The organism is Pseudomonas sp. PSE14 (assembly GCF_029203285.1).
Lineage (GTDB): Bacteria > Pseudomonadota > Gammaproteobacteria > Pseudomonadales > Pseudomonadaceae > Pseudomonas.
The window spans coordinates 1,973,389-2,028,724 of the sequence record NZ_CP115669.1 but is presented as its reverse complement, the minus strand read 5'-3'; the positions used below and the strand labels follow the sequence as shown (position 1 = coordinate 2,028,724).

General features: G+C 66.4%; 55 protein-coding genes and 1 tRNA gene (2 of these 56 running past the window's edge). 32 read left to right on the top strand and 24 right to left on the bottom strand.

Annotation, left to right across the window (positions count from 1 at the left end):
• Positions 1–741, top strand: partial view of a collagen-like triple helix repeat-containing protein gene (locus O6P39_RS09555; RefSeq protein ID WP_275611927.1) — the 3' portion only. 297 nt of this gene lie to the left of the window's left edge; the window shows 741 of its 1,038 coding nt (coding positions 298–1,038); its start codon lies off the left edge, out of view; the stop codon is at positions 739–741.
• An 84-nt stretch (positions 742–825) separates the two neighbouring features.
• Positions 826–2,493, top strand: a complete 1,668-nt coding sequence (locus O6P39_RS09550) for a POTRA domain-containing protein (RefSeq protein WP_275611103.1) — start codon at positions 826–828, stop codon at positions 2,491–2,493.
• A 15-nt stretch (positions 2,494–2,508) separates the two neighbouring features.
• Here O6P39_RS09550 and O6P39_RS09545 read toward each other — a convergent pair whose 3' ends face one another.
• On the bottom strand, positions 2,509–3,270 hold the full coding sequence (locus tag O6P39_RS09545) for a spermidine synthase (RefSeq protein WP_275611102.1): 762 nt from the start codon (positions 3,268–3,270) through the stop codon (positions 2,509–2,511).
• Positions 3,271–3,463: 193 nt separating this feature from the next.
• Here O6P39_RS09545 and O6P39_RS09540 point away from each other — a divergent pair, with 193 nt between their 5' ends.
• The 3 genes from O6P39_RS09540 (at position 3,464) to O6P39_RS09530 (ending at position 7,113) form a co-directional block, all read left to right on the top strand.
• A complete protein-coding gene (locus O6P39_RS09540; RefSeq protein ID WP_275611101.1) occupies positions 3,464–4,795 on the top strand; it encodes an NAD(P)-binding domain-containing protein in 1,332 nt (443 codons plus the stop codon).
• Positions 4,796–4,875: 80 nt separating this feature from the next.
• A complete protein-coding gene (locus O6P39_RS09535) occupies positions 4,876–6,222 on the top strand; it encodes a 3-deoxy-7-phosphoheptulonate synthase class II (protein WP_275611100.1) in 1,347 nt (448 codons plus the stop codon).
• Positions 6,223–6,354: 132 nt separating this feature from the next.
• Positions 6,355–7,113, top strand: coding sequence for a M48 family metalloprotease (locus tag O6P39_RS09530; protein WP_275611099.1), 759 nt, complete (start codon positions 6,355–6,357; stop codon positions 7,111–7,113).
• Between the two features lie 37 nt (positions 7,114–7,150).
• Here the strand turns inward: O6P39_RS09530 and O6P39_RS09525 are convergent, their stop codons facing one another.
• The 3 genes from O6P39_RS09525 to O6P39_RS09515 form a co-directional block, all read right to left on the bottom strand.
• The gene (locus O6P39_RS09525) at positions 7,151–8,371 is read right to left on the bottom strand and encodes a winged helix-turn-helix domain-containing protein (RefSeq protein ID WP_275611098.1); all 1,221 of its coding nucleotides are present in this window, start codon (positions 8,369–8,371) and stop codon (positions 7,151–7,153) included.
• 61 nt (positions 8,372–8,432) lie between these two features.
• Positions 8,433–8,903, bottom strand: a complete 471-nt coding sequence (locus O6P39_RS09520) for a DUF3291 domain-containing protein (RefSeq protein ID WP_275611097.1) — start codon at positions 8,901–8,903, stop codon at positions 8,433–8,435.
• Between the two features lie 73 nt (positions 8,904–8,976).
• A complete protein-coding gene (locus tag O6P39_RS09515) occupies positions 8,977–9,207 on the bottom strand; it encodes a DUF1127 domain-containing protein (RefSeq protein ID WP_275611096.1) in 231 nt (76 codons plus the stop codon).
• A 97-nt stretch (positions 9,208–9,304) separates the two neighbouring features.
• On the opposite strand from O6P39_RS09515, the gene O6P39_RS09510 reads away from it, so the two are divergent.
• From O6P39_RS09510 to O6P39_RS09500, 3 genes are all read left to right on the top strand, one after another.
• Positions 9,305–10,156, top strand: coding sequence for a LysR family transcriptional regulator (locus O6P39_RS09510; RefSeq protein ID WP_275611095.1), 852 nt, complete (start codon positions 9,305–9,307; stop codon positions 10,154–10,156).
• 144 nt (positions 10,157–10,300) lie between these two features.
• Positions 10,301–10,750, top strand: coding sequence for a MarR family transcriptional regulator (locus O6P39_RS09505; protein WP_275611094.1), 450 nt, complete (start codon positions 10,301–10,303; stop codon positions 10,748–10,750).
• Positions 10,751–10,896: 146 nt separating this feature from the next.
• Positions 10,897–11,325, top strand: a complete 429-nt coding sequence (locus O6P39_RS09500) for an organic hydroperoxide resistance protein (RefSeq protein ID WP_275611093.1) — start codon at positions 10,897–10,899, stop codon at positions 11,323–11,325.
• Between the two features lie 66 nt (positions 11,326–11,391).
• Here the strand turns inward: O6P39_RS09500 and efp are convergent, their stop codons facing one another.
• Positions 11,392–11,958 carry an elongation factor P gene (efp, locus tag O6P39_RS09495; RefSeq protein ID WP_254475989.1) on the bottom strand — a complete coding sequence of 189 codons (567 nt, stop codon included), beginning with the start codon at positions 11,956–11,958 and terminating at the stop codon, positions 11,392–11,394.
• A 42-nt stretch (positions 11,959–12,000) separates the two neighbouring features.
• A complete protein-coding gene (earP, locus tag O6P39_RS09490) occupies positions 12,001–13,128 on the bottom strand; it encodes an elongation factor P maturation arginine rhamnosyltransferase EarP (protein WP_275611092.1) in 1,128 nt (375 codons plus the stop codon).
• 153 nt (positions 13,129–13,281) lie between these two features.
• Between earP and O6P39_RS09485 the strand changes: the two genes are divergently transcribed.
• Together O6P39_RS09485 and oprI are read left to right on the top strand one after the other, a co-directional pair.
• A tRNA-Ser gene (locus O6P39_RS09485) sits at positions 13,282–13,371 on the top strand.
• Positions 13,372–13,772: 401 nt separating this feature from the next.
• The gene (gene oprI / locus O6P39_RS09480) at positions 13,773–14,024 is read left to right on the top strand and encodes an outer membrane lipoprotei OprI (RefSeq protein WP_017517003.1); all 252 of its coding nucleotides are present in this window, start codon (positions 13,773–13,775) and stop codon (positions 14,022–14,024) included.
• A gap of 114 nt (positions 14,025–14,138) precedes the next feature.
• Here the strand turns inward: oprI and O6P39_RS09475 are convergent, their stop codons facing one another.
• From O6P39_RS09475 to O6P39_RS09465, 3 genes are all read right to left on the bottom strand, one after another.
• On the bottom strand, positions 14,139–15,116 hold the full coding sequence (locus O6P39_RS09475) for a L,D-transpeptidase family protein (protein WP_275611091.1): 978 nt from the start codon (positions 15,114–15,116) through the stop codon (positions 14,139–14,141).
• Between the two features lie 73 nt (positions 15,117–15,189).
• Entirely contained in the window at positions 15,190–15,468 is a 279-nt protein-coding gene (locus O6P39_RS09470) for a hypothetical protein (protein ID WP_207886418.1), read from the bottom strand.
• Between the two features lie 69 nt (positions 15,469–15,537).
• Positions 15,538–16,143, bottom strand: coding sequence for an arylesterase (locus O6P39_RS09465; RefSeq protein WP_275611090.1), 606 nt, complete (start codon positions 16,141–16,143; stop codon positions 15,538–15,540).
• A 10-nt stretch (positions 16,144–16,153) separates the two neighbouring features.
• Between O6P39_RS09465 and O6P39_RS09460 the strand changes: the two genes are divergently transcribed.
• Genes O6P39_RS09460 through greB form a run of 3 tightly spaced genes read left to right on the top strand, consistent with a single transcriptional unit; the run spans position 16,154 to position 19,891 of the window.
• Positions 16,154–16,837: an ABC transporter ATP-binding protein gene (locus O6P39_RS09460; RefSeq protein WP_275611089.1), complete on the top strand. Its 684-nt coding sequence runs from the start codon at positions 16,154–16,156 to the stop codon at positions 16,835–16,837.
• 13 nt (positions 16,838–16,850) lie between these two features.
• Positions 16,851–19,352 (top strand): ABC transporter permease, encoded by a 2,502-nt coding sequence (locus O6P39_RS09455; protein WP_275611088.1) that lies wholly within the window; start codon positions 16,851–16,853, stop codon positions 19,350–19,352.
• Between the two features lie 41 nt (positions 19,353–19,393).
• Positions 19,394–19,891 (top strand): transcription elongation factor GreB, encoded by a 498-nt coding sequence (greB, locus tag O6P39_RS09450; RefSeq protein ID WP_275611087.1) that lies wholly within the window; start codon positions 19,394–19,396, stop codon positions 19,889–19,891.
• A gap of 138 nt (positions 19,892–20,029) precedes the next feature.
• Here the strand turns inward: greB and O6P39_RS09445 are convergent, their stop codons facing one another.
• The gene (locus O6P39_RS09445) at positions 20,030–20,350 is read right to left on the bottom strand and encodes a hypothetical protein (RefSeq protein WP_275611086.1); all 321 of its coding nucleotides are present in this window, start codon (positions 20,348–20,350) and stop codon (positions 20,030–20,032) included.
• A gap of 193 nt (positions 20,351–20,543) precedes the next feature.
• Between O6P39_RS09445 and thpR the strand changes: the two genes are divergently transcribed.
• The gene (gene thpR, locus O6P39_RS09440; RefSeq protein ID WP_275611085.1) at positions 20,544–21,062 is read left to right on the top strand and encodes an RNA 2',3'-cyclic phosphodiesterase; all 519 of its coding nucleotides are present in this window, start codon (positions 20,544–20,546) and stop codon (positions 21,060–21,062) included.
• On the opposite strand, the gene O6P39_RS09435 is transcribed toward thpR, so the two are convergent.
• Positions 21,048–21,932, bottom strand: coding sequence for a LysR family transcriptional regulator (locus tag O6P39_RS09435; RefSeq protein ID WP_275611084.1), 885 nt, complete (start codon positions 21,930–21,932; stop codon positions 21,048–21,050). The genes thpR and O6P39_RS09435 overlap by 15 nt on opposite strands.
• Positions 21,933–22,025: 93 nt before the next feature.
• Between O6P39_RS09435 and O6P39_RS09430 the strand changes: the two genes are divergently transcribed.
• Positions 22,026–23,054 (top strand): YeiH family protein, encoded by a 1,029-nt coding sequence (locus O6P39_RS09430; RefSeq protein ID WP_275611083.1) that lies wholly within the window; start codon positions 22,026–22,028, stop codon positions 23,052–23,054.
• A gap of 66 nt (positions 23,055–23,120) precedes the next feature.
• Here the strand turns inward: O6P39_RS09430 and O6P39_RS09425 are convergent, their stop codons facing one another.
• Both O6P39_RS09425 and O6P39_RS09420 read right to left on the bottom strand, forming a co-directional pair.
• A complete protein-coding gene (locus O6P39_RS09425) occupies positions 23,121–23,555 on the bottom strand; it encodes a DoxX family protein (protein ID WP_275611082.1) in 435 nt (144 codons plus the stop codon).
• Positions 23,556–23,672: 117 nt separating this feature from the next.
• Complete coding sequence (locus tag O6P39_RS09420) at positions 23,673–25,097, bottom strand: transglycosylase SLT domain-containing protein (RefSeq protein ID WP_275611081.1); 1,425 nt, start codon at positions 25,095–25,097, stop codon at positions 23,673–23,675.
• Positions 25,098–25,323: 226 nt separating this feature from the next.
• Here O6P39_RS09420 and O6P39_RS09415 point away from each other — a divergent pair, with 226 nt between their 5' ends.
• The 5 genes from O6P39_RS09415 to O6P39_RS09395 all read left to right on the top strand — a co-directional run bounded on the left by O6P39_RS09415 (position 25,324) and on the right by O6P39_RS09395 (position 30,369).
• Positions 25,324–26,124, top strand: coding sequence for a TatD family hydrolase (locus O6P39_RS09415; protein WP_275611080.1), 801 nt, complete (start codon positions 25,324–25,326; stop codon positions 26,122–26,124).
• Positions 26,125–26,261: 137 nt separating this feature from the next.
• On the top strand, positions 26,262–27,740 hold the full coding sequence (locus O6P39_RS09410; RefSeq protein WP_275611079.1) for a methyl-accepting chemotaxis protein: 1,479 nt from the start codon (positions 26,262–26,264) through the stop codon (positions 27,738–27,740).
• 113 nt (positions 27,741–27,853) lie between these two features.
• Positions 27,854–28,213 (top strand): Mpo1-like protein, encoded by a 360-nt coding sequence (locus tag O6P39_RS09405; protein WP_275611078.1) that lies wholly within the window; start codon positions 27,854–27,856, stop codon positions 28,211–28,213.
• An 81-nt stretch (positions 28,214–28,294) separates the two neighbouring features.
• Complete coding sequence (locus O6P39_RS09400) at positions 28,295–28,798, top strand: molybdopterin-dependent oxidoreductase (RefSeq protein WP_275611077.1); 504 nt, start codon at positions 28,295–28,297, stop codon at positions 28,796–28,798.
• A 5-nt stretch (positions 28,799–28,803) separates the two neighbouring features.
• Positions 28,804–30,369: a sensor domain-containing diguanylate cyclase gene (locus O6P39_RS09395; RefSeq protein ID WP_275611076.1), complete on the top strand. Its 1,566-nt coding sequence runs from the start codon at positions 28,804–28,806 to the stop codon at positions 30,367–30,369.
• Here the strand turns inward: O6P39_RS09395 and O6P39_RS09390 are convergent.
• The 6 genes from O6P39_RS09390 to O6P39_RS09365 form a co-directional block, all read right to left on the bottom strand.
• Positions 30,366–31,166: an acyl-CoA thioesterase domain-containing protein gene (locus O6P39_RS09390; protein ID WP_275611075.1), complete on the bottom strand. Its 801-nt coding sequence runs from the start codon at positions 31,164–31,166 to the stop codon at positions 30,366–30,368. The genes O6P39_RS09395 and O6P39_RS09390 overlap by 4 nt on opposite strands.
• Before the next feature lie 118 nt (positions 31,167–31,284).
• The gene (locus tag O6P39_RS09385) at positions 31,285–32,046 is read right to left on the bottom strand and encodes a CHAD domain-containing protein (protein WP_275611074.1); all 762 of its coding nucleotides are present in this window, start codon (positions 32,044–32,046) and stop codon (positions 31,285–31,287) included.
• Between the two features lie 75 nt (positions 32,047–32,121).
• Positions 32,122–34,113, bottom strand: coding sequence for a DUF3488 and transglutaminase-like domain-containing protein (locus O6P39_RS09380; protein ID WP_275611073.1), 1,992 nt, complete (start codon positions 34,111–34,113; stop codon positions 32,122–32,124).
• Complete coding sequence (locus O6P39_RS09375; protein WP_275611072.1) at positions 34,110–35,063, bottom strand: DUF58 domain-containing protein; 954 nt, start codon at positions 35,061–35,063, stop codon at positions 34,110–34,112. The genes O6P39_RS09380 and O6P39_RS09375 overlap by 4 nt, the downstream gene beginning before the upstream one ends.
• Before the next feature lie 9 nt (positions 35,064–35,072).
• Positions 35,073–35,990, bottom strand: coding sequence for an AAA family ATPase (locus O6P39_RS09370; protein WP_275611071.1), 918 nt, complete (start codon positions 35,988–35,990; stop codon positions 35,073–35,075).
• Between the two features lie 144 nt (positions 35,991–36,134).
• Complete coding sequence (locus O6P39_RS09365) at positions 36,135–36,995, bottom strand: LysR family transcriptional regulator (protein ID WP_275611070.1); 861 nt, start codon at positions 36,993–36,995, stop codon at positions 36,135–36,137.
• Positions 36,996–37,143: 148 nt separating this feature from the next.
• Between O6P39_RS09365 and O6P39_RS09360 the strand changes: the two genes are divergently transcribed.
• Positions 37,144–37,590 (top strand): multidrug/biocide efflux PACE transporter, encoded by a 447-nt coding sequence (locus O6P39_RS09360; protein WP_275611069.1) that lies wholly within the window; start codon positions 37,144–37,146, stop codon positions 37,588–37,590.
• A gap of 152 nt (positions 37,591–37,742) precedes the next feature.
• Here O6P39_RS09360 and pyrF read toward each other — a convergent pair whose 3' ends face one another.
• Both pyrF and O6P39_RS09350 read right to left on the bottom strand, forming a co-directional pair.
• Complete coding sequence (pyrF, locus tag O6P39_RS09355) at positions 37,743–38,441, bottom strand: orotidine-5'-phosphate decarboxylase (protein WP_275611068.1); 699 nt, start codon at positions 38,439–38,441, stop codon at positions 37,743–37,745.
• Between the two features lie 91 nt (positions 38,442–38,532).
• The gene (locus tag O6P39_RS09350; protein WP_275611067.1) at positions 38,533–38,703 is read right to left on the bottom strand and encodes a hypothetical protein; all 171 of its coding nucleotides are present in this window, start codon (positions 38,701–38,703) and stop codon (positions 38,533–38,535) included.
• A 72-nt stretch (positions 38,704–38,775) separates the two neighbouring features.
• Here O6P39_RS09350 and O6P39_RS09345 point away from each other — a divergent pair, with 72 nt between their 5' ends.
• The 3 genes from O6P39_RS09345 (at position 38,776) to O6P39_RS09335 (ending at position 40,828) form a co-directional block, all read left to right on the top strand.
• Positions 38,776–39,714: a YeeE/YedE thiosulfate transporter family protein gene (locus tag O6P39_RS09345; RefSeq protein ID WP_275611066.1), complete on the top strand. Its 939-nt coding sequence runs from the start codon at positions 38,776–38,778 to the stop codon at positions 39,712–39,714.
• Positions 39,715–39,792: 78 nt separating this feature from the next.
• On the top strand, positions 39,793–39,963 hold the full coding sequence (locus tag O6P39_RS09340; protein ID WP_275611065.1) for a DUF2897 family protein: 171 nt from the start codon (positions 39,793–39,795) through the stop codon (positions 39,961–39,963).
• 100 nt (positions 39,964–40,063) lie between these two features.
• The gene (locus O6P39_RS09335; protein ID WP_275611064.1) at positions 40,064–40,828 is read left to right on the top strand and encodes a CPBP family intramembrane glutamic endopeptidase; all 765 of its coding nucleotides are present in this window, start codon (positions 40,064–40,066) and stop codon (positions 40,826–40,828) included.
• A gap of 97 nt (positions 40,829–40,925) precedes the next feature.
• Here O6P39_RS09335 and O6P39_RS09330 read toward each other — a convergent pair whose 3' ends face one another.
• A complete protein-coding gene (locus tag O6P39_RS09330) occupies positions 40,926–41,546 on the bottom strand; it encodes a TetR/AcrR family transcriptional regulator (RefSeq protein WP_275611063.1) in 621 nt (206 codons plus the stop codon).
• Positions 41,547–41,770: 224 nt separating this feature from the next.
• On the opposite strand from O6P39_RS09330, the gene O6P39_RS09325 reads away from it, so the two are divergent.
• The 8 genes from O6P39_RS09325 to O6P39_RS09290 all read left to right on the top strand — a co-directional run bounded on the left by O6P39_RS09325 (position 41,771) and on the right by O6P39_RS09290 (position 53,592).
• Positions 41,771–43,576: an acyclic terpene utilization AtuA family protein gene (locus tag O6P39_RS09325; protein WP_275611062.1), complete on the top strand. Its 1,806-nt coding sequence runs from the start codon at positions 41,771–41,773 to the stop codon at positions 43,574–43,576.
• A 166-nt stretch (positions 43,577–43,742) separates the two neighbouring features.
• Positions 43,743–44,618: an SDR family oxidoreductase gene (locus O6P39_RS09320; RefSeq protein WP_275611061.1), complete on the top strand. Its 876-nt coding sequence runs from the start codon at positions 43,743–43,745 to the stop codon at positions 44,616–44,618.
• Between the two features lie 3 nt (positions 44,619–44,621).
• Positions 44,622–46,238, top strand: coding sequence for a geranyl-CoA carboxylase subunit beta (gene atuC / locus O6P39_RS09315; RefSeq protein ID WP_275611060.1), 1,617 nt, complete (start codon positions 44,622–44,624; stop codon positions 46,236–46,238).
• 189 nt (positions 46,239–46,427) lie between these two features.
• Positions 46,428–47,588 carry a citronellyl-CoA dehydrogenase gene (gene atuD, locus O6P39_RS09310; protein ID WP_275611059.1) on the top strand — a complete coding sequence of 387 codons (1,161 nt, stop codon included), beginning with the start codon at positions 46,428–46,430 and terminating at the stop codon, positions 47,586–47,588.
• Positions 47,589–47,699: 111 nt separating this feature from the next.
• Positions 47,700–48,497, top strand: a complete 798-nt coding sequence (gene atuE, locus O6P39_RS09305) for an isohexenylglutaconyl-CoA hydratase (protein ID WP_275611058.1) — start codon at positions 47,700–47,702, stop codon at positions 48,495–48,497.
• Positions 48,498–48,513: 16 nt separating this feature from the next.
• Positions 48,514–50,505: a geranyl-CoA carboxylase subunit apha gene (gene atuF / locus O6P39_RS09300; protein WP_275611057.1), complete on the top strand. Its 1,992-nt coding sequence runs from the start codon at positions 48,514–48,516 to the stop codon at positions 50,503–50,505.
• 225 nt (positions 50,506–50,730) lie between these two features.
• Positions 50,731–51,552 (top strand): NAD(P)-dependent oxidoreductase, encoded by an 822-nt coding sequence (locus O6P39_RS09295; protein ID WP_275611056.1) that lies wholly within the window; start codon positions 50,731–50,733, stop codon positions 51,550–51,552.
• 213 nt (positions 51,553–51,765) lie between these two features.
• Positions 51,766–53,592, top strand: a complete 1,827-nt coding sequence (locus O6P39_RS09290; protein ID WP_275611055.1) for a long-chain-acyl-CoA synthetase — start codon at positions 51,766–51,768, stop codon at positions 53,590–53,592.
• A gap of 431 nt (positions 53,593–54,023) precedes the next feature.
• Here the strand turns inward: O6P39_RS09290 and O6P39_RS09285 are convergent, their stop codons facing one another.
• Together O6P39_RS09285 and O6P39_RS09280 are read right to left on the bottom strand one after the other, a co-directional pair.
• The gene (locus tag O6P39_RS09285; protein ID WP_275611054.1) at positions 54,024–54,662 is read right to left on the bottom strand and encodes a hypothetical protein; all 639 of its coding nucleotides are present in this window, start codon (positions 54,660–54,662) and stop codon (positions 54,024–54,026) included.
• Positions 54,663–54,742: 80 nt separating this feature from the next.
• Positions 54,743–55,336 carry the 3' portion of a hypothetical protein gene (locus O6P39_RS09280; RefSeq protein WP_275611053.1) on the bottom strand. It continues 57 nt past the right edge of the window, so the window shows 594 of its 651 coding nt (coding positions 58–651); the start codon falls outside the window, past its right edge — the gene reads right to left on this strand; its stop codon occupies positions 54,743–54,745.

The window sequence follows — 55,336 nt, the reverse complement described above, 5'->3', positions numbered from 1 at the left end:
GTGGACGGCGTTGGCGGCCAGATCACCATGCTCGGCGACTCCCTCACCGGAGCGGTCACCACCGGCCCGTTGAGTCAGTTGACCACCCAACTCAGCGGCACCACCGCGAACGTGGTGGGCACGGTGGAGAACACCACCAGGACCATCGGAACAACCACCGGCCTGGCGGCACCTGTGAACAACCTGCTGACCACCGTCGGCACGGCTGTGACCCAGACCGGCGATCAGCTCAGCACCCAAAGCCCGGCACTGGCCCCGGTCGGCGGAATCGTCAGCAATACGGGGCAGGTGGTCACCGACGCAGGCGGCCTGGTCAGTGGCAGCACGACGGGCAGCAACCCGGTTGGCGGACTTATCGGCGGCGTCACCAGTACCGTGGGCACTGTCACCGGCTCCCTGGGCGGCACGACTGGCAGCACCAGCCCCGTTGGCGGACTGGTCACCGGCGTCACCAACACCGTGGGCACTGTCACCGGCTCCCTGGGCGGTACGACAGGCACCGGCGGCCTGCTCAGCGGCGTCACCAACACGGTCAGCGGCGTGACGGGTACCGGCGGACTGGTAGCGGGCGCCGGGGTCGTATCGGGCAGCACCACCGATGGCACCGGGGTCGCCGTGGGTGCAGGTGTCGGCACCACCAGCGGCAGCACGACTCAGGGCGGCCTTCTGAATACGGTCGGCAGCACCCTCGGCGGCCTGGGCGCTGGGCTGGGAGTTGGCGTCACGACTCCCCAGCAATAAATCAGTTCTCGCCCATACTGTGGTAGCCAGGAGCCATTCACGGCTCCTGGCCTTTCGCTGAAGTCGGACTCATGGAGGAGCCAGATGCGCAAACTCGCCACCTTGACCCTGCTGTTGGCAACACCCCTCGCCTGGGCCGAGCGCCCGATCCAGCTCCCCGGCTCCGATATCGAACAGACCCTGCCCCGCCCCAACCTCCCCGGCGGCGAACTGCGCCCGACGGCACCCAAGGTCACCGCTCCTGCGCCCGAGGCCGAACAGCCCGGCCAGATCCTGCAGAAACGTATCCAGCTCAAGCGCATCGAGATCGCCGGCGGTGGTCATTACCCACTGAGCACCTGGCGTCCGTTGCTGGAGCCGCTGACCCGGCGGCCGGTCCAGGTCAGCGAACTGGTGGCGGCGGCCAAGGCCATCACCCAGCGTTACCAGAACGACGGTTTCTTCATCTCCTTCGCCTATGTGCCGAACCAGGACTTCCGGGGAGGCGTCGCGCGCATCGTATTGGTCGAAGGCCATATCAGGGATGTACGCAGCAGTGGTGACCTGGGCGCTCACCAGGCCCGCGTGGACCGCTGGATCGCACGCCTGAAGGCCGAGCGGCCGCTGACCCGCGAAAGCTTCGAGCGCTTCAGCGTGCTGATGAGCCGCGTACCGGGCCTGCAACTAACGATGGCGCTCAAACCGCCCACCACCAATGACGGCGGCGCAGTGCTGGAACTGGCTGGCCAGAGCAAACGCTTCAATACCGGCGCCAACCTGGACTCGCGCCACGGCGAGCAGCGCGGCCTGCTCTCCGCCGAGGTGAAGTCGCTGCTCGGCTGGGGCGAACAACTGCAGTTCAACTACCTCTACCCGCCCGGCGAAGATCACGAGTACTACCGCGCCTGGAACTACAGCCAGTTGCTGGGCGACAACGGCCTGCAACTGACGGCCGGCTACAGCCATTACAACTCCACACCGGACGACCAGCTGCGCCTGGCCAACGGCCTGGTGTTCGCCCGCAAGCGGGAGAACGAACGGGTCAATGCGGGCCTCGGCATTCCACTGGTGCTGCGCCGCGACTTGACCTGGGATGTGAACCTGCGCGGCTACACGGTGAACGACACCAGCCGCTACGACCTGGTGGTGCCGAACATCCCCTACCGCGTCGAGCAGAAGAGCAAGCTGCGCGTCGTCGGCGTGGACACCGTGGTCCAGCAGTTCGCCACCAAGCGCGTGCGCGCCGGGAGCCTGGCGGTCTACCAGGGCCTGAATGGCATGGGCGCGGAGACCGAGAAACCGATCCGCAAGGACTTCACCCGCGTGCTGGGCTATGGCGCCCAGCAGGATCAGTTCACCGACCGCTGGCAAGGCGTGGCCACGGCCGGCTTCCAGTGGACCGATGACGTGCTGCCCGACTCGGAGCAGGTCACCTACGGCGGCGCGAACTTCGGCCGTGGCTATCCGGACGACCAGGCCACCGGCGACAAGGGCTGGGGCGCGGCCTACGAGGTGAACTACTCCTTCCTGCGCCAGAGCGTGGTGCTCAACCAGATCCAGCCCTACGCGGTAGTGGACACCGCCCGCACCCACTACACCCAGGACGGCCTCCCCGACGCCAAGCTTGGCTCGGCCGCGATCGGCGTGCGCCTGACCAACCGCAAGCACTACCTGGTATCGCTGGAAGTGGCCAAGCCCATCGGTGACCGCGCGCTGGACAACAATGAGCGCAGCCCGCGCCTGAACTTCGCGTTCAGCTACCAGATTCCCTGAGGACGCTTGCCCGGCTCACTGCGCCGGGCACAGCGAGTCGATGTAGCCGCGCAGCGGGTAGCCCAGCTTCGGTTCGAGGCTCGCCACGCGCTTCTTCAAGGCCCGCAGGTTGAGTTCCTGATCCAGCTCGGCGGGCACGAAGACGATCACATTGCCCTCCGGTACCGAACATTCCCAGTAGTGACGATGGAAGCGCCCGCGCAGCAGCGCGGCCCCCAGCGGGCGACCATCGTCGGTGCTCCACTGGTTGATCACCAGCCAGCCGCCAGGACGCAGGCGCTCGCGGCAGGCGCCGAGGAAATCCCAGGCGATATGCGCAGGCGCGGGGCCGGTATCGGTGTAGAGATCGAGGAAGATCAGGTCCGCCGGCTCGCAGCGCTCCAGTTCCTCGACAGCATCGCCGATGCGCAGGTTCAGGCGCGGATCATCGCCCAGCCCCAGGTGCTCGCGAGCCAGCCGGGGAATCGACGGGCGCAGCTCGATGGCCTCCACCTCTTCCAGCGGCAGGTACTTCAGGCAGGCCTGGGTCAGGCTGCCGGCGCCGAAGCCCAGGAACAGCGCGCGGCGCGGACGCGCGTGGCACAGCGCGCCGAGCAGCATGGCCCGCGAATAGTCGTACTCCAGCCAGCTGGGGTCCTGCATCAGCACGCAGCTCTGCTCGACCTCGTCGCCGAATTCCAGGTAACGGAAGTCACCGTTCTCCACCACCCGGATCACGCCGAACGCATCGCGCTCCTCGACGATCAGGCGCTCTTCGACCCGATGCTCCTCGCTCATGCCCACGCCCCCCGGAAGGCGACTGTGACATTGCGATCCGCCAGGATGCACAGACGGCGCGGATTGCCATTGAACTGCGAGGGCTGAAGCACGTGATAATCCTTCAAAAGCAGGCGTGGATCGCCTGAGCAGCAGGAACCGGCTGCCAGGCCCGAAAGCCGCAAGAATAACAGCCCAAGAGGCACAACCGAGCATGTATGCCATTATCGGCGCGGGTCCGGCCGGCCTTGCCGCCGCCCGCCAACTGCAGAAGTACGGCATCCCCTTCACCGGTTTCGAACTCCACGGCGACGTCGGCGGCCTGTGGGACATCGACAATCCCCACAGCACCCTGTACCACTCCGCCCACCTGATTTCCTCCAAGGGCACGACCCAGTTCGACGAATTCCCCATGGACATGGACGTCCCCCCTTATCCGCACCACACCCAGGTGCTGCGCTACTTTCACGCGTACGCACGGCACTACGGCCTGCACGCCCACTACCGTTTCAACACCCGGGTCACCGCCCTGCTCCGCCAGGAGCGCGGCTGGCGGCTGCGATGCGAACGCAACGGCGAAGTGCACGAAGGGCTGTTCGATGGCGTGCTGATCGCCAACGGCACCCTGCACACACCCAACCAGCCGGAGCTGCCCGGCGAATTCACCGGGGAAATCCTCCACGCCAGCCAGTACCGCAGCGCCGACTGCTTCGAAGGCAAGCGCGTGCTGATCGTCGGCTGCGGCAACTCCGCCTGCGACATCGCGGTGGACGCCGTGCACCGCGCGCGCTCCGTGGACCTCTCGGTGCGCCGCGGTTATCACTTCCTGCCCAAGTTCTGCCTGGGCCGGCCGATCGACACCTTCGGCAACCTGGTCCGCCTGCCGCGGCCACTCAAGCAACGGCTGGATGCGGCGCTGCTGCGCCTGCTGATCGGTCGCCCGTCGGACTATGGCCTGCCCAATCCCGACCACCGCCTGTACGAATCGCACCCAGTGGTGAATTCGCTGGTGCTGCACCACCTCGCCCACGGCGACATCCGCGCCCGTCGCGACGTGCGCAGCCTGGAGGGACAGCGCGTGGTATTCAGCGATGGCGAGCGCCAGGAGTACGACCTGATCCTGTTCGCCACCGGCTACCATCTGGATTACGCCTTCATCGACCGCGCGCTGCTCAACTGGCCCCGGGACTGCGCCGCGCCGCAGCTGTACCTCAATGCCTTCCATCCGCAGTACGACGACCTGTTCATGCTCGGCATGCTCGAAGCCTCCGGCCTCGGTTGGCAGGGGCGCGCCGAACAGGCCGAACTGGTCGCCCTGTACATCCGCCAGCTGGCGGCCGGCAACCCGGCGGCCGAGCGCTTCCGCCACTTGAAACGGATGCTCGCCGGGCAGCGCATCGACGGTGGTTACCAGTACCTGCCGCTGGAACGCATGGCCCACTACGTGGACAAGGACAGCTATCGCCGCAGCGTGCGCGAACATATCGCCGAGCTGCGCCGCGACCTGCCGCATACCGCGCCACTGCAACCGCTGCCCGCGCATTGAGGGCGCACCAGGGACGCGCCGCGCGCGGGGCGAGCTGATACCATGGGGCTTCACCGCCCACAGCCGCGAACGAGCCACCGATGAGCCTGCCCTGGAGTCCCGAGAGCTGGAGAAGCAAGCCGATCCAGCAACAACCCGCCTATCCCGACGCCACGCACCTGGGTGACGTCGAGCGCACCCTGGCCGGCTTCCCGCCGCTGGTGTTCGCCGGTGAAGCCCGCGAGTTGCGCCGGCAGTTCGCCGAAGTCACCGCCGGGCGCGCCTTCCTGCTGCAGGGCGGCGACTGCGCCGAGAGCTTCGCCGAGTTCTCCGCGGCGAAGATCCGCGACACCTTCAAGGTGCTGCTGCAGATGGCCGTGGTGATGACCTTCGCCGCCGGCTGCCCGGTGGTGAAGGTCGGGCGCATGGCCGGGCAGTTCGCCAAACCGCGCTCCTCCGGCGAGGAAACCGTCGACGGCGTGACCCTGCCCGCCTATCGCGGTGACATCGTCAACGGCATTGGCTTCGATGAGAAGAGCCGCGTGCCGGACCCGGAGCGCCTGCTGCAGGCCTATCACCAGTCCACCGCCTCGCTGAACCTGCTGCGCGCCTTCGCCGGCGGCGGCTTCGCCGACCTGCACCAGGTACACCAGTGGAACCTGGACTTCATCGCCAACTCGGCGCTGTCCGAGCGCTACCAGCAGTTGGCCGACCGCATCGACGAAACCCTCGCCTTCATGCGTGCCTGCGGCCTGGACACCGCGCCACAGCTGCGCGAGACCAGCTTCTTCACCGCCCACGAAGCGCTGCTGCTGAACTACGAGGAAGCCTTCATCCGCCGCGACAGCCTGACCGGCGACTGGTACGACTGCTCGGCGCACATGCTGTGGATCGGCGACCGCACCCGCCAGCTCGATGGCGCCCACGTGGAAATGCTGCGCGGCGTGGGCAACCCGATCGGCGTGAAGGTCGGCCCGAGCATGGACAGCGAGGAGCTGATCCGCCTGATCGACATCCTCAACCCGGACAACGACCCCGGCCGCCTCAACCTCATCGTGCGCATGGGCGCCGACAAGGTCGGCGACGGCCTGCCGCGCCTGATCCAGACCGTACAGCGCGAAGGCAAGCAGGTGCTATGGAGTTCCGACCCCATGCACGGCAACACCATCAAAGCCTCCAGCGGCTACAAGACCCGCGACTTCGCACGCGTGCTCACCGAGGTTCGGCAGTTCTTCGAGGTGCACCAGGCCGAGGGCAGCTATGCCGGCGGCATCCACATCGAAATGACCGGACAGAACGTCACCGAGTGCATCGGCGGCGCCCGTCCGATCACCGAGGCCGGGCTGAGCGATCGCTACCACACCCACTGCGACCCGCGCCTGAACGCCGACCAGTCCCTGGAGCTGGCCTTCCTGATTGCGGAAACCCTGAAGCAAGTGCGTCGCTGAAGCCGACGCAGGCCGGGGAAAAATCCTAAACGCCCTTCCTTGAATTGATCCGCCAGAGGGCGCCTACCTAGAGTGGGCGCCCATTGCGCGCACTGCGCCCCGGATCATCCGTCAATCCAAGGAAGAACCCCCATGTACCTGCACCGCTCCCTCCTCGCCCTGCTCATCGGCGCCAGCGCCGCGCTCTCCGGCTGCCAGAACATGTCCCCCGACGGCCTCGTGCAGTCGGGCATGATGGCCATGAAGGCCGCCACCCTGAGCGACGCCGAAGTCAAGCAGATCGCCGACGAGTCCTGCGCCCAACTGGACTCCCAGGCACAGATCGCCCCGTCATCCAGCGCCTATGCCAAACGCCTGAACGCCATTGCCAGCGCCCTGGGCAACCAGATCGACGGAACTCCGGTGAACTACAAGGTGTACATGACCAGGGACATCAATGCCTTCGCCATGGCCAACGGTTGCGTGCGCGTCTACAGCGGCCTGATGGACATGATGAACGACAACGAGGTCGAAGGCGTGCTGGGCCACGAACTGGGCCATGTTTCCCTCGGCCACATCAAGAAGGCCACCCAGGCGGCCTACGCCACCGCTGCGGCTCGTACGGCCGCCGCTGCCTCCACCAACAGCACGGTCGCCGCCCTGTCGCAGTCGCAACTCGGCGATATTGGCCAGGCCCTGGTCAAGGCGCAGTTCTCCCAGACCCAGGAGTCCGCCGCCGACGACTTCTCCTACGACCTGCTGAAGCAGCGCGGCATCAAGCTCGATGGCCTGGCCAGCGCCTTCGACAAGCTGGCGAAAATGGACGGCGGCGCAAGCAGCATGTTCAGCGACCACCCAGGTTCGCAGGAGCGTGCCGATCACATCCGCAAACGCATCGCCAACGGCAAGTGACGCACCCGGCGGGCCTCCTTGCGAGGCTCGTCCTCTTTCAGGCCTCCGCCAGCAGCGTCTGCAGGCGCACGCCCGACGGCCGCCGGCAGTTCACCTCCACACTCTCCAGCCCCAGCCAGTTGGCCATCTCGCCAAGCTGCTGCGCCAGCGCGATCCAGCCCTCCTCTCCCGGCCCCTTCGCCTCCTCGTGGACGGCGTGTACCACCAGTTTTCCCGCCACGCGGTCGGAACGCAGGTCGACCCGCGCCACCAACTGCTCGTCGAACAGGAACGGCAGCACGTAGTAGCCGTAGACGCGCTTGTGCTGCGGCGTGTAGATCTCCAGGCGATAACGGAAATCGAACAGGCGCTCGGTCCGCGCGCGCTCCCACACCAGCGAATCGAAGGGCGAGAGCAAGGCACTGGCGCGCACCTTGCGCGGGATGACCGCATCGGTCAGGCAGTAGCCCGGCGCCTGCCAACCCTGCACCTGCACTGCCAGCAGGTCGCCCCCTTCCACCAACTCGGCCAGGCGTGCCTTGCTGTCGGCCGGCTCCAGGCGGAAGTAATCCCGCAGGTCCTTCTCGGTGGCGACGCCCAGCGCCTGCGCCGAATGCAGCAGCAGCCGACGCTGCGCCTCGGCTTCCTCAAGATCGGGCTGATCGAGGACAGCGGACGGCAGGACCCGCTCGGGCAGGTCGTAGAGCCGTTCGAAGCCGCGACGTCCGGCCACCGTCACCTCGCCAGCGGCGAACAGCCACTCCAACGCATGCTTCTCGTCGCTCCAGTCCCACCAGGGACCGGCACGCTCCTCGCGGGTATTCAGGCTGCCGGCACCCAGCGCGCCCTGCTCGCGCACGGCATCCAACACGCGCTGGATCACCGATTGCTGCTCCCGGCCGAAGCGCGCCAGTTGCTGATAGATGCCGCGCCCTTCAGAGGCTCGGCGCATACGCCAGCGCATCAGCGGATAGAGCTCCAGCGGCAGGAGCGAGGCTTCGTGGCCCCAGTACTCGAACAGTCGCCGATGCCGCCCGGCACTCCAGGCCGCCTCTTCCAGCAGGGTTGGCGAGTAGTTGCCCAGGCGCGAGAACAGCGGCAGGTAGTGCGAGCGCACCAGCGCGTTCACCGAGTCGATCTGCAGTACACCCAGGCGTTCCAGCAGGCCGCGTACATGGCGGCGCTGCACCTCCCCGCTGGGCCTGCGCAGGGTGAATCCCTGGGCGGCCAGGGCCAGGCGGCGGGCTTGCTTGAGGGACAGCGACTCGACCATCGGCATGGGTGGACTCCAGGGCGGAAAGTGCCCTAGAGCCTAGCGCCAATTGAAGGGGCTGAGTGCATCAGGCCGGCTCGGCAATTCGCTCGGGCATCGGGAATGGCCGGGCAAAGGTGAACACTTCCGGCGACGCGCCTTGCGCCTTCAGCAGCTCCAGCTTATGCCGCGCAATCTGCGCATCGGGCAGCGTTCCAGCTGGCAACCACCATAGCGCCAGGCTCGGCGTCGGCAGCTTCTCCATCCAGTCGCGCTTCTGGCGCAGCACGGCCAGGTGTTCGCCGCCGTAGACGTATTCGCGCAACGCCTCGACCGACTCCCACACCGACAGGTTGACGATGATCAGCGGATCGTCGAAGGCACGAATGGCGGTGGCGTCACCCTCATCGGTCTGCAAACGCCAGACGAACCCGGGACTGGACTCGGCCAGCCGGTTGATGTGGTCCAGCTGATCGACAAAGCCCTTCATCACGGGGTGGTCCAGCGGCGCACGGGCTTTGGCGATATTGACCTGGGCGAGGTGGTAGTTCGAAGGCATGGGGCATTCCCTGGCAAAGTGGTTCATCCGGTACAGCGGCGGGCGGCACGATCTCGCGTGCCGCCCGTACAGCTCAACGTCTCAGGTGATCGATCCAGAACGGACGCTCGATTTCCTCCTGGATATCGGCACGGCTCAGACCGATATCCTTGAGCGCCTCATCGCTCATGCTGGCCAGCACGCGGCGCTGGCGGGCCAGCTCCTGCCACTCCAGCAGCCGCTTCAGGGCACGTTTCCACAGCGGTGCGGCCGGCGCCTTGTGGGCGTGATAGGACATCGATACGAAACCCAGTTGACCTTTCATCGTGAATCCCTCCGTGTGGGCCTGGATGCAGTCTCGCCTCGGGGCTAAGATCAATCCAACGAATCATTCTTATGCATCCCATCTCGGAGATTGATGAATGAGCAGCTTCCCCAGCATCGACAGCGAACTGCTGCGCACCTTCGTCGCCATCGCCGACCATGGCGGCTTCACCCGCGCCGCCGAGGTGGTCAACCGCACCCAGTCGGCGGTGAGCATGCAGATGAAACGCCTGGAAGAGGACGTGCTGGAACGCTCGCTGTTCGAGCGTGATGGACGCCAGGTGCGCCTGACGCCGGAGGGCCAGGTATTGCTGGGCTTTGCGCGGCGCATCCTGCGCCTGCAGGGCGAGGTGTTCAACACTTTCCGCCAGCCGCACATGGTCGGTGCGGTGAAGATTGGCACGCCGGACGACTACGTGATGCGCTTCCTGCCGGAGATCCTCTCGCGCTTCGCCGAAGCCTACCCGCTGGTGCAAGTCGAGGTGCACTGCGAGTCCTCGGCGCAGTTGCTGCTGCGCAATGATCTGGACCTGTCCATCGTGACCCGCGAGCCGGGAACCGAAATTGGCCAGCTGCTGCGTCAGGAGCCCTTTGTCTGGATGGCTGCCGAGAGCTTCTGTCCGCAGGATCAGCGCCCGCTGCCGCTGGCGATGTTCAACACCGCCTGCTTCTGCCGCGCCTGGGCCTGCAATGCACTGGAGGCCATGGAGGTGGATTACCGCATCGCCTACAGCAGCCCGAGCCTGTCGGCACTCTTCGCCGTGGCCAGCGCCGGGCTGGCGGTCACCGCGCAATTGCGCAGCCTGCTCACTGGCAACCTGCGCATCCTGGGTGAGGACGAGGGACTGCCGCAGTTGCCCAATGCCAGCATCGTGCTGCTGCGCGGGCCCCACATGACTCCGGTCACGGACAAACTGGCGGAGTACATCGTCGAGGGCTTCCGCGCCTGACGCGGGTTGCGATCGTCTCTACAGCCGAGGGTCCACGCGGCCGCTGTTCAACAAATAGCCATCGCGCTAAATTAATGCGCAATTACCTGTTCATCTCGGACATTCGCCCCGGCATCTGCCAGGGGCGCCGACCAGGAGACTGCGATGGCCCAGCCCGATACGACCTGCGAAGCACTCAAGCTCGACAACCAGCTGTGCTTCGCCCTCTACTCCACCTCCCTGCAGATGACCAAGGTCTACAAGCCGCTGCTGCAGGCACTGGGGCTCACCTACCCGCAATACATCGCCATGCTGGTGCTGTGGGAAGGCGATGGCATCACCGTTGGCGAGATCAGCGCGCGGATGCTCACCGATCCCGGCTCCCTCACCCCACTGCTCAAGCGCCTGGAAGCCGAGGGCCTGATCACCCGCACCCGCAGCCAGGCCGACGAGCGCGTGGTGCAGTTGCGCCTGACCGACAAGGGCCGTGACCTCCGCCGACAGGCGGAGAGCATTCCGGGCTGCATCCTCGCCAGCAGCCGTCTAACGTTGGAAAAGCTCCAACGCCTCCAGCAGGAACTGGTGGAGTTGCGCGAACAGCTGCAAGGCCCGTAATCCGGGCTTATGCCTGAACGCACCGCTCTTTAGTCCGAAATCTTCCGAAAATTATCTTGCGCACTAAATTAAATCGAACTAACTTCCACCTCACGCACTGCTTAGTGCACAAGATATTAACCAGCAAGACAATCGGAGACACCGCCATGCAAACTATCAAAGCCCTCTACACCGCCACCGCTACCGCCACCGGAGGCCGCGACGGCCGCGCCATTTCCTCGGACGGCATCCTCGACGTGAAACTGAGCACCCCGCGCGAACTGGGCGGCCAGGGCGGCGAAGCCACCAACCCGGAACAGCTGTTCGCCGCTGGCTACTCCGCCTGCTTCATCGGCGCCATCAAGTTCGTCGCCAGCCAGAGCAAGAAGCAGATCCCGGCGGATGCCTCGATCACCGGCAAGGTCGGCATCGGCCAGATCCCGGGCGGCTTCGGCCTGGAAGTGGAACTGAACATCAACCTGCCGGGCCTGGACCTGGCCGAAGCCGAGGACCTGGTTGCCAAGGCCCACCAGGTCTGCCCCTACTCCAACGCCACCCGCGGAAACATCGACGTACGCCTGAACGTGAGCGTCTGAGAAAGCCAGACGGCAGAAACGAAAAAGCCCGGCATCAGCCGGGCTTTTTCTTGTCTCGGTTCAGGCTCAGGCCTTGACGCGGGACTTGTACTCGCCAGTGCGGGTATCGATTTCGATCGAGTCGCCGATTTCGCAGAACGCGGAAACCTGCAGCTCGGCACCGTTCTTCAGGCGAGCGGTCTTCATCACTTTACCGGAGGTGTCGCCACGGACAGCCGGCTCGGTGTAGACGATTTCGCGAACGATGGTGGTCGGCAGTTCAACGGAGATCACTTTCTCGTTGTAGAACACCGCTTCGCAGACGTCGGTCATACCGTCTTCGATGAAGGTCAGCACGCCTTCCAGATCGTCTTTCTCGATCTCGTACTGGTTGAACTCGGTGTCCATGAAGACATACAGCGGGTCCGCGAAGTAGGAGTAGGTCACTTCCTTACGGTCGAGGATGATCGGCTCCAGCTTGTCGTCGGCCTTGAACACGGTCTCGGTGCCAGCACCGGTCAGCAGGTTCTTCAGCTTCATCTTGACGACCGCGGAGTTACGGCCGGATTTGTTGAACTCGGCCTTCTGGATGACCCAGGGGGCGCCATTGATGTTGGCAACCTGGCCAGCGCGGAACTCTTGTGCGGTTTTCATACGATTATCCGATTGGATTGGAGACAAAAAACAGGGGCCATATCATAGCCAATTTGTATAAAAACACACCAGCCCCGCCGCAAGATCGGTTTGTTCGGTCAGACGCCGCTGCCAATTTCCAATCCAGGCGGACCACTCCGGCAGCCGCTCCTCCAGCCTCCGCCAGGTCTCACCGACCTCGCCGCGCCCATTCCAGGCCAGCCAGAAATCGCTCAGCGCCTGCCGCAGCCCATCGTCCATACCCTCACCGAACAGCGCCAGGAAGGCCTCCAGCTTTTCCAGGTGAACGTCCTCGGCCTGCTGGTAGATGTGCCAGACGAAGGGGCGCCCTGCCCACTGCGCGCGGACGAAGGAGTCTTCGCCACGCACCGCGTTGATGTCGCAACTCCACAGCAACGGGTCGTAGTCCTCCTGGCGGACGAACGGCAGCACCTGCACACGCAGCGCGCCGCGCTCGCAGCCCTGACCTACCCCCAGCGACTGCTGCGCCCAGCGCTGGACGTCGGCCAGCACCCGACCTTCGGGCACCAGCAACAGGGTTGGCGTCACGCCCCCGGCCAGGGCGTCCAGCCAGCCGGCGAGTCCGGGATTTTCATAGGCGAACAGGGAAATGCGCCGCTCCCCATGGCGCACTTGCACACCGAGGCTTTCGAGGAAACGAACTCCGCTGGCGGGATCGGCCTGGAAGGTGTCCCGACGCCGAATCAGATCGCCCTCGCGCAGCAGTCCGCCGGTGGAGGGTGTGAAGCCGGGGAAATAGAAGTACTTCTGCAGGCCGTTGGGCTGCATCGACGGCAATCCATGGCAGGACTCCACCCAGGGCTCGGCACTGAGGTATTCGAGGTTCAGCCACAACGATGGCTTCGGCCGCCGGGTCATTGCTTCTATATAGGCAGGCGGCATCGAGCAGGCGAAGGCTTCGATCACCACATCCGCCGCGTCGGTGTCCTGCCAGACTTCCGGCCAATGCCGAACGTCTACGCCGGACTGCTGTTGCGATGGCGCCTGCGCGTCGGCCTGGGGACAGATGCGCACGAACGCAGCCAGGTCATCCACCCACAGGCGCACCGCTTGCCCATGTTCGGTCGCCAACTGGCGAGCCAGACGCCAGGTAACGCCGATGTCGCCATAGTTGTCGACTACGCTGCAGAAGATGTCCCAACTCGCCATACGCTTACGCCCAGCCTCATAGAAGGCGCCAGTGTAGCCGTGATCCGGCCTTTTCTCCTTAAGCCGATGAATCCGTTGAAAAAAACATTTGCGTTTGGGAAAACCTTTGAGTAAAGTGCGCGCCTCGACAGACACAGCGCTGTCGAGAAATCTGGTGAGGTGTCCGAGCGGTTGAAGGAGCACGCCTGGAAAGTGTGTATACGAGAAATCGTATCGAGGGTTCGAATCCCTCCCTCACCGCCAGATCATGAAAGAAGCCCGGCTAAGCAATTAGCCGGGCTTTTTTCGTTATGCGTTAACACTTTCTCCACGTCTTGCAAGTTGCCACTAGTTGGTCAACTGTACGACGCTTAAACAGTTGTTCGAGCATTGTCGACAGTCATCCGACAGTCCGACACCCCATCAGCGGAGAGGGACTACCCTCCCGCCTGACACCCATTGGAAACACTCCTTTGCCAAATTGGACAGTTTTTGCCCAATTCCGCCTCGGGCAACTGCAAATACCGGCCTAACATGAAAAAAAAGTGCCGTACTTGCGTCCGGTCAGTTTACTTACTACAAGTAATGGGTACTATGTAGTCCGGCTAATTTCCCAGTCGTGGGAGATTGCTTTTAATGGAAATGTCCACCTTAAGGGGAACACGATGAACAACGTTCTGAAATTCTCTGCTCTGGCTCTGGCTGCTGTTCTGGCCACCGGTTGCAGCAGCCACTCGAAAGAAACCGAAGCTCGTCTGACTGCTACTGAAGACGCTGCTGCTCGCGCTCAAGCCCGTGCTGACGAAGCCTATCGCAAGGCTGACGAAGCTCTGGCCGCCGCTCAGAAAGCCCAGCAGACCGCTGACGAGGCTAACGAGCGCGCTCTGCGCATGCTGGACAAAGCCAGCCGCAAGTAATAGATCTTCGGATCTGTTAAAAAACCGACCCTTCGGGGTCGGTTTTTTTATGCCCGCAGAAAGCGCGCACAAGAAAAAGCCCGCTCGAAGCGGGCTCTTTCGAAGCAGTACGAGTTACTGCAACTGCATGGCGTCCTGATCGACCGTAGCGGCAACCGGCGCATCCTGCTGCGCTTGCGGCTGGGCAATGGCGACTGGCAGACCATCTTCGGCAGCCACGACTTCACGCACTATGTTCCAGTCCATCTGCATCTGGCTGGCGATGTCTTCGCGCTTGAGCAGCGCATTGATCACCGCAGTGTGCTTGTCGACCACCGACGGATTGCCGTTGTCGTCGATCGGCGCATGGGCTTCGAGATAGATCTTGCCTTCGCTGCGACCGAACTTGTACGGCTCGTTGATGATGCGCACCTTGGTGCCCACCGGAATCATCGAGAACAGCTGGGTCACGTCCCAGTTGTACATGCGGAAGCAGCCGTGGCTGGTGCGGGTACCGATACCGAATTTCTTGTTCGAACCGTGGATCAGGTAGCCGTGGAAGCCCAGGCTCATCTTGTACGGACCCAGCGGGTTATCCGGACCTGCCGGAACCACGGCTGGCAACGGGTCGCCATCGGCGGCGTGCTCGGCGCGGATCGAGGCCGGCGGATACCAGGCCGGGTCCTTGGTCTTGGCGATAACAGTAGTGCTGCCAACCGGCGAACCCCAGCCCTCACGACCGATGCCCAGGGCATAGGTGTAGACGACGCCCTTGTCCTTGGGGAAGTAGTACAGGCGGTATTCGGCCAGGTTGATCACCACGCCTTCGCGCGGTCCCGGCGGGAGGATGAAGCGGGTCGGAATGATCACTTCGGTGCCCACGCCCGGCAGCCAGGCATCGACGCCCGGGTTGGCGGCGAGCATCTCGGAGTAGCCGAGGCCATATTTCTCGCCGAGGTCGGCGAAGGTGTCTTCGTACTTGGCCTTGATCACCTGGACCTGACCGACGATATCGTCGCCCGGTGCCGGCAGTGGCAATTCAATGGCGGAAACGGGGGCCGAGAGCAACGCGGCTAAGGACAGCGAGCAGGCGGCAATGACGCGCGACAACATCCGAGAATCCTTGACATGGGCAATGGGCAAAGGGTGATCAGTTTACCACTGCGAACCGCGTCACTGGGAGATATCAGACGAGCCAGGAGGCCCGCGCGCCGCGCTTTTCCTGTTCCAGTTGTTTCAGGCAGGCGCTGCACACGCGGCGGTCGCGCAGCAGCGGCTTCTCAAGCCCGCGCCAGAGCGGCTGGGCCGGCAGCAGGCTACCGCAGAGCGTGCGGTCGGCCGGCGTTCCCAGCTCCAGTTGGCGTGCGACAAGGTGCACCCGGACCTCGCGGCAGGCGAACAGATCCAGCTGCTCATCGGGTTCGATCAGCTGGTAGGCGAAGTGAGTCCAGGCGGGGCGCGGCATAGGGGCTCCAGAAGGGTGCGCAAACATAGCCGAAAGGCCGTTCGCGGGGAAGCCTTGATACAGCGGAATTCAGAGTAGCGGCTTGAGCGCCGGCCACATATTGTCGAGCAGTTTAGGCTGCGCAGCGATGGCCGGGTGAATTCCGTCCGCCTGCATCATTCCCGGCACCCCGCCGACACCCTCGAGGAAGAATGGCACCAGCGTGATGTTCTGCTCCTGGGCGACCGTCTCGAACACCTTGGAGAAGGCATCGGTATAACGCTGTCCGTAGTTCGGCGGCAGCTTCATGCCCAGCAGCACCACCTTGGCACCCGCCTTCTGCGACTGCTGAACCATGCCGCTAAGATTCTGTTGCAATTGTGCCGGCGCCATTCCGCGCAGCCCGTCATTGCCGCCCAACTCGATCACCACCAGCGTCGGCTTCTGCTCCGAAAGCAGCGCCGGCAGGCGCGCGAGGCCTCCCGCACTGGTGTCGCCGCTGATCGATGCATTGACCACCTTGTAGCCGAACCCCTGCTCCTTCAAGCGCTTGTCCAGCAGGCTCACCCACCCCTGGCTGGTATCCAGCCCCAAACCGGCGCTGATACTATCGCCGACGACCAACAGCGTCTGCGCCGCGGCCTGCTGCGCAATCAGAAGCAACGCCAGGCAGCCGCCCATTAGCCATGCACGCATCGGATTCTCCATGAGCGAACGCATTCTCACCGCGCGGAACCTTAGCAAGGTTGTTTCCAGCGCGGAAGGCAAGCTGACGATCCTCCACGACCTCTCCCTCGACCTCTCCCGCGGCGACAGCCTGGCCATCGTCGGCAGCTCGGGTTCCGGCAAATCCACTCTCCTGGGCCTGCTCGCCGGGCTCGACCTGCCGTCCGACGGCGACATCGTCCTGCTCGGCCATGCGCTGGGCAGTCTGGACGAGGATCAGCGCGCACGCGTCCGCGCCGCCCATGTCGGCTTCGTATTCCAGTCGTTCCAGTTGCTCGACAGCCTCACCGCCCTGGAGAACGTGATGCTGCCGCTGGAGCTCGATGGCCGCGCGGACGCCCGCCAACGCGGCCGCGAGCTGCTAGAGCGCGTCGGTCTCGGCCAGCGCCTGACCCACTACCCGCGCCAGCTCTCCGGTGGCGAGCAACAGCGGGTCGCCATCGCCCGCGCCTTCGCCGCCGAGCCGGACGTACTGTTCGCCGACGAACCCACCGGCAACCTCGACACCCACACCGGCGAGCGGATCAGCGACCTGCTGTTCGAACTCAACCGCGAACGCGGCACCACCCTGGTGCTGGTGACCCACGACGAACGCCTGGCCCACCGCTGCCAGCGCCTGATCCGCCTGGAAAGCGGCCACCTGATCGATCACGTCGAACCCTGACGGACGAGAGCCGATGAAGCCACTGTCGCTGCCGAACCTGTTCCGCCTGTCCCTGCGCCAGCTGTGGCGCGAAGGCCGCACAGGCGAATTGCGGGTACTGTTCTTCGCCCTGCTGATTGCGGTCGCGGCCAGCTCCGCCATCGGTTATTTCAGTGCCCGACTCAACGGCGCCATGCTGGTGCGCGCCGCCGAATTCCTCGGCGCCGACCTGGTGCTCAGCGGCACCCAACCCGCCACCGGCGAACAGATCGACAGCGGCCTCAAGCTCGGCCTGCAGCATGCGCGCAGTGTCGAGTTTTCCAGCGTGGTGGCCACCGACCAGGGCATCCAGCTCAGCAGCGTCAAGGCGGTGGGTGACAGCTACCCCTTGCGTGGCGAGCTCAAGAGCGCGCCCGAACCGCTGCAGCCCGAAGTTGAAGGCGGACGGCCGCAGCCGGGGGAAATCTGGGTCGAATCGCGCCTGCTGGCGAGCCTTGAACTGAAGATCGGCGACAGCGTCGACATCGGTCGCAAGCCCCTGCGCATCGCTCGCGTGCTGACCTACGAGCCCGACCGCGCCGGCGACTTCTACAGCCTGACGCCACGGGTACTGATGAACCTGCAGGACCTGGACGCCACCGGCGTCGTCCAGCCCGGCAGCCGCGTGCGCTACCGTGACCTCTGGGGCGGCCCGCCTGAAGCTCTGCAGGCTTATAGAAAGGCAACGCAGGCTGGCCTCGCCGCCAACCAGCAACTGCAGGACGCCCACCACGGCAACCGGCAGATCGGCGACGCCCTCGGCCGCGCCGAACGCTACCTGAACCTCGCCAGCCTCGCCGCCGTGCTGCTCGCCGGCGTCGCCGTGGCGCTCTCGGCCAACCGCTTCGCCACCCGCCGCTTCGACGCCAGCGCCCTGCTGCGCTGCCTCGGCCTGTCGCGCCGGGAAGCCCTGCTTCTATATGGAACGCAATTGCTCGCCCTGGGATTGGTTGCCAGCCTCTGCGGCGCCCTCCTCGGCTGGCTCGCCCAGATGGGTCTGATGCACCTGCTGGGCAACCTGCTTCCGCCGCAGATTCCCGGGGCCGGGTTAGCCCCCGCGCTGGCGGGCATGGCGACCGGCCTGGTCGCGCTCGCCGGCTTCGCCCTGCCGCCGCTGGCCGCCCTCGGCCGCGTGCCGCCACTGCGGGTACTGCGCAGCGACCTGCTGCCAGTGCCGATGCGCACCTGGATGGCCTATGCCTGCGCGCTGATCGCCCTGGGCCTGATCATGTGGCGCCTGAGCCTGGACCTGAAACTCACCCTCGCCCTGCTCGGCGGCGGCGCTATCGCCGCGGTGATCCTCGGCTTCATCCTGCTGCTCGCCCTGCGCGGCCTGCGCAGCGCGCTGCAAGGCGCCAGCCTGCCCTGGCGCCTCGGCGTCGGCCAACTGCTGCGCTACCCACTGGCGGCCGCCGGCCAGAGCCTGGCCTTCGGCCTGATCCTGCTGGCCATGGCGCTCATCGCGCTGCTGCGCGGCGAGCTGCTGGACACCTGGCATTCGCAGTTGCCGGCGAACGCGCCGAATCACTTCGCGCTGAACATCCTCCCCGCCGAGAAGGACAGCTTCGAACAGCGGGTGAAGCAGCTCTCACCCAACGCCGAAGACCTCTATCCGATGGTGCCCGGCCGCCTGGTGGCGGTGAACGGCCAGCCGGTCCACGCGCTGAACGAAGACGTGCGCAGCGAGCGCGCCCTGCAACGCGACCTCGGGTTGACCTGGTCGGCACGCCTGCCCGCCGGCAACCAGGTCGTCGCCGGCCAGTGGTGGCAGGCTGGCGAAAAGAGCGCATTGCCTGGCGTTTCGGTGGAAGAAAAGCTCGCCAGCAACCTCAGCCTGAAAGTCGGCGACCGCCTGAGCTTCAGCGTCGCAGGCCAGACCCGCGAGGCACAGGTGCGCAGCCTGCGCTCGGTGAAGTGGGACAATTTCCAGCCCAACTTCTTCATGGTCTTCGAACCCGGCACCCTGACCGACCTGCCGGTGACCTACCTGACCAGCTTCTACCTGCCGGCCAGCCAGGAACGCGACCTGATCCAACTGGCGCGCGCCTTCCCGACTGTCACGCTGCTGCCGGTGGACGCACTGCTCGCGCAGCTGCGCAGCATCCTCGACCAGGTGACGCTGGCGGTGGAGTACGTGCTGGTGTTCGTCCTCGCCGCCGGCTTCGTGGTGCTCTTCGCCGGCCTGCAGGCCACCCTCGACGAACGCCTGCGCCAGGGTGCCCTGCTCCGTGCGCTGGGCGCGGAACGCCAGTTGCTGATGCGCACCCGGCGCAGCGAGTTCGCCCTGCTCGGCGCGGTCAGCGGGCTGCTGGCGGCGCTGGGCTGCGAGCTGATCAGCTACCTGCTCTACCGGCTGGTCTTCGACCTGCCGTGGAGCCCGCACCCCTGGTTGCTCGCGCTGCCCGTGCTGGGCGCGCTGCTGGTCGGCGGCGCCGGGCTGCTCGGCACCCGGCGGGCATTGAGCGTGAGCCCGTTGCGCCTGCTGCGCGAAGGCTGATCGGGTAGACTCCCGTCATCATCCCCGTCACCTCGGAAGCCATGAGCCGTTATCGCCCTCCCCGCCCCGCCGGTACCCCGCTGATCACCCCCGAAGGCGAAGCGCGCCTGCGTGCCGAGCTGCATGAACTGTGGAACGTGCGCCGCCCCCAGGTCACCCAGTCGGTGAGCGAAGCGGCGGCCCAGGGTGACCGCTCGGAGAACGCCGAGTACACCTACGGCAAGAAGATGCTGCGCGAGATCGACAGCCGTGTGCGCTTCCTGCGCAAGCGCCTGGAAAACTGCAAGGTGGTGAGTGAGCGCCCGGCCGACCCGAACAAGGTGTACTTCGGCGCCTGGGTCACGCTGGAGGACGAGGACGGCGAGCAGGCACGCTATCGCATCGTCGGCCCGGACGAACTCGACCTGCGCAACAACCACATCAGCATCGACTCGCCACTCGCCCGCGCCCTGGTGGGCAAGGAGCTGGACGCCGAGGTGATGGTACGCAGCCCGTCAGGCGAGAAGATGTGGTTCGTAATCGAGATCGAGTATCCCTGATTACAGGCGAGCACTGCCCGTACAGAGGCAGCCCCCGTAGGGCGTACAACCGTTCGCGGTTGTACGCCGATACACCCGGACTCCCAATTGGCGCGACGGTCGAGTTCGAAGCGCTGTGTGGCAAGACTCGAAAAAGGCTCAGAGCTGCTGCGGACGCCGGGTGATCAGCCCCTGGCGGGCGACACGGGTCAGTTCGCGAACGGTGGACTCCAGGTGCTCGGCGCTGGGCGCCTGGACCACGGCGAAGTCAAAGCTGTCGGAAGCAAAACGGGCGATGTCGGCGACGGTTTCGGCGAACTGGATCAGGAAGGTCCGCGAGCCATTCCAGCGCTTGGGCCAGCCATCGAGGTAACGGACGAGGGTGGGCTGGTGATTGCCGCCCAGGAGAATCTTCGGGTTGCGACGTACCAGGCCGGTAGTGATGGGAGCCAGGCGCACGTGCGGGTTGGGACAGGTCATGGTGTCATGTCTCCGCCTCTTGGGTCCTGCTGGACGCGGCGAGAGGCACACCGAAACCAGCGCTTTAGCGGTATTTCGATGTCGGCTTCGCCGCATCCGCGCCCCGCAAGTTGCTACTTAAATCGGCGCTGAGCGGCATCCTAGATAAGGCCCGGCGATACTGTCAAGGCGACTTCAGTCAAGGAATCCCACAATGAGCACACCCCCGCTTCGGCTGTTCTTCGCCCTGCCGTGCCCACCTGCGCTGGCGGAGGCGATCTGCACCTGGCGCGACGGCCTGCACCTGGACGGCCAGAACGTGGCGCAAGCCAACCTGCACCTGACCCTGGCCTTCCTCGGCGCCATCCCCCGTGGCCGCAAGGCGGAGCTGCTGGCCATCGGCGCGAGCCTGCCGCGGCGCGGTTTCACCCTGCAGCTGGACCACCTGGCGCGCTGGAAGAACGGCATCCTGCACCTCGCGCCAAGCGTGGTGCCCACTGAACTCCACGAGCTGGTGCAGACCCTGCGCGAAGCGCTGCAGGCCCACGCCTTCGAGGTCGAGCCGCGCCCCTTCCATCCGCACCTCACCCTGGCGCGCCACGCCCACAACCTGCCGGCCGCGCAGCCGTCCTTCGAGCTGCCGGCCCGCTCGATCACCCTGTACAGCTCGGAACACAGCCCGGCCGGCGTACGCTACCGCCCGCTCGGCGAATGGCCGCTAGACCACGCCTGACTGCGCGTAATCGAGGAAGCGGCGCAGCCCCGCCGTGGGGAACTTGTCGATATGCAGCGCGCGGAAGAAGGTACGGCGCAACGGTCCCAACGGATTGTCCAGTCGCACCAGTTCTCCCCGCGCCAACTCCGCCTGCACCACGCGCTCCGACAGGCAACCGATTCCCACTCCGCGACCGACCAGATGCTTGATCGCCTCGGCATTGCTGATCTCCAGGGGCGCGTTGACGCTGCCCAGGCGCGGCAGTACCTGCTGCTCGAACGTGACACGGGTGCCTGACCCGGCCTCGCGCAGCACCCAGCGCGCCGCCGCCAGGTCCTTGAGGGTGACCTGACGAGCCAGTGCCAGCGGGTGGTCCGGCGCGGCCACCAGCAACAGCTCATCGGCGGCCCAGGGCGTGAGCTGGATCTGCGGATGCTGGATCGGCGCTTCGATGAACGCGACATCCAGGCGGAACTCGGCCAGCGCTTCGATCACATCGCGACTGTTGGCCACCTGCAGTTGCAGGCGGCTTTCCGGCAGCTCGGCGAGAAAACCGGCCATCACCTGCGGCAGCAGATAGCCGCCAATGCTGCGGCTCGCCCCTAGGCTGAGCTGCACCGGCGCGGACTCGAACAGGTTCTCCAGTTCCTCCCCCTGGGCCAGCAGTGCGCAGGCCTTCGGGTAGAACACACGGCCGTTGTCGTTGAGCGCCAGGCGCTTGCCGCTGCGATCGAACAGGCGCGTCCCCAATGCGCGCTCCAGTTCCTGCAACGCCTGGCTCGCCGCTGACTGCGATAGCGCGATGCGCGCGGCCGCCTGGGTGACGTTGCCCAGCTCGGCGATGGCGGTGAAGGTCGCCAACTGGCGAAGGGTGATGCGCGGGCCCATATCGATAAAACCGGTCAACTCAATAAGAACAATCCGTTTTTACACTAAGCATGGGCGCGGCACCATGGTTTCACCTTACACAAGGAGCCATTCATGAACGCCCTTCGCCGCCTGCCCTACTTCCTGCCCGGCGCCCTGCTCTGCCTCGCCATCGCCTTCGGCTCGCGCCAACTGATGGAAATTCCCGCACTGCAACACCTGGGCCTCGGCAGCCTGACCCTGGCCATCCTGATCGGCCTGCTGGCGGGCAATCTCGGATTGGCCCGATTCGGCGGCATCCGTCCCGGCGTCGACCTGTCCCGCCAGCAGCTGCTGCGCCTGGGCGTGGTGCTCTACGGCCTGCGCCTGACCTTCCAGGACATCGCCGCCCTCGGCCCCGCCGCTCTGGTGATCGACGTGCTGATGGTCGCCAGCACCCTGGGCATGGCCTGGTGGATCGGCGAACGCTGGCTGAAGCTACCGCGTGAAAGCGCCCTGCTGATCGGCGCCGGCAGCGCCATCTGCGGCGCCGCGGCGGTCATGGCGAGCAGCCCGGTGCTCAAGGCGCGCGCCGAGCACACCGCCGTCGCGGTGGCCACCGTGGTGCTCTTCGGCACCCTGGCAATGCTGCTGCACCCGCTGATCTACGCGGCCCTGCCGAACCTGTTCGGCAGCGAGCAGGCATTCGGCGTGTTCACCGGTTCGACCATCCATGAAGTTGCCCAGGTGGTCGCCGCCGGGCGCGCCATGGACCCGGCCGCCGCCGATGCCGCGCTGATCAGCAAGATGCTGCGGGTACTGCTGCTGGCCCCGGCGCTGCTGATCCTAGGCCGCGTCGGCTGCGCCGAAGCCGCCGAGCCAGGCCAGCGCCGCAAGCTGCACATCCCCGGCTTCGCCGTGGGCTTTCTGCTGGTCACCGGGTTGCGTTCCCTGGGCTGGGTACCGGAAAGCTGGCTGGCGCCACTGCAACAGCTGGACGACGTGATGCTGGGCATGGCCATGGCCGCCCTGGGCCTGGCCACCCGCCTGGGCGACCTGCGTAAGGAAGGGCCGAAGCCGCTGCTGTTGGGTGCCGGGCTGTTCGTCTTCCTGCTGGTCGGCGGCGGCCTGATCAATGGTGGCGTGCAGTACCTCTTCCACTGATCCGGGTAGACAAAGAAAAAGGGCGGACACCTTGGGTGTCCGCCCTTTTCGTTTTCGCGACCGGTATCAGCTGGACAGCTTGCGGTCCAGGGAGAACGGGCCGGCGCCGCTGATCAGCAGCGCAACGCTGATCATGATCAGGGTGAAGGCGTATTCGAAGCCGTTCGCCTGGATGAAGAAACCGTTGGCCAGGTGCACGCTGAACACGGCAACCAGCATGGCGACGATCAGCGGGATGCTCGCCAGGCGCACCAGCAGGCCCAGAACCAGCGCCAGACCACCGAAGAACTCCGCGCTACCGGCCAGGGTGGCCATCAGATAGCCCGGGGTCACGCCGATGGATTCCAGCCACCCCGCCATGCCCTGCAGACCCGGACCGCCGAAGGCCCCAAAGAGTTTCTGCGAGCCGTGAGCCATGAAGGTCAGGCCGGTGGTGATGCGCAGGACAGCAAGACCAGCGCCAGCGTTGGTGGACATGATGGATTTGATCAGCGAGCTCATGGTGATTCCTTGTGCAGGGAAGAGTGGGCTGCAACCGTGGTTGCTTGGGGATCAATATAGCCAATTATTCCGATACAAAAAGCGTAAAATTGCGCTAATTGCTATCGAATTAATTAATCACTTCTTGATCGCTGCCACACTCTCTCGTGGCTCCAGGCCATCACGTTCACGCTGATAAGCAAGATAGTACTTGTTGATGCTGCTGACATAGTTCACTACGCCTATGCCCAGCTGTTCGGCCGCCACCCGCTCGACCTGGAAGAACCACTGGTTAGGGTTGAGCCCCTGGCGCTTGGCTTCCGCGCGCAGGCTCTGGATCCGCTCAGGCCCGGCGTTGTATGCCGCCAGCACGAAGGCCATGCGATCACGCTCGCTGATTCGCGGGCTGGAGAAGAAGCGTTTGCGCAGCATCGCCATGTAGCGGCTGGCGGCCTGCACGTTGTTCTCCTTCTGGTGCACGGTATCCACGCCCACGGAACGCGCTGCCGCCGGGGTGATCTGCATCAGGCCGGTTGCGCCGCCGGAGCCGCGCGCGCTGGCATCGAGGTTGGACTCCTTGAATGCCACCGCCGCCAGCGCAAGCCAGTCGACCTTGTTCTGTTCGCCGTAACGCTGCAAGGTCGGACGCACCGCCTCCAGGCGCTTGCGATCGGTAGCCACCAGCGGATTGCGCACCTGGTAGGCGCGGCGGTACAGGCGCTGGAAGGCGCTGTCCTGGTCTGCTGGCGCGCGGTAGCCCTTGAGGAAGCCGTTGACGCTGGCGCGCAGCATCGGCGCATCACGGCGCACGTACCAGGTCATGCTCTCGGTGTTGTCCAGCACCAGATGCCGGTCGATGCGCAGCTTAGTGAAGACCTTGGCCCAGCGCTCGGCGATGGGCTGCTCGACCACGGTGTAATTGAAGATGCCGGCCTGGACCATCTCCAGCACGTCTTCCACGGCCAGCGAGGAGTCGGTCCACTCCAGCACCATCGGCGCCATCCGCTTTTGTGCCAGGCGCTCGTTGACCCGCTGGATGGCGTCGCCCGCCGCGCTGCCGGCCGGCAGGGTGACGGTGCGGCCGGCAAGTTGCTCCAGGCGCACGAGGCGGCGGTTGCCCTGCTTGGTCACCAGCACCAGCGGCACGTCTTCCTTCCAAGGCAGGCTGGCGCTGACATTCTGTCCATCGCGGGCAAGCAGGACTTCGCCGGGCGCGACCAGGTCGCCCTCGCCGCGCTGCAGCGCGCCGAGCAGTTGATCCTTGGCCTTGGGAATGAATTGGATGGTGAGCGGCTTGCGGCCCTGGGCGGAGTCGTTCAGGTACTGCTCGAAGGCTCGCAGGCGGCGGTATTCGACGCCAATCGGTTCGCCCTTGATCTCACCGGAACTGTTGCGGCTTTGATTGACCAGGACACGGAGGACGCCACCGGAGCGGATGCTGGCGAGGTCATGGCGGCTGCCGCTGTCCTGCTCCCAGTTTTCCGGCTGGGTCGTCAGGCGCGCAGCCGCCGGCAGTGGCATCAAGGCCACCAGGCACAGCATCAGCAGCAACAGTCGCGTCATCCAGCTCTCCAGGGGGTTCGCACACGGCACCGGCCCGATCAGAGCGCGGCGTTGGCCGCAAGTTCCCGGCCGCCGAGGGCGCGCGAGGGTCTCACAGCAGGGGCCGGATGCCAACCCGAAATTCCGGAAGCACTTTCAGAAGTTGCTTCAACTATCTGTTTTTGAACGATTTTCAAGGAAAAACAGAGGTTCTGCTATGCTGCTCGCCCGAACCAAGGGAAGCACCATGCAACTGATCGACATCGGCGTCAACCTCACTCATCCGAGCTTTGCCGTGGAACGTGAAGCGGTACTCGCCCGCGCCATCGAGGCCGGCGTCGTGCAGATGGTGCTCACCGGCACCAGCCTGGGCGACAGCGAACAGGCCCTGGACCTGTGCCGGCAACTGGACGAAAACCAGCGTCTTTTCTGTACCGCGGGCGTCCATCCGCACGAGGCCAGCCACTGGGACAGCGGCAGCGCCAAGGTACTACGCGGCTTGTTGGCGGAGGACCGGGTACGCGCCGTCGGCGAGTGTGGGCTGGACTTCAACCGCGACTTTTCGCCACGCCCACTGCAGGAAAAGGCCTTCGAGGAACAACTCGCCCTGGCGGTGGAACTGCAACGCCCGGTATTCATCCACGAGCGCGACGCCGCCGAGCGCCTGCTGGCGATCCTCAAGGAGTTCCGCGACCAACTGCCCGCCGCCGTGGTGCACTGTTTCACCGGCGAGCGCCGCGCGCTCTACAGCTACCTCGACCTGGACCTGCACATAGGCATCACCGGCTGGATCTGCGACGAGCGCCGCGGCACCCATCTGCAGGAACTGGTGAAGGAAATCCCCGCAGGCCGCCTGATGCTGGAAAGCGATGCCCCCTACCTGCTGCCGCGCACGCTGCGGCCCAGGCCCAAGCACGGCCACAACGAGCCGGCCTACCTGCCCGAAGTGCTGGCCTGCGTGGCGCAGCATCGCGGCGAAAGCCCCGAGCAGGTTGCCGCTCACAGCACCGATTGCGCACGGCGATTCTTCAACTTGCCGCAGGTGTGAAGGCGTTCTCAAGATTGCCGCCCATCGGCCGTTAACCCGGGTGTAGAAGGCGGCTTGATCCCCATCAATGGCCAGCCTTCATCCTTTTCATGACAATGGCGGCGCCTTGCCACCATTCGACCGACAAGAAGACAATCATGGCCGCCTGGATCCGCGACATTTCCCTCAAATACAAATTCTGGGCCGTAAACGCGGTCGCTTTCGTCACCACCCTGCTGCTGGTGCTGTTCGCCATGCACCAGGAGCTCGATGCCCGCAACCAGCAGGCGCGCCAGGGCGCCGAAGCCCAGGCCCAGTTGCTCAAGAGCTGGCCGGCGAACACGCCGCTGCCGTCCTCATCCAACCTCGTCAGCTTTGCCACCGGCAGTGCGCCGCAGATCGCCGGCATCGACGGCTCCGTCCTCTCCCGCGCCAACGGCTGGGTCGATCTGCAGGGTGTCCAGAGCCGTACCGGCGCGCTGGCCGGTGCCTACGTGCAGGACATCGGCAATGGCCAGCGGGTCGCCGTACTGGCGCCGGGCGCTGACTTCTGGACTGTCTTCGAGGATCGCGCCCTGCCCTACGCCGGCGCCGTCCTGATCCTGATGCTCGCGCTGCTGGCCGCGTCGCAGTTGCTGATCCGCTTCATCCTCACGCACCTGCTGACCCTGCGCGATGTAATGCTGCACGTGGAAAAGAGCGGCGACCTCTCCGCACGCGTGCCGCTGGATAGCCGCGATGAGGTCGGGCAGATGGCCACCGCCTTCAATGCCATGCAGGGCGGCTACCAGCGCGTGGTCGGCACCGTGGCCCAGGCTGCCGGGCGTCTCGACGAAGGCGCGCGCAGCCTCGCCAACACCATGGGCCAGGTGCGCCAGGGCATGCTCGGCCAGCAGAGCGAGACCGACCAGGCCGCCACCGCCATCAACGAGATGTCCACGACTGTCCACCACATTGCCCAGCACGCCGCCGACACCCGCGACCAGTCGCAGGAGGCCGATCGCCTGGCGGGTAACGGCCAGCAGGTGGTCGGCCGTGTCGGCCAGTCCATCGCCGGGCTGTCCCAGGGCGTGCAGCAGACCGCCGAGATGATCCAGCAGCTGGCCCAGGACAGCCACAAGATCAGCAGCGTGGTCAGCGTGATCCACGGCATCGCCGAGCAGACCAACCTGCTCGCCCTCAACGCCGCCATCGAAGCGGCCCGCGCCGGGGAAATGGGCCGTGGCTTTGCCGTGGTGGCCGACGAAGTACGCAACCTGGCCAAGCGCGTGCAGGACTCCACCGACGAGATCACCCAGATGATCAACGCGCTGCAGTCCGGCACCCGTGACGCCGTGGAGTTCATGCAGGAGAGTTCGATCAAGGCCGACGGCTGCGTCGAGGAAGCCCGCGAAGCCGGGGAAGCCCTGGCCGCCATTGCCGCCGCCGTGGCGCAGATGCGCGAGAGCAATACGCAGATCGCCGTGGCCGCCGAACAGCAGAGCCAGGTCGCCGAGGAAATGACCCGTTCGGTGGTGGGCATCCGTGACGTCACCGAGCTCACCGTGCAGCAGACCGTGGACTCGGCCGGCACCAGCCATCAGTTGGCGGACCTCGCCGGCGAACTCAGCCGCGCGATCCGTCAGTTGCGCCTGTAATCCCTATCGGGCGCATAGCCTGCGCCGATTGGCTGCCCTTCCCAGCCAGGACCTAGACTTCTGTCAGATGCCCGCCGCCTGCGGCGGGCCTGTCTTCGCACAGGAGTCCATCCATGGCCAAACGTCATCCCAACCTGCTCGCCTGGCAATGGCAGGGCTACGCTGCCAACCACCGCAACGCCACCAATCTGGCGCTGCACATCCTCGCCGTCCCGCTATTCCTACTCGCCGCCGTGATCCTGGTCAGCGGCCTGCTGCGCCTGCACCTCAGCGGAGTCGCCCTGGGAGTGATCGGCATCATCGCCTCGCTGGCGATCCAGGGCCGCGGCCACAAGCTGGAAGAACAACCGCCGGAGCCCTTCGCGGACCGCCAGGACGCCATTGGCCGGCTGCTCGCCGAACAATTCATCACCTTCCCCCGTTTCGTGCTCAGCGGCGCCTGGTGGCGCGCCTGGAAAAATCGCAAGCGCTGACGAAGGTGTGGCATTTCGGCCATTCAAGTCATAGGGGTATTCGCCGATATAATCGTCGGAATTACGTCACGAGCGGTCGAGATGTCGGTTTTTCGTCATTTTTTTGGCTTTTTTGCCTGCCTGTTTATTGGCAGCCAGGTGGCGGCGAGCCCGTCCACCTCCAGGCCTGTCGAGCGCGACATCCTCTCGCTGGAGATCGCCGGCCGCCCCGAGGCGGCCCGGCGCCTGTCCCTGTCGGCACTGGAGCGCCTTCCCCAGCAGACCTACGCCGCCATGCTTCCCGCGGAAAAGCGCATCTCCCGCTGGCAAGGCGTCCCGCTCAGCCAACTGTTCGATGCCGCTCGGTTGGGCGAATCGAAACACCTGCGCGTCGATGCCCTGAATGACTACTCCGCGCTGATCCCGCTGAGCGACCTGAGCGCCTACCAGCCGATCCTCGCCTATCGCCGCGACGACCGGTACATCGGCATCAGCGATCGCGGCCCCTTGTTCATCATCTATCCGCTGGTGAGCCATCCCGAGTTGCGCACCCAGCTCTACTTCAACCGGACCGTCTGGCAAGTCAGCCGCATTACCCTGGAGTGATCGTCTTGCCCCCTCAGCCTCCCGGGCGTCGCTGGCGCCGCCTGACCTTCATCGCTCTCTGCGGCCTGATTGCCGCCCTCACCCTGGCTGCCTGCGCCGCCCTGCTGCTGGTCAACCAGCATGCCCGCCGGCTGGCGCACCCCAATGCCCACAGCGAGCTATGGCAGGCCTATCAGTTGCGCGCCGAGCTGGAGCGCTCGCTGGATACCGCCCAGGCTGTGCTGGAGGATCGTGAAGACAGCGATGCCCTGGCCACCCGCATCGAGGTAATGGTCAGCCTGCTGACGCCACTGCGCACGACCCGGGTGTTCCATCACCTCGCCGAGCCGCGTCCGGAAGTCGACGAAACACTGGGGCGACTCGAGCGGCTCAGCGCGGACTGGGCCCGGCGCGCGCCCTGGGGGCAGCCCGCAACGGCACGGGACATCGCGCGGGAAATGCAGGCCCAGCTGCCAGCACTGCTCAAGCCCGCCCACGACCTCATCGTCGCCACCCACATTGCCCTGACCAACCAGCTCGATGAAGAACGCCAGGACCTGCAACACGCCTTCACGCTGCTCACCGGGGTACTGGTCGGCCTGGGCCTGTGCTGTCTAGTGCTGACCTGGCGGACGGTCACCCATTCGCGACGCAGGCTGCTGCTCACGCAACGCCTCAACGACCTCAACCAGTCCCTGGAGAAGCGCGTGGAGCAACGCACCCAGGAACTGAGCGAACGCAAGGCGTTGCTGCGCTACATCCTCGACACCAGCCCCAGCGACGTGGCGCTGCTCAACGACCATGACGGCCACGCCCATTACGTCAGCCCGGGCCTGCTGCAGCGCACCGGCACGGACGACGAAAGCTTCAACCTCACCCGCCTGTTCGACGACCCCGATGAAGAAAGCCGCTTCCGCCGGGCGCTCGGCCAGTTCGGCCAACTGGATGGCTGGGAAACCCGGCTGGCCGGCAATCCGCCGTACTGGGCGGTGGTCTGGGCGCGGCAACTGGACATCGAGGGGCAGCCCGCCTCACTGGTCTGGAGCTTCGACATCCAGCAGCGCAAGGCACTGGAGCAGGAGCTGCGCCTGCTCGCCAGCACCGACCCGCTGACCGGCCTGCAGAACCGCCACGCCTTCGTCAAACGTGGCGTCACCCTGCTCAAGAGCGCACAGCGCTATCGGCGCCAGTGCTCGGCGCTGATGCTCGACATCGATCATTTCAAGCGGATCAACGACACCTACGGCCATGGCTTCGGCGACGCGGTGCTCAAGGCCGTGGCCGGGGAGCTGAGCCAGGGCCTGCGAGAAATCGACCTGCTTGGCCGGCTGGGTGGCGAGGAGTTCGCCGCGATCCTCCCGGAAACCGATCCGCAGCAGGCGCTCCTGGTCGCCGAACGGCTGCGCAATGCCGTGCAGATGCTGTCCTTCACCTGCGAGAACGGCAGCCGTCTGCGCCTGACCCTGAGCATCGGCGTGGCCGAGTGCCTGCCCGGCGAGGTGCGCCTGGAAAGCCTGCTGGCCCGCGCCGACCGCGCCCTCTACCGGGCCAAGGACGCCGGCCGCAATCGCACGGAGCTGGCGTCGAGCTAGCCGAAGATGGTCGCCGTCTGCCGGCTGATCGCCAGCAGCCGACCGTCGGGCGCCCAGCAGTGCGCAGCAATGTGCCCGTAGCCGTCACGCGCATGCTCGATGGTCGCCCGGTACTGGCACCAGCCGTCGACCGGCATCTGCGGCTGCGGCTGGATGAACTCGACGGTCCAGGTCAGCGAACTGGACGGCGCCGGGCTCTTCAGGTGCGGCAGCGTCGCCGGCGGCCAGGCGTCGATCAGCGCCAGCAGGTGCGAAACCTCCAGCGACGCATCCGCCACACCGTCACCGCGAAAACGCATCCAGCCGCCCATTTCGACCTCGCGACTGGAGGAGAACGGCATGTGCCCGCGTGCCCAACGCATCGCGATGTGCTGGGTGAACGCCGGCATCAGCTTGCGAATGAACGGCAGCTCCTGGCAGTGCTCCGGCTCGCGGAACCCCGGCGGCGGAAGGTTCTCCACCTCGACGCTGGAACTACGCGATTCGCCGAAGCTGCCCTGCACCAATGCCACCACCTGGCCGTTCTGTACCGCGCGGCAGAACACCTGGCTCACCGACTTGCCCTCGCGCAGCGCCTCGGCCTCGAAGCTCACCGGCATTTCCACTTCGACCGGGCCGACGAAGGTAATCGCCAGCGAGCGGACCGGCCGCCCCTCCTGGGTCACCGCACGCATGGCCTCGTAAGCCGCCGCGGCCACCAGCCCGCCAAAGCTCGCCCGCCCCTGCGCCCAGCTCGTCGGGATGACCACGGAGCGCGGCGCGGCACGTACCGCCTGAAGCATTTCGGTGAAGGTCATGGATCGCTTCCATTCTGGGATTCGGCAGCGATCTTAGGCCGGCAGCCGGCGCGAGAACACCATCCAAAGCGTTGTTCGCTCCGGAGGAAATGGCGCGTCATCAACGCCCTCTATGCTGTCAGCCAAGCGCTTTCTGCAGGGCGTCCAGGCTCTCGTCAGCCTCGCGCTCGGCAAGATCGTGGCGGGCGTTCCAGTGCGGCTGCAGCGGCATCAGGTCCAGCTCCCGCTCGCTGCGGATCAGCCACTGTTCATAGTCGTGCCATTCGCCCAGGGCCGTCTGCGCGTCCTTCAGCGGGGCGAGCAGGCGCTGCGGCACCGCCGACTCCTTCGGATAGGCCTCCAACGAATAGCGTACCCGCTTGATCAGCAGGCGCATGCGGTGACGGTCGTGCGCCGGGTCCTTCAGGGCCAGGCGCAGCTTCTGCCATTCCTTGCCCAGGCGCTTGCGCACCTTGCCGTGCAAGCCACCCAGCACAGCGTGACGCTCCGCCGTGCGCCACAGCTGCGGCCAGCCGTCCAGGCGCATCAGCAGCCGCTCCCACTGGGGGCTCGCCAGCAGCGCGATGTAGCCCGAGAGCAAGGCCGGGCGGCGCAGGGCCGCCGCCCGCTCGTAGCCTTCCGCCTCCAGCACCGGCAACAGCACCTCGAGGTCGCGCAGCGGTCCGCTCAGTCGGCCCACTTCGCCCAGCGACTCTTCCAGCTCATCGATGCCCGGCATGCCGCGCACCGGGTGCAGCAGACTGCGCAAGCGGCGTACGGCGATGCGCAGATCATGCAGGGCTTCGGGGTCGGAACCGGCGCTCAGGCGGGCGGAAGCGGAGAACAGCGCCACCTCCTGCTCGATCAGATGGGTCACCAGATAGTCGCTGAAGGAGGACACGGCAGGCTCCGCACGGTGGGCTGAGTTATCAGGTTAGTTGGCATGCAGCCGCCAGCAAGTGACCAGCGTCATGCCTCATGGATGCCGCCGCCAGCGCCACGGCAGTTCCCGCCGCAGCCGCGCCAGATGCGCGCGCAATACCGCGGGGTCGGCGGCGGCGCCGCCATAACGCTGCGCCTCGAACGCCTGGCTGTAGGCGCGAATCGTCTCGGCCTGCGCCGGCAGCGCGAGCATGGCGCGACCGCTGAACTCACGGTGCCCCTCCCCCGCATCGCGGCGCAGTCCATGGGGCGTGAGCAACTGTTCGAAGCGCTCGAAGCTGCGCAACTGGATATCCCGCTGGCGCCGCCAGGGCTTGAACAGCCACAGCGCCAGGGCCGCGAGCAGCAGCGCTCCGCCGCCGACCGTGAGCAACGCCAGCCAGGGACTGTTGGGCGAACCGAACCAGCGGCGGAGCAGTTCGCCCTGCTGGTCGCCCTGGTAGCCCAGCACCCAGCGCTGCCAGCCGTAGTTGATCTGGTCCCAGCTCAGGCGCAGCTCGTTGAGCAGACTGAAGCCCCGGTAACGCAGCGGCGAGAACGGATCGCCGGAGAGGAAGCTGCCCTCGCGGCTCATCGCCTGTTCCAGCCCCAGCTCGATGCGCTCGGGCGAAACCGCCCCGGTAGGGTCGACCCGCGTCCAGCCGCTGCCCGCCTGCCAGTACTCCACCCAGGCATGGGCATCGAACTGGTGCACCAGCAGGTAGTTGCCGGCGGGGTTCAGCTCGCCGCCCTGGTAGCCCGTCACCACCCGCGCGGGAATCCCCGCCGCGCGCAATACGAAAGTCATGGCGCCGGCAAAGTGCTCGCAGAAGCCGGCACGGGTATCGAAGAGGAAGCCGTCGATGCGCTCCGGCCCGGTCGCCGGCGGCTTGAGCGTGTAGGCAAAAGGCTGCTCGCGGAAATGCCGCAGCATCGCCTGTGCCAGTTCGCGGGATTGCGGGTAGCGCTCGCGCAGCTCGTGCGCCCAGGCCCGTGCGCGCGGATTGCCTTCGGCCGGGAGGCTCAGGTTGAGGCGCAGGGCGCGACGGTTGTCGTTGGGTTCGAGCAGCGCGCGAGGCCAGGACAGCGCGTTGTAGAGCAGGCTCTGGCGCACCGGGGATCGACGTTCGAGGCGGAAGTCGCTCATCAATTGGGCGTCGCTCGCGCCGTTCTCGGCCACGTCGAGCACGAACAGCCATGGATGGTCGCTCGGCTCCATCACCACCTGATACTCCAGGGCCACGCCCTGCCGCAGCCACTGCGGCGCCGGCGCATCGCGGCGCTGGCCGGCCTGGGTCCAGCGCTGGCCGTCGAAGTTCTCCAGGGTCAGCGCGCGCCAATACAGCTGCGCGCGCGGCGGCGGCTCGCCCTTGAAGCTGACGCGGAAGGCCAGCTCGGGGGACTGGCTGAGCTCCACCATGTCCCCTGGCATCATCGAATCGCTCAGCCCGGTGGTGGCCCTGCCGCCCGGCATCGGCAGCGACCACAGCGGCCCCAGGCGCGGGAACAGCATGAACAGCAGGAGCATCAGCGGCAGCGCCTGCAACAGCAGGCCACCGGCCAGGCGCAGGGTCGATCCGGGACGGGCGGCGAAGTTGCTCTGCTGCAGGCCGATCAGCGCCGCCAGCAGCGCGATCACCGGCAGCAGGCTAAAGGCGGCGGCGAGGATGTCGTCCTGGAACAGGTAGCTGGTCACCACCGCGAAGAATCCCAGCAGGATCAGCACCCAGGCATCGCGCCGGGTCTTGAGCTCCACCAGCTTGATGATGAACGCGGCGATCAGCAGCACCACGCCGGCATCCAGGCCGATCAGCGAGCCACGCGAGAACCACACGCCAAGCCCGGCGGCGCCGACCAGCGCCAGCTTGGCCAGGCCGCTGGGGTAGTTGGCGCGCATGCGGAACACCTGGACGCGCCAGAACGCGCAGCCCAGCCAGAGGCCGACGATCCACAGCGGCAGGTGCTCCAGGTGCGGGATGATCACCACCGCCTGGGCCACCAGCAGCCAGGTCAGCGCGACCCGGGGAATGGGCTGCGCCGCGTTCATGGGCGCTCCCCGAACAGCGCGAGCGCGCGCAGGCAGGCCTCACGGTGGGCGTCACCGGTCGCCACCGGCAATTGCACGCCGGGCAGGCGCAGGCCGAACGGCTGCTGGCGCAACGACAGTTGCAGCACCCAATAACACAGCCGCGACAGGCGGCCTTCGATGTCGCCGCCGAGCAGCGTGAAGTCCAGCCACAGATTGCGCCCGGCCAGCGCGGAGAAGTCCTTCACCAGCAGGCCCTGGCCACGGGAGTAGGCCTTCCAGTGCAGGCGCCGGCGCGAGTCGCCGGGCTGGTAGGGGCGCAGCCCCTGAAAGTCATCGACACCCTGGCCGCTGGGGCGCACGCCTTCTTCCTCGTCGGCCGCCGCGCCGCTCTCCAGCGGCAGGTCGCTGGCGAGCGGGTGCGGATACACCAGGCCCGCCTGGTCCAGGTCGAGCCAGCTCCAGGCCACCAGCAGGCCGAGCGGGAAACGGCTCTCCACCCGCAACCGACCGGGACGCAGCCAGCCGCGCCGTTGTGCCGCCACATCCAGCCGCAGTTCCTCGGCGCCCTCGGCCGGCACATCGGCAAAATGCAATTGCTCCGCCGTCCAGCCGATGGCGATGGCCTGGCGCGCGCGCCCTTCCGCATCCAGCCGAACCCGGAAGCCCACCTGCTCGCCGACGAATACCGGCGTCGCGCCCAGCGCGGTCAGGCGCAGGCCGCCCAGGTTCCGGTAGGTGTGCAGGATGGCGACGATGAACAGCGACAGCAGCAGGAAGGTCAGCCCGTACGCCAGGCTGTTCTGGTAGTTGATCGCCGTCAGCAGCATCAGCGTCAGCGCAACGCCGAACGCCGCGCCCTGGCGGGTGGGGATGATGAAGATGCGCCGCTGGTTGAGTTGCAGCGACGGCGATGGCGGAATCCGCCGGGCAATCCAGCTCTGCCACAGCGGCCTGACCTTGACCAGCATGGCGAGCCCTCAGAGCGCCGGAACTTCGCGCAGCAACCACTGCACCAGCGCGCCGCCACCGTGGCCAGTGGGGTCGGCCTGATCGCGCAACCGGTGACCGGCCACCGATGGCAGCACCGCCTGCACATCCTCGGGAATCGCATAATCGCGGCCGGCGAGCAGCGCCCAGGCGCGCGCGGCGGCGAGCAGCCCGAGGCTGCCGCGCGGCGACAGGCCGAGGGCGAACGCCGGCTGGCTGCGGGTGGCCTCGACCAGGCGCAGCACGTAATCCACCAGCGCATCGCTGGCGCGCACCTCCAGCACCTCGCCCTGCAACGCCAGCAGCTCCTTCGGGTCGAGCATGGGTTCCAGGCGCGGCAGCAGGTCACGACGCGCTTCGCCCAGCAGCAACGCCTTCTCCGCCGCGCGGCCGGGGTAGCCCAGCGACAGGCGCATGAGGAAGCGGTCCAACTGGGATTCCGGCAGTGCGAAGGTGCCGCCCTGGGTCACCGGGTTCTGCGTGGCAATGACGAAGAACGGCTCGGGCAGCGGACGGGTCGCGCCCTCGATGGTCACCTGGCCCTCCTCCATCGCTTCGAGCAGCGCACTCTGGCTCTTGGGCGTAGCACGGTTGATCTCGTCGGCCAGCACCAGTTCGGCGAAGATCGGCCCCGGATGAAAGACGAACTGCCCGGTGTCCCGGTTGAACACCGAGGTGCCCAGCACATCGCCGGGCAACAGGTCGGAGGTGAACTGGATACGCTGGAAACTCAGCCCCAGCACCCGCGCCAGGGCATGGCTCAAGGTGGTCTTGCCCATGCCGGGCAGGTCTTCGATGAGCAGGTGGCCACGGGCCAACAGACAGGTCAGCGCCAGCCGGACCTGAATCTCCTTGCCGAGCAGAACGTCATCCACTGCCTTCAGGCAATTCTCCAGCTTGGCGCGCATCCTGACCTCTCGCTCTAGGAAAACTCCGATCCTACTGGCACCACGCCAGCTGTCATAGGCCCGGACGCATCTCGTCCGCATTCCTGTGAAGCAGTCCGCCTGTGGAGCCGTCCACCTCCGAAGCAGCGGGTGCCTCCACTGACCCTAGCGTCCCAGCAGCCGCTCCACCAGCCAACTGGCCGCCGGCCCCGTCGGGCGCTGCCGCGACCAGATCACGTCAACCGCCACCCGGCGCGGCCAGCCGGCGACTTTCAGCTCGTGCATGCGCCCACCGGCGAAACGTCCCACCATCCAGCTGGGCAATTCGATCCAGCCAAAGCCCAGCACGGCCATATCCAGCAACAGCAGGTAGTTCGGCGCGCTCCAGCAGCGCCCGCCGAGCAGCGGCGCGGCGTCATCCAGGTAGGTGTTCAGGCGCAGCGCCCGGTACGCCAGCAAATCCCCCCGCTCTACCCGTTCGCGGCTGGCGAGCGGATGGTCGCGGCTGACGAACAGTCCGAATTCCGCTTGTTCGTTCAGGGTTGCCGAGCCGATGTCCGGCGGATATTCCCGCTGCGCGGCCAGCAACCCCAGGCTGGCGCGGCCCTGGACGACCAGGTCGAGCACGTCGCTGTGTTCGGCGATCAACCATTCGAATTCCAGGTCCGGGTAGCGCGCGTCGATCTCCGCCAACCGCGCCTCGAACTGCGCCGAGGGGTAGGTATCGGACATGGCCAGCGTCACCCGCGATTCCAGGCCGCCGGCGAGCTGCTGGGCGAGCTGGCCGAGACGGTCGTTGGCCATCAACACCTCTTCCACCCGACCGAGCAGCACGTGGCCAGCCTCGGTCAGCTGCGGCTGGCGGGAACTGCGGTCGAACAGCGTGAGGCCCAGGTCGATCTCCAGGCGAGCGATGGCTTCGCTGACGGTGGACTGGCTCTTGCCCAGCTTGCGCGCGGCGGCGCTGAAGGAACCAAGGCAGGCGGCCTCGGCGAAGGCTTGCAGGGATTCGGGGGAATATTGCATCGGTGGCGCCCTCTTCCATCGGTTTAACCGATGTTATCCAACTTATATCCAGCCGGTCGACCGATGATAATAGCGCCGGACCGACGGAGTCGGCCCTCTCGGCCTCCCCCTTATTGAGAGACGAGAGAATCGTTTACTGGAGAATCCCATGAGCCCGAACAAAACCCTTAAAGAGCGGCTGTTCCATGCCGTGCTTTTCGAACTGCTGGCGGTCGCCATCTGCGCGCCGGTCCTGGCCTGGCTGATGGATCGCCCCCTGGGCCACATGGGCGCCATGACCCTGATGTTCTCGGCCATCGCCACCCTGTGGAACATGCTGTTCAACGCCGGCTTCGACCGCGCCCAGCAGCGCATGGGCTTCACCCGCACCCTGCCGGTGCGCGTGCTGCACGCCTCGCTGTTCGAACTGGGGCTGATCTTCCTGCTGGTGCCGCTGGCCGCCTGGTGGCTGTCGGTGAGCCTGCTGGAGGCCTTCATCCTGGATATCGGCCTGATCCTGTTCTTCCTGCCCTACGCCATCGTCTTCAACTGGACCTATGACGTGGTGCGCGAGCGCTGGGTAGGCCGGACGGAAGTGGCACAGGCCAACGGCTGACTGCCGTTGTTGTAGGAGCGAGCTTGCTCGCGAACCGCCCAACACATCAGCCGCCGGGAAATCCGTTCGCGAGCAAGCTCGCTCCTACAGAAAAGAAAGAAGCCCGCATCAAGCGGGCTTTTTCGTGTCTGGCGACTTTACGGAGAAGGCACTCAGGCCAGGCTGGCGACGATGTCTTGCAGCGCCTTGGCCGGGTCGGCGGCCTGGCTGATCGGGCGGCCGATCACCAGGTAGTCGGAGCCGTTGTCCAGCGCCTGGCGCGGGGTGAGGATGCGGCGCTGGTCGTCCTGGGCGCTGCCGGCCGGACGGATGCCAGGGGTGACCAGTTGCAGCAACGGATGCGCGGCTTTCAGCGCCGGAGCTTCCTGGGCCGAGCAGACCAGGCCGTCCATGCCGGCCTTCTGCGCCAGGGCGGCCAGGCGCAGCACCTGCTCCTGGGGCTCGACGTCCAGACCGATGCCGGCCAGGTCCTCGCGCTCCATGCTGGTCAGCACGGTCACGCCGATCAGCAGCGGCTTGGGGCCATTGAAGGCTTCGAGGGTTTCACGGCAGGCACTCATCATGCGCAGGCCGCCGGAGCAATGCACGTTGACCATCCACACGCCCATTTCAGCGGCCGCGCGCACGGCCATCGCGGTGGTGTTGGGGATGTCGTGGAATTTCAGGTCGAGGAAGACTTCGAAGCCGCGGCTGTTGAGGGTCTCGACGATACCGGCGGCGCAGCTGGTGAACAGCTCCTTGCCCACCTTCACCCGGCACAGCTTCGGGTCGAGCTGGTCAGCCAGCGCCAGTGCGGCTTCGCGGGTGGGGAAATCCAGGGCGACGATGATCGGAGACTGGCAGGCGGACATGGGCTCTCTCGGAGGTTGCGAAAAAATCGGCGCGTATTGTCGCAGAAACGCGCCGACTTCCGTAGCCCGCCCGGCAGGATTGCTCCGGGTCTCAGGCGCTCAGGCGTTCGCGCAGGCGGCCGAGCATGCTGAGCAGGCCGCCGACCTTCTCCCACTCGCACTCTTCGCGCAGGTACTGCAGCACCTTGTGCGAATCGGCCCAGATCAGCAGGTCGTAATGGCGGCAGACTGCCCCCTGTGACAGCCGTCCCGGCCAACCCAATTTTCATCGGGGCTTCATTGCGGCGTAACAATGGACCCAGGGCCGCGTCTACTGCCTGGAGGGACGACCTCGATGGGAGTCAATGTGATGCCGATCCTGCTCGCCAGCCTGGCGCTGGCATTGCTCATGGGGTTCGCCATCCAGCGCGGCGGCACCTGCCTGGTCGCCGCCATCGAGGAAGCCCTGCAGCATCGGCGCTGGACTCGTTTCGCCGCATTGCTGGAGGCCACGCTGTGGGTCATGGCCGGGCTGATCGCCTTGCGCGCGCTCGGTCTTCTGCCGAACGTCCCCATGGGGTTCGACCTGCACTGGGGAGCCGTCACCGGTGGCGTGCTGCTGGGCGTGGGCGCACTGGTCAACGGCGGGTGCGTGTTCGGCACCGTCGCCCGGCTCGGCTCCGGCCAGTGGGCTTGGTTCGGCACGCCGCTGGGGTTCCTCGGCGGCTGCGTGCTCGCCCGCTATTGGGGTGCGACGGCGGCGGAAATGCCCATGGCCCTGCCCACCTGGCTGCAGAACCTGCCGCCCGCCCTGCCAGCGCTGGTGCTGTTGCCCCTGGCGCTGCGCGGCAGCTGGATAGTTCGCGGCGCATGGCGCACGGGCGTCGCGCCACGCTCCGCGCATCTGGCAACCCTGGTCATCGCATTGTGCTTCCTCGGGCTGTTCTGCGTGGTCGGCGCCTGGAGCTACACCGATGTGCTCAGCGAGCTGGCCAGCGGACGCTTCATGCACCTGGGCGTCCGCGGCCTGCTGCTCCCCGCGCTGTTCGCCGGCGCCCTGCTCGGCGGCTGGCTTTCCGGAAGCTGGCAGCATCGCTGGCCCCGCGCCACGGATCTTGCCCGCTGCCTGACCGGTGGCGCCCTGATGGGCACCGGCGCGAGTCTGGTGCCTGGCGGCAACGACAGCCTGATCCTGTTCGGCATGCCGCTGCTGTGGCCGAACGCCTGGCTGGCCTTCGTCTGCATGTGCCTGAGCATCCTGTTCACGCTCCGGCTGACGCAGTGGATGAAATAAGCCCCAGCCACAAAGACCTGCGCGAACCGCCCCGCCAGCGTATCGTTAGAGGCTACAAACACTGTCGGAGACGGGATCATGCCCTGGTATGCCTGGTTGATCATCGCCCTTGCCCTGGGCTCGATTGTCGGGGCGTTGCTGATGCTGCGCGATACGGCGAAGAAGCTTCCGCTCACCGAGGAGCAACTGCGCCGTATCCATGAACGCAACGCCGAAATGGACGCCAAGGACGCCGAAGACAAACGTTGAATGTTCTGCAAGTGGCTGACCGATCAGCCAAAAATTGACGTCAACGATGGCCAGCAGTAGTGGAAATTGCCTAGACTGCGCCTCCTGGATGGAGGAAAGAATGCTCAGGAAGCTCCTGCCGCTGGCACCCGCCGTGTTGTTGCTCTGCGGATTCGCACTGGGCTATGTCCAGCCGGTAGGGTTGCTGATCGGCGCCATCTACGTCGCCTGGACACTCTACGGCGAGCGTTTCATGCCTCGCCTGCTCTGGTGGCTGCCATGCCTGGTGATCAGCGTCGCGCTGGCCGCGCACCTGTTGCCCGGCACGACCTCATGGACGCTCTGGCCGGTTCGCCAGCTCAGTCCCGACGCCCCTGTCTATGCCCTGCGCCTGTCCTGGGACAAGGCCCTGGTGGGCATCACCCTGCTCGCCTGGTGGCTGCGCCGCACGTCGGATCCGGAGCAAAAGCCCTCGCCGGACTTCGCCGCCATCGCCATCGTCACCACCCTATTCGCCGTGCCGCTGGTGGCCGTGGCCGGCGGGCTGGTGGTGTGGAATCCGAAATGGCCGCCGGGCTTCTGGCTGTGGATGCTGGTCAACGTCTGCGTGATCTCGCTCACCGAGGAGGCCTTCTTCCGTGGCCTGCTGCAGAGCGAACTGGTGCGGCGCTTCGGCGCACTCTTCGGCGTGGCAGCCGCGAGCATTCTCTTCGGCCTGGTGCACTGGCCGATCAACCCGTTGTTCGCGGTGGTCGCGGGCATCGCGGGGCTGGGTTACGGCCTGGCCTTCCACTTCAGCGGCCGCCTGCTGGTGGCGGTGCTGCTGCATGCGGCGGTGAACAGCCTGCACCTGCTGCTGTTCAGCTATCCGTTGCGGATTCTCTGAGCCCGCACCGGACCGCTGTTCGTAGGAGCGAGCTCGCTCGCGAACCAGCCCCGCAGCGGAGTTGGTTCGCGAGCAAGCTCGCTCCCACACCAGGAACCTATTCGCGCATCACCAGCAACAGCGCCTGCTCGGCCAGCTCATCCAACGTCAGGCTACCGTCGGGACGGAACCAGGTGATGGACCAGGACAGCGCGCCGGTCAGGAAGCGCCGCAGGATGAACGGATCACCCTGGCTGTAGCCCGCCACACGCGCTTCTTCCAGCACTTCCAGCCACATCTGCTCGTAGATGTCGCGCAAGCTGAGGATGTAGGCCTGGCCCTCTTCCGACAGCGAACGCCATTCGTAGACCAGCACCGCCATCGCCTCCCCCGTACCACCAGTGATCGACTGCAATTCGCAGCGGATCAGCGCCAGCAGCCGCTCACGCAGGGTGGTGGCGTCGGCCAGGGCGGCACGCATCAGGGCGGTGTTGTAGAGGATGGTTTCCTCCATCACCGAACGCAGGATCTCATCCTTGCTCTTGAAATGATGGAAGATGCTGCCGGACTGGATACCCACGGCACTGGCCAGGTCGCGCACCGTGGTGCGCTCGTAGCCCTTGCTGCGGAACAGGTGCGCGGCGGTCTGCAGCAGCTTGCCGCGGGCGCTCTCCGGGTCGGTGATCTGCCCGGTCCCGACCAGCTCCAGCATCACTTCGCGGGCTTTGCGGTCATCCACGCTGTCTGTCTCCCCATCCGGCTCATCTGTTCGCGGCGATTCATGGGAACGCCACGCAAGTGCTTGTGTTGTTTGACGAAATGTAAGCCCGCGAAAGCCTACCAAGCAAGCGCTTGGCCATCCAATGGTTGGGCTGCTGGCGACAAGAGACGTCGAATCGACTCTTTTCAACCAAGCGCTTGCTTGGTAATGTCGTTCCATCACCCAACGTCACGGGCAAAACAATGACTAGAACCGTACGTATCGGCTGCGCCTCCGCCTTCTGGGGCGACACCTCGACCGCCGCCGCCCAGCTGGTGCGCGGTGCCCAGATGGATTACCTAGTCTTCGACTACCTGGCCGAGATCACCCTGTCGATCATGGCCGGCGCGCGCCTGAAGAATCCCGAGGCAGGCTACGCCACCGACTTCGTCGAAGTGATGACACCGCTGCTCGGCGACATCGCGGCGAAAAAGATCCGCGTGATCAGCAACGCCGGCGGGGTGAACCCGCAAGCCTGCGCCAGCGCCCTGGCCGCTGCCTGCGAGAAGGCCGGCGTGGCGCTGAAGATCGCCGTCGTACACGGCGACAACCTGCAACCGCGCCTGGGCGAACTGGCCAAGGCCGGCATCCGCGAGATGTTCAGTGACGCCCCGCTGCCGCCGATGTGCGTGTCGGTCAACGCCTACCTCGGCGCGCCCGGCATCGTCGCAGCGCTGAAGGCCGGCGCCGATATCGTCATCACCGGCCGCGTGGTGGATAGCGCGGTGGTCAGCGCCGCCCTCGTCCATGAATTCGGCTGGGCCTGGAACGACTACGACAAGCTGGCCCAGGCCGCACTGGCCGGGCACATCATCGAATGCGGCGCGCAATGCACCGGTGGCAACTTCACCGACTGGGAAAGTGTGCCGGACTACGAGCACATCGGTTTCCCCATCGTCGAGGTACAGGCCGACGGCGACTTCGTGGTGACCAAGCCGCAGAACACCGGCGGGCTGGTAACGCCGCTGTCGGTGGGTGAGCAGATGCTCTACGAGATCGGCGACCCGCGCGCCTACCTGCTGCCCGACGTGGTCTGCGACTTCACCCAGGTCCAGCTCGCCCAGGTCGGCGACAACAGCGTGGCCGTCAGCGGCGCGCGCGGCCTGCCGCCGACCGGGCAATACAAGGTCAGCGCCACCTACCCGGACGGCTTCCGCTGCACCGCCAGTTGCCTGATCGCCGGCATCGACGCGGTGAAGAAGGCCGAACGGGTCAGCCAGGCGATCATCGCCAAGACCGAGGAAATCCTCATGGAACGCGGCTGGGGCCCGTACCGCGAGGTGAGTGTCGAACTGCTCGGCAGCGAAGCCACCTACGGCCCCCACGGGCGCCGGGGCGACAGCCGCGAAATCGTGGTGAAGCTCGCCGTGCGCCACAGCCGCAAGGAGGCGCTGGCACTGTTCTCCCGCGAGATCGCCCAGGCCGCCACCGGCATGGCGCCGGGGCTGACCGGCATCGTCGGCGGACGCCCGACCGTGTACCCGGTGATCCGCCTGTTCTCCTTCCTGATCGACAAGGACGCCTGCGAACTGGCCGTGGAGATCGACGGCCAGCGCCAGCCGGTGTCCCTGCCGCAGATCGATGGTTTCGACCCGGCGGCGCTGGGCGACGACTTGCCGGTTGCCGCAGCGAAAGGCCCCGCCCAGGCCAGCGTACCACTGGTGAAACTGGCCGTGGCGCGCTCCGGCGACAAGGGCAACCACAGCAACATCGGCGTCATGGCGCGCAAGCCCGAATACCTGCCGTGGATCGCCGAGGCGCTGAGCGAAGGCGCGGTGGCCGAGTGGATGCAGCACATGCTGGACGAACAGACTGGCCGCGTCAGCCGCTGGCACCTGCCGGGTACTCACAGCCTCAACTTCCTGCTGGAAAACGCCCTGGGCGGCGGCGGTGTCGCCAGCCTGCGCATCGACCCGCAGGGCAAGGCCTTCGCCCAGCAGTTGCTGGAATTCCCGGTGGCGGTGCCGCAGCACATCGCCGATGAACTGAGCGCTCCACCCTCACCCTAACCCTCTCCCAGAGGGAGAGGGGACTGTCTGGTGCAGGATGAAACCATGGCGTTAGCCGGCACGGACGGCCCCCTCTCCTAGGGGAGAGGGCTGGGGTGAGGGGAAATCGCTGGCACAGGAATTCCTCAAAACGCACAAAGAACGATTGAGCAGGACGAAAACAACAATGAGCTACGACTCGATCTTCAAACCCGGCCTGTTCAACGGCCAGACCATCATCGTCACCGGCGGCGGCAGCGGTATCGGCCGTTGCACCGCCCATGAGCTGGCGGCCCTCGGCGCCCACGTGGTGCTGGTCGGGCGCAAGGCGGAAAAGCTGGAGAAGACCGCCGGCGAAATCATCGAGGACGGCGGCAGCGCCAGCTGGCACAGCTGCGACATCCGCGACGAGGAAGCGGTGAAGGCGCTGGTGGCGCAGGTCATCGCCGAGCGCGGACCGATCCACCACCTGGTCAACAACGCCGGCGGCCAGTACCCCGCGCCGCTGGCATCGATCAACCTGAAAGGCTTCGAGGCCGTGGTGCGCACCAACCTGGTGGGCGGCTTCCTGATGGCCCGCGAAGTGTTCAACCAGAGCCTGAGCAAGACCGGTGGCAGCATCGTCAACATGCTCGCCGACATGTGGGGCGGCATGCCCGGCATGGGCCACTCGGGCGCGGCACGCGCCGGCATGGAGAACTTCACCAAGACCGCCGCCATCGAGTGGGGCCACGCCGGGGTGCGGGTCAACGCCGTGGCGCCGGGCTGGATCGCCTCCAGCGGCATGGACACCTACGAAGGCGCGTTCAAGGCGGTGATCCCGACCCTGCGCGAGCACGTGCCGCTCAAGCGTATCGGCACCGAATCGGAAGTCGCCGCCGCCATCGTCTTTCTGCTCTCCCCCGGCGCGGCCTTCATCAGCGGCAACACCATTCGCATCGACGGCGCCGCCAGCCAGGGCAGCCGCGCCTTCCCGCTGTCCAAGGCGAAGCCGGGACAAAGTCGCTCCTACAACGGTTTCCACCGCGCCTATCTACCCGATGTCTTGAAGGATCAGGAGTAAGCCATGCCGGTGATCCAGTCGGAAATCGACGCCCAGGGCGAAGACTTCGCCCGCAACCGCGAGGCCATGCTGGCCGCCGTGGCGAGCTTCCGCGAGGTCGAACAGAAGGTGCTGGACAAGGCCGCCGAGGCCAAGCCCAAGTTCGACAAGCGCGGCCAACTGCTGCCGCGCGAGCGCCTGAACCTGCTGCTGGATGCCGGCGCGCCGTTCCTCGAACTCTCCTCGCTGGCCGGCTACAAGCTGCACGACGACAAAGACGGCACCCAGGCCGGCGGCGGCATCATCTCCGGCATCGGCTACATCGCCGGGGTGCGCTGCCTGGTGACCGCCAGCAACAGCGCGATCAAGGGCGGCACCATCTCCCCTACCGGGCTGAAGAAGACCCTGCGCCTGCAGCAGATCGCCTTGGAGAACAAGCTGCCGGTGGTGGCGCTGACCGAAAGCGGCGGCGCCAACCTGAACTACGCGGCGGACATCTTCGTCGAGGGCGCGCGCGGCTTCGCCAACCAGGCGCGCATGTCGGCAGCGGGCATTCCGCAGATCACCGTGGTGCACGGCTCGTCCACCGCGGGCGGCGCGTACCAGCCGGGGCTGTCGGACTACGTGGTGGTGGTGCGCGGCAAGGCCAAGATGTTCCTCGCCGGCCCGCCGCTGCTCAAGGCTGCTACCGGCGAGATCGCCACCGATGAGGAACTGGGTGGCGCCGAGCTGCACGCCCAGGTCGCCGGCACCGCCGAATACCTGGCCGAGAATGACGCCGACGGCGTGCGCCTGGCCCGCGAAATCCTCGCCGCGTTGCCGTGGAATGCGCAGCTGCCGGTGCGCCCGAAGAAGGCATGGGACGCACCGCTGTACCCGGCCGAAGAACTGCTTGGCGTGGTGCCGGCGGACGCGAAGAAGCCCTACGACGTGCGCGAGATCATCGCGCGCATCGCCGACGGTTCGCGCTTCCTCGACTTCAAGAACGAGTTCGACAGCCAGACCGTCTGCGGCCACCTGCACATCGAAGGCCACGCCTGCGGCCTGATCGGCAACAACGGCCCGATCACCCCGCAGGGCGCGGCCAAGGCGGCGCAGTTCATCCAGCTGTGCGAGCAGAGCAACACGCCGATCCTGTTCCTGCACAACACCACCGGCTTCATGGTCGGCACCGAGTCCGAGCGCCTGGGCGTGATCAAGCACGGCTCGAAGATGATCCAGGCCGTGGCCAACGCCACCGTGCCCAAGCTCACCCTGGTCGTGGGCGGTTCCTACGGTGCCGGCAACTACGCCATGTGCGGCCGCGGCCTGGACCCGCGCTTCATCTTCGCCTGGCCCAACAGCCGCACCGCCGTGATGGGCGGCGCCCAGGCCGGCAAGGTATTGCGCATCGTCACCGAGGAAAAGCACGCCAAGGAGGGCAAGGAAGCCGACCCGAAGATGCTCGACATGCTCGAACAGATGACCGCGCAGAAGCTCGACGCCCAGTCCACTGCGCTCTACGGCACCGCGAGCCTGTGGGACGACGGGCTGATCGACCCGCGCGACACCCGCGCGCTGCTTGGCTACCTGCTGGATATCTGCGCGGAGGCGGCCGTGCGGCCGCTCAAGGGGAATAGTTTTGGGGTAGCGAGGTTCTGACGGGAGTTCGGGAGTACGGGCCAACGCCCTCTCCCCCCGCCCTCTCCCGCAAGCGGTAGAGGGAGCCAAAGCGACCCGGCATGAAACGGACCGCCCGGCCACTCCGGATAGCCCCCTCTCCCTTCAGGGAGAGGGTTGGGGAGAGGGCCAGCGGCGGTGAACCAGACAAGGCTCAGGAGACCAACAACAATGATCTTCACCCAGGAACACGAAGAACTCCGCCGCACCGTCCGCAACTTCGTCGAGAAGGAGATCAATCCCTACATCGACGAGTGGGAGAAGGCTGGCCGCTTCCCGATCCACGAAGTCTTCAGGAAGGCCGGGGCGCTGGGCCTGCTGGGCATCTCCAAGCCGGAAAAATTCGGCGGCATGGGCCTGGACTACAGCTACTCGGTGGTGGCTGCCGAGGAGTTCGGCACCATCCATTGCGGCGGCATCCCCATGTCCATCGGCGTGCAGACCGACATGTGCACCCCGGCCCTGGCACGCTTTGGCTCCGACGAGCTGCGCGAGGAGTTCCTGCGTCCGGCCATCGCTGGCGAAATGGTCGGCTGCATCGGCGTCTCCGAAGTGGGTGCCGGTTCCGACGTCGCCGGGCTGAAGACCAGCGCACGCAAGGACGGTGACGACTACATCATCAACGGCAGCAAGATGTGGATCACCAACTCGCCCTCCGCCGACTTCATCTGCCTGCTGGCCAATACCTCCGATGGCAAGCCGCACCTCAACAAGTCGCTGATCATGGTGCCGATGAACAGCAAGGGCATCAGCGTCAGCCCGCACCTGGACAAGCTCGGCATGCGCAGCTCGGAAACCGCCCAGGTGTTCTTCGACGACGTGCGCGTGCCGCAGCGCAACCGCATCGGCGTCGAGGGCTCGGGCTTCATGATGCAGATGCTGCAGTTCCAGGAGGAGCGCCTGTTCGCCGCAGCCAGCGGGATCAAGGGCCTGGAGTACTGCGTCGACACCACCATCGACTACTGCAAGGAGCGCAAGACCTTCGGCCAGGCGCTGATCGATAACCAGGTCATCCACTTCCGCATGGCCGAGCTGATGACCGAGATCGAGAGCCTGCGCGCCCTCACCTACCAGGCCACCGAGCTGTACGTGGCGGGCAGGGACGTCACTCGCCTGGCCTCCATGGCCAAGCTCAAAGTCGGCCGCCTGGCCCGCGAAGTCACCGACGCCTGCCTGCAGTACTGGGGCGGCCAGGGCTTCATGTGGGAGAACCCGATCTCGCGCGCCTACCGCGACACCCGCCTGGTTTCCATCGGCGGCGGCGCGGACGAAATCATGCTGGGCATCATCTGCAAGCTGATGGGCACCCTGCCGGGCAAGAAGAAGGGCTAAGGGCTTTTGCCCTTGTAGGAGCGAGCTTGCTCGCGAACAGCTCTGCAGCGGGGCTGGTTCGCGAGCAAGCTCGCTCCTACAGGGAACATCCGACTCCATGAGGAACCCGGCATGAACGAATTGCCGAACTGCGAAACCCTGCTGCTGGAACCTGAAGGCGGCGTGCTGCATGTCACCCTCAATCGTCCGGACAGCCGCAACGCCATGAGCCTGGCGATGGTCGGCGAACTGCGCGCGGTGCTCGCCGCCGTGCGCGACGACCGTGCCGTGCGCGCCATCGTCCTGCGCGGCGCCGGCGGGCACTTCTGTGCCGGCGGCGACATCAAGGACATGGCCGGTGCCCGCGCCGCCGGTCCCGAGGCTTACGCCGCGCTGAACCGCGCCTTCGGCGGCCTGCTGGAAGAAGCCCAGGCGCAGCCGCAGGTAGTAGTCGCCGTGCTGGAAGGCGCGGTGCTGGGCGGCGGCTTCGGCCTGGCCTGCGTCTCGGACATCGCCATCACGGCGGCCGACGCGCAGTTCGGCCTGCCGGAAACCAGCCTCGGCATCCTGCCGGCGCAGATCGCGCCCTTCGTGGTGAAGCGCATCGGCCTGACCCAGGCGCGCCGCCTGGCTCTTACCGCCGCTCGCTTCGACGGCCGCGAGGCGCTGCGCCTGGGGCTGGTGCATGCCTGCGCGGACAGCGCCGAAAGCCTCGGTGAGCAACTGGCCCAGACGCTCGACCAGGTGCGCCGCTGCGCCCCCGGCGCCAACGCCGCCACCAAGGCCCTGCTGCTGGCCACCGAGACGGAAGCCCTCGGCCCGCTGCTGGACGACGCCGCCCGCCAGTTCGCCGAAGCGGTGACTGGCGCGGAGGGTGCTGAAGGCACGATGGCCTTCGTACAGAAACGCAAACCGAACTGGGCGCAGTAGCCCCGAGGAAATCTCCATGCCCAGCTTCGACAAGATCCTCATCGCCAACCGTGGCGAGATCGCCTGCCGGGTGATCCGCACCGCCCACGACCTGGGCTACCGCACCGTGGCCGTGTACAGCGAGGCCGATGCCAATGCCCGCCATGTGCAATTGGCCGACGAGGCCGTGTGCATCGGCCCGGCGCCGGTGGGCCAGTCCTACCTGAAGCCCGAGGCCATCCTTGACGCCGCGAAACGCACCGGCGCCGACGCAATCCACCCCGGCTACGGATTCCTCTCGGAGAACGCCGACTTCGCCCGCGCCTGCAACACGGCCGGCATCGTCTTCATCGGCCCCGGCGTGGAAGCCATCCACCTGATGGGCAGCAAGCGCCTGTCGAAGATCGCCATGCTCGAAGCCGGCGTACCCTGCATCCCCGGCTACGAAGGCGTGGAGCAGGACGACGCGACACTCACCCGCGAGGCCCAGCGCATCGGTTACCCGCTGATGATCAAGGCCAGCGCCGGCGGCGGCGGGCGCGGCATGCGCCTGGTGACCCGCGAGGAAGACCTCGCCGAACAGCTGCGCACTGCCCGATCGGAAGCGCAGAACGCCTTCGGCAGCGGCGAGCTGATCCTTGAGAAAGCCGTGGTGCAGCCGCGCCATGTGGAAATCCAGGTGTTCGGCGACCGCCACGGCAATATCGTCTACCTCGGCGAGCGCGACTGCTCGGTGCAGCGCCGCCACCAGAAGGTCATCGAGGAAGCGCCGTGCCCGGTGCTGACCGAGGAGCTGCGCGCCGCCATGGGCGAGGCCGCGGTGAAGGCCGCTGCGTCGGTGAGCTACGTCGGCGCCGGCACCGTGGAGTTCCTGCTGGAGGCCAGCGGCGCCTTCTACTTCCTGGAAATGAACACCCGCCTGCAGGTGGAGCACCCGGTCACCGAACTGGTCACCGGCCAGGACCTGGTGGCCTGGCAGATCCGTGTCGCCGAGGGCCATCCGCTGCCGCTGACCCAGGAGCAGATCCAGCTCAAGGGCCATGCCATCGAGGTACGTCTGTACGCTGAGGACGCCGGCAACGGCTTCCTCCCGCAGACCGGCCAGGTCCTGCGCTGGACACCACCGCAGCTGGACGGCATCCGCATCGACCACGGATTGCGCGAAGGCCAGCCGGTGACGCCGTTCTACGACCCGATGCTGGCCAAGGTCATCGCCTACGGCGCCACCCGCGACGAGGCCCGGCGCAAGCTGGTGCGCGCCGTGGAGGACTGCGTGCTGCTGGGCGTGACCGGCAACCAGCGCTTCCTCGCCAACCTGCTCAAGCACCCGGAGTTCGTCGCCGGCAAGGCCACCACGGCGTTCATCGGCGAGCAGTTCGCTAATGACCCGAGCCTCGCACCGCGCCGGCCGCAGCCGCTGGAACTGGCCTGCGCCGCTGCCCTGCTCTACCAGGCTTCGGCCAGTGACCGCGCGCACCAACCGGGGCTCTCCGGCTGGCGCAGCGCCGGCAGCGCGCCGTGGCGATTCGCACTCAAGCAGGGTGAGGAGAAATTCATCGTCGAACTGGAGGTCCGCGAGCATGGCACCCAGCCGGCGTTGCTGGCGCGCATTGGCAACGTTCAGATCGAGCTGCGCCTGCTTGGGGAAGAAAACGGTGATGCCATTCTCGAAGCCGAAGGCATCCGCCGCCGTCTCCCCTTCCACCGCGATGGTGCACGACTGTGGCTGTATGGCGCGGACGGCAACCTGGAGTTGCTCGACGTCACCCACGAACCCGCCGGCGCGGTCGGCGGCGCAGGCTCGGGCACGGTGAAGGCGCCGATGGATGGCGCCATCGTCGATGTGCTGGTGGCAGAGGGCGCGCGGGTCAGCAAAGGTCAGCTGCTACTGGTGCTGGAAGCGATGAAGATGGAGCACCCGCTCAAGTCCGGCGTCGACGGCGTGATCCGCCGTGTGCAGGTGAGCAAGGGCGAGCAGGTGAAGTCGCGGCAGTTGCTGGTGGAGGTGGAGGCGCTGGAGTCCGCCTGACAGCTTGGTTTCCCTCACCCCAGCCCTCTCCCAGAGGGAGAGGGAGCCGATTGTGCCGGCTGAATACACGGTTTCGTCCTGCTCCGAACAGTCCCCTCTCCCTCCGGGAGAGGGTTAGGGTGAGGGCAGGCCCAAGCGCACCAGACATCAGGAAGCACATTTCGTAGGAGCGGATTCATCCGCGATTCCGTCCAACAACGACAACAAGAACACGGAGCCCCAACCATGTCCCTCAACGGCAAAACCCTCTTCATCACTGGCGCCAGCCGTGGCATCGGCCGCGAGATCGCCCTGCGCGCCGCGCGCGATGGCGCCAATATCGTCATCGCCGCCAAGAGCGCCGAGCCCCATCCGAAACTGGAAGGCACCATCTTCAGCGTCGCCGCGGAAGTCGAGGCCGCCGGCGGCAAGGCTCTGGCCCTGCAACTGGACGTGCGCGACGAGAACGCCGTGCGCGAGGCCATGGCCAAGGCGGCGGGACATTTCGGCGGCATCGACGCGGTGGTGAACAACGCCGGCGCCATCAAGCTGGTGGGCGTGGAGCGCCTGGAGCCCAAGCGCTTCGACCTGATGTACCAGATCAACACCCGCGCCGTGATGGTCTGCAGCCAGGCCGCGCTGCCCTACCTGAAGCAGAGTCAGGGCCACATCCTCAGCCTGTCGCCACCGCTGAACATCGCCAACAAATGGTTCGCCCAGCACGGTCCCTACACCGTCACCAAGTACGGCATGAGCATGCTCACCCTCGGGATGCACGAGGAGTTCAAGCGCTACGGCATCAGTGTCAACGCCCTGTGGCCGAAGACCATGATCGCCACCGCCGCCATCGAGTTCGAACTGGGCAGCCGCGAAGCCTTCAAGCGCGCCCGCACCCCGGCGATCATGGCCGATGCCGCCCACGCGATCCTCGCAAGCCAGGGCCGCAGCATCAGCGGACGCCTGCTGATCGACGAGGACATCCTGCGCGAACAGGGGCAGACCGACTTCGAGCAATACCGCTTCGATCCAGACGGCGGCAGCCTGGTGCCGGACCTGTTCCTCGACTGAGGATCCGCCATTCGGCGCGCCCCAACGGAAGGCGGATAACCGCACGCGGTTATTCGCCCTGCGGCGCTTGCGCTGTGCCGCTGCTGCCCTCCGCTGGCCCATTTGCCGAACTGCCTGACGTGCCGCGCGTCCGGGTCATAGCCTCGATGCGCAAACACCTCCTAGAGTGATGGGACGCCAGTTCCCGCAGAACAACGACAAAGCGCGAGAGCCATGACCCACGCCGACCTGATCACCCCGACCCGCTTCCTGGCCCACCTGCCCGCCACCCTCGGCCGCGTACCGCGAATGCTGCGCGGGCTCTACTACACCGGTATCCGCAACCGCGAGAAGAACCTCTCCCTGGGCTGGGCCCTGGAGCGCGCCGCGCGCCTGTACCCGGACAGCCCGGCGCTGATCGACGAACGCCGGCGCCTGTCCTATGCCCTCTTCAACGGCTGGGCCAACCGCCTGGCGCGAGCCTTCCAGGCCGAGGGCGTGGGCCATGCCAGCGTGGTGGCGGTGATGCTGGAGAACCGCGCCGAACTGATGGTCGTGCTCGCCGCACTGGCCAAGCTCGGCGCCATCGGCGCGCTGGTCAACACCACCCAGCGCGGCCAGGTGCTCAGCCACAGCCTCAACCTGGTCAAGCCCAGCCACTTCGTGGTCGGCGAGGAGCTGCGCGAAGCTTTCGAGGAGGTCCGCCCGGTGCTCGAGAACAGCGGCGGACGCTGCTACTGGGTGGCCGACGGCGACACCCTGAGCGAACCCAGCCAGCCGCCGGTGGGCTGGCACAACCTGATGCGCATGGCCCAGGAACAGGGTTCGACCAACCTGGCCCAGACCGCCCAGGTGCGCCTGAAGGACGCCTGCTTCTACATCTACACCTCAGGCACCACGGGCCTGCCGAAAGCCTCGATCATGAGCCACGGCAAGTGGATCAAGGCCTACGGCGGCTTCGGCCACTCGGGCTTGGGGCTGAGCACCAGCGACGTGCTCTACCTGACCCTGCCCTGCTACCACAACAACGCCGTGACCGTGTGCTGGAGCGCGGCGCTGGCCGGGGGCGCGGCCATCGCCCTGCGCCGCCGGTTCTCCGCCAGCGCCTTCTGGAAAGACGTGCAGGCCTACCAGGCGACCTGCTTCGGCTACATAGGCGAACTCTGCCGCTACCTGCTCAACCAGCCGGAATGCCCGGAGGAACGCGGCAACAGCCTCACCTGCATGATCGGCAACGGCCTGCGCCCGTCGATCTGGAACGAGTTCAAGGCGCGCTTCGGCATCGAGCGGATCACCGAGTTCTACGCCTCCAGCGAAGGCAACATCGGTTTCACCAACGTCTTCAATTTCGACAACACCGTGGGCTTCTCCCCGGCCACCTATGCCATCGTCCGCTACGACCTGGAGAACGACCGACCGGTGCGCGACGCCAAGGGCTTCATGGAAAAGGTCGACAAGGGCGAGGCGGGCCTGCTGATCAGCGAGATCAGCGACAAGTGGCCGTTCGACGGTTATACCGACCCGTCCAAGAGCGAGGCGGCGATCTTCCGCGACGTGTTCAAGAAGGGCGACGCCTGGTTCAACACCGGCGACCTGATGCGCGACATCGGCTTCAAGCACACCCAGTTCGTCGATCGCCTGGGCGACACCTTCCGCTGGAAGGGCGAGAACGTCTCGACCACCGAGGTGGAGAACGCCCTGGGCGCCTTCCCGGCTGTCGAGGATGCGGTGGTCTATGGCGTGGAGATACCCGGCACCAACGGCCGCTGCGGCATGGCCGCGCTGCGCCTGCGCGATGGCGCCAGCCTGGACGGCAGGCAACTGGCCGAACACCTGGACCGCGAGCTGCCGGCCTACGCCGTGCCGCTGTTCCTGCGCCTGCTGCAGCAGGTCGAGACCACCGGGACCTTCAAGTACAAGAAGACCGACCTCAAGCGCAGCGCCTACGACCCGCAGCAGGTGAACGAAGCCCTGTTCGTGCGCCTCCCCGGCGAGACCGGCTACCGGGCACTGGATGGTGGCCTGTTCGAGGCGATCCGCCGCGGCGAGCACCGCTTCTGAGCATCCGTAGGGCGTACAACCGTTCGCGGTTGTACGCCGTTATGCCGTGCGCATCGCCAGCGCGATGACCAAGCCCGGAGTCCATTGAGATTGCGGCGCCGTGGCCAAGTTCGGAGCGCCCGGAAACCAAGGCCAAACGGCGTATAACGTCGAACGTTATACGCCCTACGCCACGGCTATCCCGGTGCCGGACGGCTTTTCGTGGGAGCAACTGTCTTCTACCGGGTTAATCCCTGCCTGCGCTTCCCCCTCACCCCAGCCCTCTCCCTCAGGGAGAGGGAGCCGTCCGTGCCGGCTGACACTTCGGTTTCATCCTGCACCGAACAGTCCCCTCTCCCGCTTGCGAGAGAGGGTTAGGGTGAGGGGCCCTTGATCTTGTAGGAGCGGACTCTGTCCGCGATAAGCATCGAAGCCCTCGCCGAAAGTACAGATCAGTTACGGAACTGGAACTGCAGCTCCGCGCCACGGATATCCGAGTGCCAACTGTCGTCGTCGGTCTCGCGCTCGTTGCGTTCGCGCTGGATCAGCCGTCCGCCGACCTGGAACGGACTCTGCCCCGTCTTCTCCTCGAACATCGGCGGTAACAGCGGCTTGTCTTCCAGCTCCGGCACCGGCTTGTCGGGCTGCAACTGATGCACCAGATCCCTGGGCAGGCGCAGGTCCAGCTTCACCGGCGGCAACGGCTGCTTGACGGCGGGATCGACCGCCGGCTTTTTCGCCGTCCTCGCCCGTGAGTCCACCTTGGTCTCGCGCTTGGCAGGGGTTTTCGCTTCGGGCCTGGTTGCCGCCTCGACGGCCGGCGCCTTGGCTGATGCCACCGGCTCAGCCGCAGCCGGCGCGGCTTCCGACTCGCGCGGCTGCTCGGCAGCCGGCTGCGGCGCAGGCGAGGAGGCTGGCGCCGTCACTGCGGCGGGCTGCGCAGGCGGAGTCGGGCTCGGGGCCTTGTCCTTGTGCTCATCGCCACAGGCGGCAAGCAGCAGTGTCAGACAGGCGGCAAGGAGGATTCGGCTGGACGTCATGATCGGGCAGGCGGAAAAAAACGCGCCATGCTGGCGCGAGTCGAACGCCATGGCAAGAGGCCAGTTATCACCAGCTTTTGCCGTTACCCCTTGAGTCTGTCAGAGGCCGCCTTGCGGCGGCCTGTCTTCGGTCAAGGCTTGGCCGGCAGGGCGCGCAGCGCGGCATCGATATCCAGCTTCGGGAACTGCCGTTGCAGGACCTGGCGCAGCTCGCGAGCCTCATCCTTCCTCCCCTGCTCCTGCAGCACACGCAGACGCAACAGGCTGGCCTGGGGTTCTTCCGGGGCCATGGCATCGGCCATCTGGGCGGTGGGTGCGGCCTCCTCCGCCAGCGCGCCGGACGCCTTCGCCGCAGGCGGCGCCGCATACTGCTGGTTGGCGATGCTACGGGCGACGGACTCGGCCTTGCGCTTGGCTTCCGCCGGCTCGGCGACGGGCGGCGCCGCAGGAGCCATGGCAGGCGCCGGGGCCGGTGGTGCCGCACTCAATATGGCCGGGGCGACGGGAGCGTCGAAGCGCTGCGGCGCTTCCTCATAGGTGCGCAGGGTCAGGCTCAGGCCGATGCCCAGGGTCGCCAGGCCAGCCACGGCGACACCCCAGCGCTGGCGGCTGCCGGTACCCAGTAGCCAGTGGCGCAGGCGGTCGGAGAAGCCAGGCTTGCGCTCCTGCACGGCAGCCCGGGCGGCGGCCAGGATGCGCGCGTCCAGCTGCGCCGACGGCTGCTC

Bases quoted from the DNA above. Each gene is read 5' to 3' on its own strand.
- atuD (WP_275611059.1), top strand. From the start codon at position 46,428: ATGATCTTCACCCAGGAACACGAAGAACTCCGCCGCACCGTCCGCAAC.
- O6P39_RS09285 (WP_275611054.1), bottom strand. From the start codon at position 54,662: ATGGCGTTCGACTCGCGCCAGCATGGCGCGTTTTTTTCCGCCTGCCCG.
- O6P39_RS09410 (WP_275611079.1), top strand. From the start codon at position 26,262: ATGGCCGCCTGGATCCGCGACATTTCCCTCAAATACAAATTCTGGGCC.
- O6P39_RS09405 (WP_275611078.1), top strand. From the start codon at position 27,854: ATGGCCAAACGTCATCCCAACCTGCTCGCCTGGCAATGGCAGGGCTAC.
- O6P39_RS09510 (WP_275611095.1), top strand. From the start codon at position 9,305: ATGAGCAGCTTCCCCAGCATCGACAGCGAACTGCTGCGCACCTTCGTC.
- O6P39_RS09295 (WP_275611056.1), top strand. From the start codon at position 50,731: ATGTCCCTCAACGGCAAAACCCTCTTCATCACTGGCGCCAGCCGTGGC.
- O6P39_RS09415 (WP_275611080.1), top strand. From the start codon at position 25,324: ATGCAACTGATCGACATCGGCGTCAACCTCACTCATCCGAGCTTTGCC.
- O6P39_RS09325 (WP_275611062.1), top strand. From the start codon at position 41,771: ATGACTAGAACCGTACGTATCGGCTGCGCCTCCGCCTTCTGGGGCGAC.
- O6P39_RS09530 (WP_275611099.1), top strand. From the start codon at position 6,355: ATGTACCTGCACCGCTCCCTCCTCGCCCTGCTCATCGGCGCCAGCGCC.
- O6P39_RS09320 (WP_275611061.1), top strand. From the start codon at position 43,743: ATGAGCTACGACTCGATCTTCAAACCCGGCCTGTTCAACGGCCAGACC.
- O6P39_RS09370 (WP_275611071.1), bottom strand. From the start codon at position 35,990: ATGCGCGCCAAGCTGGAGAATTGCCTGAAGGCAGTGGATGACGTTCTG.
- greB (WP_275611087.1), top strand. From the start codon at position 19,394: ATGAGCCGTTATCGCCCTCCCCGCCCCGCCGGTACCCCGCTGATCACC.
- O6P39_RS09475 (WP_275611091.1), bottom strand. From the start codon at position 15,116: ATGTTGTCGCGCGTCATTGCCGCCTGCTCGCTGTCCTTAGCCGCGTTG.
- O6P39_RS09400 (WP_275611077.1), top strand. From the start codon at position 28,295: ATGTCGGTTTTTCGTCATTTTTTTGGCTTTTTTGCCTGCCTGTTTATT.
- O6P39_RS09340 (WP_275611065.1), top strand. From the start codon at position 39,793: ATGCCCTGGTATGCCTGGTTGATCATCGCCCTTGCCCTGGGCTCGATT.
- O6P39_RS09380 (WP_275611073.1), bottom strand. From the start codon at position 34,113: ATGAACGCGGCGCAGCCCATTCCCCGGGTCGCGCTGACCTGGCTGCTG.
- O6P39_RS09335 (WP_275611064.1), top strand. From the start codon at position 40,064: ATGCTCAGGAAGCTCCTGCCGCTGGCACCCGCCGTGTTGTTGCTCTGC.
- O6P39_RS09290 (WP_275611055.1), top strand. From the start codon at position 51,766: ATGACCCACGCCGACCTGATCACCCCGACCCGCTTCCTGGCCCACCTG.
- O6P39_RS09360 (WP_275611069.1), top strand. From the start codon at position 37,144: ATGAGCCCGAACAAAACCCTTAAAGAGCGGCTGTTCCATGCCGTGCTT.
- pyrF (WP_275611068.1), bottom strand. From the start codon at position 38,441: ATGTCCGCCTGCCAGTCTCCGATCATCGTCGCCCTGGATTTCCCCACC.
- O6P39_RS09425 (WP_275611082.1), bottom strand. From the start codon at position 23,555: ATGAGCTCGCTGATCAAATCCATCATGTCCACCAACGCTGGCGCTGGT.
- O6P39_RS09365 (WP_275611070.1), bottom strand. From the start codon at position 36,995: ATGCAATATTCCCCCGAATCCCTGCAAGCCTTCGCCGAGGCCGCCTGC.
- O6P39_RS09445 (WP_275611086.1), bottom strand. From the start codon at position 20,350: ATGACCTGTCCCAACCCGCACGTGCGCCTGGCTCCCATCACTACCGGC.
- atuC (WP_275611060.1), top strand. From the start codon at position 44,622: ATGCCGGTGATCCAGTCGGAAATCGACGCCCAGGGCGAAGACTTCGCC.
- O6P39_RS09545 (WP_275611102.1), bottom strand. From the start codon at position 3,270: ATGAGCGAGGAGCATCGGGTCGAAGAGCGCCTGATCGTCGAGGAGCGC.
- efp (WP_254475989.1), bottom strand. From the start codon at position 11,958: ATGAAAACCGCACAAGAGTTCCGCGCTGGCCAGGTTGCCAACATCAAT.
- atuE (WP_275611058.1), top strand. From the start codon at position 47,700: ATGAACGAATTGCCGAACTGCGAAACCCTGCTGCTGGAACCTGAAGGC.
- O6P39_RS09420 (WP_275611081.1), bottom strand. From the start codon at position 25,097: ATGACGCGACTGTTGCTGCTGATGCTGTGCCTGGTGGCCTTGATGCCA.
- O6P39_RS09525 (WP_275611098.1), bottom strand. From the start codon at position 8,371: ATGCCGATGGTCGAGTCGCTGTCCCTCAAGCAAGCCCGCCGCCTGGCC.
- O6P39_RS09520 (WP_275611097.1), bottom strand. From the start codon at position 8,903: ATGCCTTCGAACTACCACCTCGCCCAGGTCAATATCGCCAAAGCCCGT.
- O6P39_RS09535 (WP_275611100.1), top strand. From the start codon at position 4,876: ATGAGCCTGCCCTGGAGTCCCGAGAGCTGGAGAAGCAAGCCGATCCAG.
- thpR (WP_275611085.1), top strand. From the start codon at position 20,544: ATGAGCACACCCCCGCTTCGGCTGTTCTTCGCCCTGCCGTGCCCACCT.
- oprI (WP_017517003.1), top strand. From the start codon at position 13,773: ATGAACAACGTTCTGAAATTCTCTGCTCTGGCTCTGGCTGCTGTTCTG.
- O6P39_RS09540 (WP_275611101.1), top strand. From the start codon at position 3,464: ATGTATGCCATTATCGGCGCGGGTCCGGCCGGCCTTGCCGCCGCCCGC.
- O6P39_RS09460 (WP_275611089.1), top strand. From the start codon at position 16,154: ATGAGCGAACGCATTCTCACCGCGCGGAACCTTAGCAAGGTTGTTTCC.
- O6P39_RS09515 (WP_275611096.1), bottom strand. From the start codon at position 9,207: ATGAAAGGTCAACTGGGTTTCGTATCGATGTCCTATCACGCCCACAAG.
- O6P39_RS09430 (WP_275611083.1), top strand. From the start codon at position 22,026: ATGAACGCCCTTCGCCGCCTGCCCTACTTCCTGCCCGGCGCCCTGCTC.
- O6P39_RS09470 (WP_207886418.1), bottom strand. From the start codon at position 15,468: ATGCCGCGCCCCGCCTGGACTCACTTCGCCTACCAGCTGATCGAACCC.
- atuF (WP_275611057.1), top strand. From the start codon at position 48,514: ATGCCCAGCTTCGACAAGATCCTCATCGCCAACCGTGGCGAGATCGCC.
- O6P39_RS09505 (WP_275611094.1), top strand. From the start codon at position 10,301: ATGGCCCAGCCCGATACGACCTGCGAAGCACTCAAGCTCGACAACCAG.
- O6P39_RS09500 (WP_275611093.1), top strand. From the start codon at position 10,897: ATGCAAACTATCAAAGCCCTCTACACCGCCACCGCTACCGCCACCGGA.
- earP (WP_275611092.1), bottom strand. From the start codon at position 13,128: ATGGCGAGTTGGGACATCTTCTGCAGCGTAGTCGACAACTATGGCGAC.
- O6P39_RS09550 (WP_275611103.1), top strand. From the start codon at position 826: ATGCGCAAACTCGCCACCTTGACCCTGCTGTTGGCAACACCCCTCGCC.
- O6P39_RS09455 (WP_275611088.1), top strand. From the start codon at position 16,851: ATGAAGCCACTGTCGCTGCCGAACCTGTTCCGCCTGTCCCTGCGCCAG.
- O6P39_RS09435 (WP_275611084.1), bottom strand. From the start codon at position 21,932: ATGGGCCCGCGCATCACCCTTCGCCAGTTGGCGACCTTCACCGCCATC.
- O6P39_RS09375 (WP_275611072.1), bottom strand. From the start codon at position 35,063: ATGCTGGTCAAGGTCAGGCCGCTGTGGCAGAGCTGGATTGCCCGGCGG.
- O6P39_RS09390 (WP_275611075.1), bottom strand. From the start codon at position 31,166: ATGACCTTCACCGAAATGCTTCAGGCGGTACGTGCCGCGCCGCGCTCC.
- O6P39_RS09465 (WP_275611090.1), bottom strand. From the start codon at position 16,143: ATGCGTGCATGGCTAATGGGCGGCTGCCTGGCGTTGCTTCTGATTGCG.
- O6P39_RS09345 (WP_275611066.1), top strand. From the start codon at position 38,776: ATGGGAGTCAATGTGATGCCGATCCTGCTCGCCAGCCTGGCGCTGGCA.